This is a genomic window from Algiphilus sp. (genome assembly GCF_023145115.1).
Taxonomy (GTDB): Bacteria; Pseudomonadota; Gammaproteobacteria; order Nevskiales; family Nevskiaceae; genus Algiphilus.
This window is the reverse complement of the sequence record NZ_JAGLEJ010000006.1, coordinates 1-54628: the sequence shown is the minus strand read 5'-3', so window position 1 is coordinate 54628 and position 54628 is coordinate 1. Positions and strand designations below refer to the sequence as shown.

The following is a 54628-nucleotide window of genomic DNA, read 5'->3' as shown; positions in this document are numbered from 1 at the left end:
CGTCGAGCCAGCCCCGGCGCACCACGAAGGTGTCGCGGAAGTAGGCCAGATGCGCCACCGGCCCCCCGAATGCGGTCAGGCCGAGCCGCAGGAAGGCCAGAAAGGTTTCGATCACCGCCGCCATCGCTGCATTCTGCCGTGCGGCGCGTTGCGCGCGCGCTACCATCCCCGCCGAGGGCCGGTTCGGCCGTGAAGGACAGGCGGGGAGACACGCATGCGCAAGGTGATCGGGGTGCTGGCGGTGATCGTGCTGGCGGTGGCGGCGCTGGCACTGAGCTTTCGCGGGGCGCCGCTGGCAGTGGGCGAGATTCCGGAGCTGACGCCGCCGGTGGCCGCGCCTCCGGAGGACATGACGATAGCGGTGCTGCCCACCGGCACCATGGCGTCGGTGGCCGCGATGGCCTACCGGGGCGGCGGCTTCCGCGACGAGCGCGTGTTCGGCATGGACCCGGTGCTGATCCGGCATCCGAAGGGCGACCTGCTCATCGACGCCGGATTCGGGAGCGACGTCGACGCGCATTTCGAGACCACGCCGATGCTCATGCAGCTCACCGCCAGCTACTCCGCCGGCACGCCGGTGGCCGAGCAGCTGCGTGCAGCCGGCCGCGAGCCGTCGTCGCTGCACGGCATCCTGCTGACGCATGCGCACTGGGATCACGTCAGCGGGCTGGCGGACCTGCCGGGCGTGCCGGTCTGGGTGAGCGCGGCGGAACGCGATTTCGTGGCCTCGGACGAGCCCGCCGCGGGACTCGCCCACCGCCTTGCCGACGATGTCACCTGGCGCATCTACGATTTCCCGGACGGTCCCTACCTGGGCTTCGAGCGCAGCTATGACGTCCACGACGACGGCTCGGTGGTGGTGGTGCCCGCCGGCGGACACACGCCGGGCAGCGTGGTGGTCTTCGTGACCCTGCCCGACGGCGCCCGCTACGCCTTCATCGGGGACCTGGTGTGGCAGCGCGAGGCGCTGGCGCTGCCCGCCGAGCGCCCGTGGGTGTCGCGGCGCATGGTCGACGTCGACGACCAGCGCGTGCGCGATCTCGTCGTGCGGCTGCACCGGATCAAGCAGGCGCTGCCCGGCATGATCTTCGTGCCCGCCCACGACCGTCGCGTCACGGCCCGGCTTCCTCCCTTCGCCGCCGGCCCGGAATAGCATCGGCGGGGCGCCGGCACGTCCCGAAAACATGGGCTGTGCCGGGCATCGCGGTGGGCTAGATTGCCGCTCTGGATTCGCGACGGGAGCGGGGCATGGGCAAGTTTCTCGGCGGCTGTCTGATCGCCGTGCTGGTACTGGTGGTGGGCGGTGGTGCAGTGGGCTACTACGTCTTCGTCAAGCCGTATACCGACATGGCGGGCGAGGCGGTGGCGTTCGCGCAGGAGCTCGACGCGCTGGACGAATCGGTCGCGGCCCGCGGCCCCTACGACCCGCCGGTCGACGGCAACATCACGCCCGACGCGATGTCGCGTTATCTGGCCGTGCAGCAGCGCATGCGCAGCGAGCTCGAGGGCGACATGGAAACCCTCAAGGCGCGCTACCAGACGCTCGAGCAGGAGCTCGAGTCGGAGCAGCGCGACGCCAGCATCGGCGAGATGATGACCGCGTACCGCGACATCGGCGAGCTCTATCTCGACGCCAAGCGCGCCCAGGTGGCGGCGCTCAACGAGCAGGGGATGTCGATCGGCGAGTATCAGTGGATCCGTGCGCGCACCTACGCGGCGCTCGGCCAGCCGGTGGGCGTGGCCACGCCGGAAAACGCGGGGACGACGGCCACCGGCAGCGTGCCGCCCGAGACCGTGGCGCTGGTGCAGGAGCACCGCGACACCCTGACCGACAACTACGCCTTCGCCTGGTTCGGGCTCTAGCGTCCCGTTTCCGGCGGCTCGCGGCCGGCAGCGCCGAGCCGCTCGATCAGCGCGATCACGTCGGGGTCGGATGCGAGTTCCGCCGCCGAATGCACCCGAAGGATCGTTGCCGGCGACTGTGCGGGGGCGATCGCCCAGCCCTGCACGTAGTCGACGCCGGCCTCGGCCAGGGCCGCCACGGTCTCGGCGTCCTCGGCCCACTCCGCGATGGTGCGCATGCCCATGTTCTGCGCCAGGTTGACGATGGCCGAGACGATGGCGAGATTGCGCGGATGCCGACTCAGATCGCGGATCAGCGAGCCGTCGATCTTGAGGACTTCGGCCTCGAGCTCGCGCAGGTAGGAGAACGAGGTGAAGCCGGCGCCGAAGTCATCCAGCGCCATGCGTACGCCATGCGCCTTGAGCCGGCTCATGAAGCGGCGCGTGGTGGCGAGATCGTGCAGCGCCACCGCCTCGGTGATCTCCAGGCATAGGAGGGGTGCCACCTCGCTGTAGCGCTCCAGGGTCCGCAGGACGTTGTCCACGAAGGCTTCATCGTTGAGCGAGGTGCCGCTCAGGTTGACGCACACGAAACGCGTTGCCGACAGCCGGGCGGCGTGCTCGGCGAGCCACGCCAGCGTTCGCGTCAGCACCCAGCTGTCGATCTTGGCCATGTTGCCGCTGGCTTCCGCGGCGGCCAGAGCCCGGCCGACCGGCACGTCGATGCCGTCGTCGTTGCGCATCCGCATGAGCACCTCGAAGTTCAGCGAGCCTTCGGGGTCGTGCAGCGACATGATCGGCTGCATGGCGAGATGCAGTCCGCTCGGCGCGTCCACGCTGTCCAGCGTCTTGATCAGCCGCAGTTCCTCGATGCGCTCTCCCAGGATGTCGGCATTGCGGTCGTAGGCCACCAGACGCGGCCCGCGCTTGGCTTCGCGGCACGCGCGCTGCGCGGTGGAGATGGCCTCGGCAGTGCGCATGCCCGGCGTCAGTTCGATCAGACCCGCGGCGGCACGGAGGTCGAATGACTGGTTGCCGATACGGAAAGGTGTATCGGCGATGCGCGCGAGGATCTGGCGACAGATGCGCGAAGCCGCGACCAGCGGCGTGTCACGGATCAGCAGCAGGAATTCGTCGCTCCCCAGGCGTCCCAGCACGCTGCCGGGAGGTAGCGTCGCCGAGATGCGCAGCGCGACCTGCTTGAGGAGGTTGTCACCGGTTTCGAAGCCGTAGAGCTCGTTGACCAGACGGAAGCGGTCGAGATTGAGATAGGCCAGCACGTGTCCGTGGTGCTCGCCGGCGCCATCGATGGCTTCGCCGAGCGCGCGCTCGATGCCGCGCCGGTTCATCGCTTCCGATACCGAATCGTGATCGGCGAGGAAGCGCAGGCGCTGGGTGGCAGCCACCCGTTCGCTGATGTCCTGCAGTGATCCGTCGATCAGACCGCCCATCCGATCCGCCCGCAGCAGGAACCAGCGCTGCCCGCCGCCGGGGCCGTCGGGACCGCGCAGCTCGATGTCCCGGTGACCGCCGCGGTCGGCTGCAATGCGGACCTGGTTCCATGCACCGGGCGGCAGGAAGTCCTCCCAGCGCTCATCGTCGCCGGGCGATTCGGGCATTCGCAGCATGCGGCGCAGAGCGGGATTGCTGCGGAGGATGCGACCTTCCGTGTCGAGCGTGAACAGGCCGGCGGGGGTGTTTCCGTAGGTGCGTCGCAGCGCGGTCTGCGCCGTCCGCCGTGCCTGCTGCTCGGTGCGCATGCGATTGGCGAAGGCGAGGATCACGAGCAGGCTCGAGGCGATGGCGGCCGTTACGCTGTTGAGCGCCTCCAGCAGCAGGCGGAAGTCGAAGGCGGCGGCGATGACCTCGGACGACGACGCCAGCAGCACGATGATCAGCGCCAGCCCGTAGGGCGCCGCGGTTCGCCCGTGCCCGGCCAGGAGGATGCGGGCCAGGAAATGGAGCATCACCACGATGCCGAAGCCGACTATGGCCCACATCACCGGCAGGAATTCGGCGAAGGGCGCGAGCACTGCCGCCGCCAGCAGCGCCAGACCGAGCAGCTTGGCAAGCAGCAGCAGCCAGTGGGCACGGATCTGCGGCAGGTGCTCGCCGAACAGACGAGCGAACAGGGTATAGGTCAGCAGGTAGTGCAGCGCGATGGTGATCTGCCGCAGCGGTGCCATCCAGTCAGGCGGCAGTGTCGTGCCCATCCAGTGCGTATCCCAGCCGATGGATATGCTTGCCACGCGCATGTTCGCGATCAGCCACACCGCGAGCAGCAGGTAGCCACCATCGCGGGCGAGCAGCGCCATGACGATGGTGAGCGCTGCCAGGCTGAGGAGCGCGCCCTCCAGCAGCCCCGCCGAGTAGCGGTAGCCGCGCTCGGAGGCAAGCAGCGCGTCACGCGACCACGCGGCGGCGGAAATGTTGGCCGGCCCGGCGTAGCGTGTGCGGCAGAGTACTGCCTCGGGCGCCTCCTCGTTCGGCACGGTCAGTGCAAAGCCGCTCTTGGCGGCGCGCAGGGCACCGCTGGTGCCGATGCGGTCCGCCGATCCCATCTCGGCCAGTGTTTCGGCGTTCCAGCAAGTCACCGTCTGGGCGTGCCGCGATGGCAGCTCGATGGCCAGCCTGCGCGTGTCCGGCATCGGTACCGGAACACGGAGCCAGAACGGGGTCTCGGCAAGGCGGGTACTGTGTGCGAGCACGGATTCCTGCCGGTCCATCAACCCGGCTGCCTGTGCCGGCGTCAGCCGCGCGTCCGGGTCGGCCAGTACCCGGATCGGGAGTGGCCGCGGTGTGCCGGTGTGGCCACCGACGTCCACGTCGAGGACGGCCACCGCCAGCGAGAAAGCGATCACGATGGCCGGCGTCAGGACACAGGCGCACCACCAGAGGAGGCGGTCGACCCACCTCATCCCGCGCTCGACGAGCCCGCCTTGGCCGCTTTGCTGCATCCACCCTCGCGCCGTGATTCAGAAGATGCCGCCGCCGGCCGTGCGGGCGGAATACCCTGGCCGGCGGCGGCGAAGACATGCGCAGGTGCTTCCTGGATCGCCCATTCTACGATCTGCCCGGGGGCATCAGGGCATTGGCACCCGCGATGCTCGCGGCGCGCGCGTTAGGCGGCTCCGGGCTCGATCCGGATGTCTGGATGGTGCGTGCGGAAGACGAAGTCGTAGAGCGGGTGGCGGCCCTCGCGCCAGCGCCGCTCGGCCGTCGCCACCTCGAAGGCCAGCACGCGGTGCGGGATGTTGCCCGCGTGTGCCATCGGGATGAAGCCGCTCTCGGGGAACACGTCCGTGAACTGGAGCGCCTCGTACTGCCGGTCGAGGGGCGAGCGGCCCGCGATCACCATCCAGTCGACGCCGGTCTGCACGCAGTACAGGTAGAACGCCTTGAACAGCACGGTCTTGGTGACCCGCCCCATGAAGGTATTGGTCACGCCCAGCCGGGTGGCCTCGGCGAGCGTCCGCCCCTGCAGCCAATCCGGCAGTGTGACCGACTGTTCGAGCAGCAGGGGGCTGTGCCGGTTGGTCTGAATGCGCATGGTGCCCAGTGGCGCTTCGTCCAGCTTGGACTCCGCAAGCAGGATGACCGCACCGGGATCGTTGTCGCAGAGTTCGGCCGAACCCAGTGTTCGTGCCAGATCGGGTACGTGCCGGGCGTAGGCCGACTGCCGGATGTGCAATGCCTTGGCGAGGTGCGCCTCGTCGAGGACCAGCCGCACGGTGAATGGCAGGCCCTCTTCATGGAGGGCGTCGGGGTGCGTCGCGGGCGCGACGGCGTGGTCGTACATTTCCATGATGGATCTCCGCAAGGGGATGAACGAATACCGCTGGCCGCATGCCGGCGGCCCGTTCAGCATTCGTCTCCCGGTTCGCGACGTCCATCACCCGCCGGAGCGGGCGGAATGCGTGGTCACCAACGCTCGCCGAACGGGCGCAGGTCGATCTCGAAGCTGCGCGCGGATCGCGGCTGGTGCGCGACGTGATAGACCGCCTCGGCGATATCGTCGGCGCTCAGGAAGAAGTCGTCCGGCTTGTCCGGGAGCATCCGGCGCGTGCGTTCCAGATCGATGACGCCGTCGATGACGATGTAGCTGACGTGGATGTTCTCGGGGCCGAGCTTGCGCGCCAGGGACTGCGCCAGCCCGTACTGCGCGTGCTTGGCGCTGGCGAAGGCAGTGAAGGCCGCACCGCCGCGCCTGGCGGCGGTGGCGCCCATGATCACGATACGGCCGCTGCCGCGAGCCCGCATCGCGGGGAGCACGGCCTGGGTCCAGGCCAGCAGACCGGCCGCGTTGGTGCGCCAGGCTTGCTCGAAGGCCTCCGGCTGCACCTCGTCCACCGAGCCGAAGAGACCGGAGCCGGCGTTGTAGATCAGCACCTCCGGATCCCCCGGATCGCTGCGCAGATGCCGGTGGGCGGCCGCGATCGAGTCCGCCGAGGTGACATCGCAGCCGATGGCGATCGCGTTCTCGATGTCGGCGGCGAGGCCGTCGAGCCGGGTGGTGTCGCGGGCCAGCAGGGCCACCCGGTAGCCGCCGTCGGCGAAGCGGGTGGCGATGGCGCGGCCGTTGCCGGGGCCGGCCCCCACCACCGCGCATACCGGTGCGGCGTCATCGGCGCTCATGCCGCGGGGCCCTCCAGGCGCGCATGCCAGTCGGCGACAGCGCGACCGATGGCGTCGGGCGAATCCTCCTGGATGAAGTGGCTGCCCGCTACCGTGATCTCCTCCTGATTCGGCCAGCTGCGGCAGAACTCGCGCGCATCGCCCACCAGGATGGCGCCGGGGTCGGCATTGACGAAGAGCTTGGGAACGGGGCTGTGCGCCAGCCATTTCCCGTAGGTGTCGACGATGTCGACGACATCCTCGGGCTCGCCGTCGATGGGCAGCTCGCGCGGCCAGGTCAGTGTCGGCCGACGATCCTCGCCGGGTTCGAGGAAGGGGCGTCGGTATTCGTTCATCTCGTCCTCGTCGAGCGTCCGCAGGATGGCGTTGGGCAGGATGCGCTCGACGAAGCTGTTGCGTGCCAGCACCAGGTCCTCGCCCTTGTCCGAGCGCAGGCCCTGGAAGATGCCGCGGAAGCCCTCCGGCCACTGTGCCCAGGTCAGCGGCTGCACGATGGCCTCCATGTAGGCGATGCCCCGCACGCGCTCGGCATGACGGCGCGCCCAGTCGAAGCCCAGCGCCGAGCCCCAGTCGTGCAGTACCAGCGTGACCCGTTCGCCGAGATCGAGCGTGCGCAGCAGCTCGTCCAGGTAATGGCGGTGCTCGACGAAGCGGTACGACTCGTGGCCGGAGTGCGGCAGCTTGTCGGAGTCGCCCATGCCGATCAGGTCCGGCGCCACGCAGCGCGCCTGCAGCGCGAGATGCGGAATGATGTTGCGCCAGAGATAGGACGAGGTCGGGTTGCCGTGCAGAAAGAGCACGGTGTCCCCGTCGCCCTCGTCGACATAGGTCATGCGGCGGCCGTGGATGGTCCGGTCGTACTTGCGCGGCACGGCGGTGGTCGTCATCGGCGCGGTCCTGTTCGCTGTCTCCGGTCGGACAGCATGCGCGTGCCCGGCGGGCGCCTCAAGCCGGCGCCCGGTGGTGGGGCTACTCGCCGATGATCTTCACCAGCACGCGCTTGCGGCGCCGTCCGTCGAACTCGCCGTAGAAGATCTGCTCCCAGGGGCCGAAGTCGAGCGCGCCGCCGGTGACCGCCACCACCACCTCGCGTCCGAAGATCTGACGCTTGATGTGGCTGTCGGCATTGTCCTCGCCGGTGTCGTTGTGGCGCCAGCGGTCGATCGGGCCGTAGGGCACCTGCTCCTCGAGCCAGCGGGCGAAGTCGGCGTGGAGGCCGCGCTCGTCATCGTTGATGAACACCGAGGCCGAGATGTGCATGGCGTTGACCAGGCACAGGCCTTCGCGCACGGCGCTGGCGGCGAGCGCTTCCTCGACCCGGGGCGTGATGTTGATGAAGGCGACCCGGTCCTCGGTGTCGAACCACAGTTCCTGTCGGTGATGGCGCATGGGGTCTCCGCTCGTGTCCGATGGCGCCGAGCCTAGCGCGCACGTGCCGGTGCGGGCAGCCGCCGTGCGGACACGCTACGGCGCGCCGGCGTCAGCCTGCTAAGGTAGGAGCGGCAATCGAGCCACCCGTGGAGGCAGGCTTGGCCACCAAGCTGGCAGTCGAGCACGTCTACAAGATATTCGGCGGCAATCCCCGCCACGCACTGGAACGCATCGAGCGCGGCCAGGACAAGGAGACCATCTTCGCCGAGACCGGGCTGACCGTCGGTGTCGCCGACGCCAGCTTCGAGGTCGCGGAGGGCGAGGTCTTCGTGGTGATGGGGCTGTCGGGCTCCGGCAAGTCGACGCTGGTGCGCATGCTGAATCGCCTCATCGAGCCGAGTTCGGGCCGCATCACCCTGAACGGCCGGGACATCGTCGGCATGTCGCGCCGCGAGCTCATCGAGGTGCGGCGACGCTCGATCAGCATGGTGTTCCAGTCCTTCGCGCTGATGCCGCACCAGACCGTGCTGCAGAACGCGGCATTCGGCCTGGCCGTCGCCGGCGTCAAGCGCGACGAGCGCGAGGTGCGGGCGCTGGAAGCGCTCGACGCCGTCGGTCTCAAGGCGAACGCGCAGAGCTTCCCGGACGAGCTCTCGGGCGGCATGAAGCAGCGCGTCGGCCTGGCGCGCGCGCTCGCCACCGATCCCGAGATCCTGCTCATGGACGAGGCCTTCTCGGCGCTCGATCCGCTGATCCGCACCGAGATGCAGGACGAGCTGCTGCGCCTGCAGACCGAGCACGCCCGCACGGTGGTGTTCATCACCCATGATCTCGACGAGGCCATGCGCGTGGGGGATCGCATCGCGATCATGCAGGGCGGGCGCATCGTCCAGATCGGCACGCCCGAGGAGATCGTGCGCGCACCGGCCAACGAGTACGTGCGCTCCTTCTTCCGCGGCGTCGATGTCTCGCAGGTGTTCACCGCCGGCGACATCGCCCGCCGCGACCAGGTGACCGTCATCGAGCGCGCCGGCGTGAGCCTGCGCGCGGCGCTTCAGCGGCTGGAGCAGTACGACCGCTCGGTGGCGGTGGTCAACGATCGCAATCGCCGCTTTCTCGGCGTGGTCACGGTGGATTCGCTGGCGGCACGCCTCGACGAGTTGCCGGGCGATCAGGACGGCGACATCGACGGCGCCTTCATCAGTGGGGACGAACCGGTCAGCGCCGGCACACCGCTGACCGAGGTCATGACCCGTGTCGCCGAAACGCCGTGGCCGGTGCCGGTGGTCGACGACGACGGCCGCTATCGCGGCACGCTGTCGCGCGCGACCCTGCTCATCACGCTCGATCGCTCCGAGAACGAGCCGGTGCCGGCATCCGAGAAGGAGGACGCCTGATGGACTTCGAGCTGCCCATAGGCGACGCGGTCAGCGATATCGTCGACTTCATGCTCGACCACTTCCAGGTGGTCTTCGACGCGATCTCCGCGGCCATCCGCTTCGTGTCCGGCAACATCACCGATCTACTGCAGGCCACGCCGGTGTGGGCGGTGTTCGCGGTGCTCGCCGCGCTCGGCCTCTGGCGCGTCGGCTGGCGGTTCGCGGTGTTCGTCGTCGCCAGTCTGCTGGTCGTGCTGGGCATGGACCTTTGGGAGCAGACCATGGATACCCTCGGGCTGGTGCTGTCGGCGACGCTGGTTGCGCTCGGCATCGGCCTGCCCTCCGGCGTCGCCATGGCCAAGAGCGACATCGTTGCGGCCATCCTGCGCCCGGTGCTCGATTTCATGCAGACCTTGCCGGCCTTCGTCTACCTGATTCCGGCGGCGATGTTCTTCGGTCTCGGCGAAGTGCCCGGCACCATCGCCACCGTCATCTTCTCGATGCCGCCGGCGGTGCGCCTGATGAACCTCGGTGTCCGCCAGGTGCCGGTCGAGAACGTCGAGGCGGGGCGGGCATTCGGCTGCAACGGCGCCCAGCTGCTGTTCAAGGTCGAGCTCCCGCTCGCGATGCCCTCGATCATGGCGGGGGTCAACCAGACCATCATGCTGGCGCTGTCGATGGTCGTCATCGCCTCGATGATCGGGGCCGGCGGGCTCGGCAACACCGTGCTCACCGGCATCCAGCGCCTGGACGTCGGGCTCGGCTTCGAGGGCGGGCTGGGCGTGGTCATCCTGGCCATCATCCTCGACCGGCTGACGCAGAGTTTCGGGGCGCAGGGCGGCGGGGGCGGATCGGGCTGGCTCGATCGGCTCAAGTCCCTGTTTTCCAGAGAAAAACAGGACGGTTCCGCCGGCTGACGGGCCGGTTCCGGGCCGGCTTCGGGCTGAAACCCGGCCCGATGTCTTTTATGGTGGTTCCACACACGAAGAGGAGAGAGCTATGCGAATCCACATCAATCGTCTGCTGACGTCGTCGCTCGTGGCAGGAGCGCTGGCCGTCGGCAGCCTGGGCACGGCCAGCGCCGAGACCAAGCAGGTCGAGTTCGGCTGGACGGCGTGGTCGGACGCCGAGTTCGTCACCAAGCTCGCCAAGCGGGTCATCGAGGAGAACTACGACTACGAGGTCACGCTCACGCTGGCCGACATCGGCGTGCAGTACCAGGGCGTTGCGAATGGCGACCTCGACGGCATGCTCATGGCATGGCTGCCGTCGACGCACGGCGACTACATGGACCGCGTCGGCGACGATGTCGTCAATCTCGGCCCGCTGTACGAGGGCGCGCGCCTCGGCTGGATCGTGCCCGACTACGTCGACGAGGCCGCGCTGTCCAGCATCGAGGACCTCAAGAAGGAGGGCAACGTCAACAAGCTGGGTGGCGAGGTCCAGGGCATCGATCCGGGTGCCGGCCTCATGCAGCTCTCCGAGAAGACCATCGAGGAGTACGGGCTCGACTACGACCTCAAGTCGGCCAGTGGTGCCGCCATGACCGCGGCGCTCAAGCGCGCCATCGACCGCGGCGAGTGGATCGTGGTCACCGGCTGGACGCCGCACTGGATGTTCGGCAGCTTCGATCTGCGCTTCCTCGAGGACACCAAGGGCACCCTCGGCGAGGCCGAGCACATCGATGCCGTGGTGCGCGAGGGCTTCGAGGCGGATCATCCGGAGATCGCGGCATTCCTGACCAACATGCACATCCCGCTGGATGACCTCCAGGCGGCGATGAGCGAGGCGCAGGACAGCTCCTACGAGGAGGCGATCGACGACTACATCGCCAACAACCAGGACCGGATCCAGGGCTGGGTCGAGGGCTGATCCCAGGATCGATCCCCGGCGAAGGAGCCCGGCACCCCGTGCCGGGCTCTTTTTTTGGCCGTCAGAGCAGCAGCAGCAGACCGCCGGTCACGGCTGCCAGCTCGCCGCCCGCCCATGCGCGGACCGCCGTCGAGGCGCGCGCCGCACGGCCGACGATGCCGGCGAGGGCCGGTATCGCATGCGCCGCCAGCAGTGGTGCCAGACCGCTCCCGCTGCTGCCGAGGAAATACAGGCCGGTCATGGTGGCGGGAAGCGCCGCGAGACCGCCGAGGAGCATCGAGCGACTGCCGCTGTCCAGTGCCAGCGCCAGCATCGCGAAGGCGTGGAAGGCGAGCAGTGCCCCCACCGCATCGAGCGCGGCAAGACCCGCGAGGGTGAGCGATGCGCCGGTGGTGGCCACGACCAGTGCGCCGACGGCCGTCGCACGCAGCGTCCGTGATCGTGCCGCTTCCCGGACCGCCGGCCGGGGCCTCGCCGTGACCGGGGCGGGCGTCGTGTCCATCCGCCCGGCCGGCCGGACCAGTTCATCGAGCAGCTCGGCGTAGAAGTCGCCGCGCAAGTGTTCGCGTTGCAGTGTGCCGAAGGCAGCCATGGTGCACCTCCCTGGAGGGCAGTGAGCGATGGGCTCATGCTGCGCTGCGGCGCGGCTTGCCAGAAGTGGCGTTATAGACTATTTTGATGCGAATAACGCCAACCACGCGGTGCGATTTATGCCAAATGTGACGATATTCGCATTCGATGATGTCATGGCGACCGGCATCACCGGTCCCATCGAGATGCTCAACATCGCCAATATCCAGGCCGACATCGCCGGGCTCCCGGCCGAGCGGCGCTTCTCGTGGACGGTGGTATCGCTGGACGGCAAGCCGGTGCGCAGCTCGGCGGGGTTCATGCTGCCGGTGGACGCCGGCTACGGCCCTGCCTGTGACGCCGACATCATCATGTTGCCGGGCTTCAACCACCGCACGGGGCGCGACGTCGTGTCGCATGTCGCGGCGATTCCCGATGAGCACATCCAGTGGTTGCGGCTGCGGCACGCCGAGGGCAAGCGCCTGTGCGGGATCTGCAGCGGCACCTTCATTCTGGCCGAGGCCGAGCTGCTCGACGGGCGCCGCGCCACCACCAGCTGGTGGTTGACCAAGGCGTTCCGGCGGCGCTATCCCATGGTCGACCTGCAGCCGCGCGAAGTCGTCACCGAGGACGGCGGCGTCCTGTGCGGCGCATCCGCAGCCTCCTGGAGCCACGTCTGCCTGCAGCTCATCCGCGCCGAGATGGGAGACCGGGTGGCCAATGCCTGCGCCGGCATCATGCTGGTCGATCCGGGTGCCGCCACCCAAGCCATGCATCTGAGCGCCGAGCATCTCACCGCGACGCGCGACGAGGCCATCGAGCGCGCCATCGCCTACATGCGCGAGCACCTCGAGCGCGATCTGCCCGTGACCGAGCTGGCGGCCCGCGCCGCGATGAGCGAGCGCACCTTCCTGCGCCGCTTCCGCGAGGTCGCCGGCATGCCGCCGGGCCACTACCTGCAGCGGATGCGCATCGACCGCGCCAAGCAGATGCTCGAGCATACCGACGCGCCGCTGGAGCGCATCGTCGAGGCGGTCGGCTACCGCGATGTCAGCTCGTTCCGCCGCCTGTTCACCAAGGAGGTCGGCGTGCCGCCGCGGCGCTACCGCGAGCGCTATGCGCTCCTGGCGCCGTCAGCGGCGTAGCGCGGGCGTCCTCAGTCCTCGCCCATGCCGAAGCCGAGCAGGTGCAGCAGGCTGGTGAAGAGGTTGTAGATGGCGATGTAGAGCCCGATGGTGGCGAGGATGTAGTTGGTCTCGCCGCCGTTGATGATCTCGCCGGTCTGATAGAGAATCAGCCCGCACATCAGTACCGCGAAGGCCGCGGAGATGGCCAGCGCGAGCGGCTCGAAGTAGACGCCGAACAGCGACGCCACCAGCATGCCCATGGCCGCCACGAAGGCGATGAGGATGCCCGCCATCAGCGCCTGGCGCATGAAGCTGAAATCGCGCCCGCTCTTGATGGCGTAGGCCGACAGCCCGACGAAGGTCACGCCGGTGGTGCCCATCGCCAGCATGACGATCTGGCCGCCGTTGGCGAAGCCGGTCAGATAGGCATTGATCACCGGACCGAGCCCGAAGCCGAGCAGGCCGGTCACGGCGAACACCGCGTACAGCCCGCTGCCCGAGTGCGCGGTGCGCGGCACCACGAACCAGAGCAGGCCGAGCGCCGCCAGCGAGCACACCAGGCCGATGCCGTACGGGGCATTGATGGCCATCGCCACGCCGGCCATGAGCGCGCTGAACACCAGCGTCATCGACAGCAGCAGATAGGTGTTGCGCAGAACCTGATTGGTGGCCAGCGCGGACGTCTGGTGGCCGGTTGCGGTTTGCGAACGAACGGGTTGCATGGATGAACGCCTCGGTTGATGGATATCGCCGGCCAACGATACGTCATCCGCGGGCCCCCGTCAGCGTCTGTCCGCATCCAACGGGACGCCATTCATGCTACCGAGGCGTCCGTTCGTCGCGGCGTGCGGCCGCCCGGGCCGCCGACCGGGGTATACAGCGCTTGTCTCATCGCGCGACCAAGGCTGCGCGCGTTCATCGACAAGAGGCGGGGAATGCCATGAAAGTCACCTATACCGTGCGCGCGCTGGCGCTTGTCCGGGTCTTCTCCGAGCTGCACGTCCATGTGGGCGGCAGACTGTACATGGACGATCTCCGGCAGGAATGGCGCCGCATCACCGGATTGCGCCAGAGCGACCTGCGCCTGGCTCTCCAGGAGATGGCCCAGCGCGAGGAGATCGTCATCCACGAGGCAGATGCCGAGACGCTGGTCGAGCTGACCCAGGCCGGCATCGACCACGTGCTGGGCGGGCACACCCAGTTCAGCAGCTTCATCGATCGGCTGCGCGCGCGCATGGTGCTGGCGCGAACTGCGCGGCGGTCGACCGGATTCCGCATCGGTGCGCTGCCCGAGCTGCTCGGCCGCCGGGTGACGGACAACCGTCCCTACGCCTGAATCACCGGCGGCGGGTGGCGCCCCCGGCGCCGCTCGTCACGCCGCCTGCCGTCGGGCGACCCGGGACACGCCCTCGCCGCGCCGTCCGAACACCATGGCGTCGTCCCGCACGCTGCCGTAGCGCAGCGTCAGAAGGTCCAGCACATAGTTCTGGTACAGCTTCCACGGGGCCTTCGAGCCCTGCTTGGGGAACTGGTCGATGGCGCGCAGCACATAGCCGGCGGCGAGATCGATGATCGGCTCCTCGTCGAGACCGGGATCGTCGTTGCGCGGCAGGCAGTAGTCCAGGCCGCGCGCATCCATGTGGTTGAGCAGGCGGCACACGTACATCGACGTGAGATCGGCCTTCAGGGTCCAGGAGGCGTTGGTGTAGCCCAGCGCGATCGCCATGTTGGGCACCTCGCTGATCATCATGCCCTTGTAGCTCAGATGCTCGGGCAGGGTGACGGCCTCGCCATCGACCTCGAAATCGATGCCGCCCAGCGCCAGCATCTTGAGACCGGTCGCGGTGACGATGATGTCGGCCGCGAGGGTCTCGCCGGACTGCAGCCGGATGCCCTCCGGGGTGAAGCGCTCGATGTGATCGGTGGCGATCGACGCGGTTCCGGCGCGCAGTGCCTTGAAGAGGTCGCCGTTGGGCACGAAGCAGAGCCGCTGGTCCCACGGGTTGTAGCTGGGGCGGAAATGCGTGTCGACATCGATATGGTCGGGCAGCTGAGCGGCCACCTGCTTGCGCAGCATGCGTTTCGCGCGCTCCGGGAAGCGGCGGCAGAACTGGAAGAAGGCCATCGACAGCATGACGTGCTTCCAGCGCGCGGCCCCGAAGGCGAAGCGCTTGGGCAGGAAGCGGCCGAGCTGCTCGGCGGTGTGGTCCTCGTCTGGCAGCGACAGCACGTAGCTTGGCGAGCGCTGCAGCATGGTGACGTGCGCGGCCTTGTCGGTCATCGACGGCACCAGCGTCACCGCGGTGGCGCCGCTGCCGATCACCACCACGCGCTTGCCGGTGTAATCGAGATCCTCGGGCCAGAACTGCGGATGCACGATCTCGCCGGTGAAGGACTCGCGTCCCTCGAAGTGCGGCGTGTAGCCCTCGTGATAGTCGTAGTAGCCGCTGCACAGGTAGAGAAAGCGGCAGGAGAACCGGCGCGTCTCGCGTGCTTCGCCGACCTCGGCCTCCACGGTCCAGCGGGCTTCGGCGGATGACCAGCTGGCGCGCTTGACGCGGTGATGGAAGCGGATGCGGTCGCTGATGCCGTAGCGGTCGGCGGTATCGCGCACGTAGTCGCGGATCGACGCCCCGTCGGCGATCGCCTTGCCGTCCTCCCAGGGGTGGAAGGCATAGCCCAGCGTGAACATGTCCGAATCCGAGCGGATGCCGGGATAGCGGAACAGATCCCAGGTGCCGCCGATGGCGTCGCGCGCCTCGAGGATGGCGTAGGTCTTGCCGGGGCAGCGGTTCTGCAGGTGGTAGCCCGCGCCGATGCCGGAAAGGCCGGCGCCGACGACGAGGACGTCGAGGGTTTCGGTGGTCATGCAGTGGTCTCCGTCAGGCGGATGGGGTGCGGGCGTCGCCCAGGAAGTCGGCGAGCAGCGCGTTGAGGCGCGCGGGTTCCTCGAGCGGGATCCAGTGCCCGCCGGGCAGTCGCTCGTAGCGCCACTCGCCGTCGACGAAGCGGCGCGAGTCGCGCATCTGGCGCTCGGTCAGGAAGCGATCGCCGCGGCTCCAGATGCCGAGGGTCGGCGCCCGGACGCGCGGGTGCCCGCGCGTCAGCACGCCGACGGCATTCGCTCGATAGACGCGCAGGGCGGCGGTCAGTCGCCCGGGTGCGGCCATCCGGTTGCGGACCTCGGCGGGTTCCGGGTGCTCCGGCATGGTCCGTTCGAGGCGGAAGCGGCCGCGCCCGAGCAGCGTGCGCTCGGCGATGCCGGCGAGCAGGAACAGCCCGATGTACCAGCCGGCCCGCTTCTGTTCCCAGCCGCCGGCGGCATAGGCCTCGGGATGGCCGACCGACAGCGTCACCAGCCGGTTCACGCGCTCGGGATGGTGGCCCGCTACGAGCCAGGCGAAGACCGCGCCCCAGTCGTGGCCGACGACGTCGGCACGCGCGATGCCGAGATGGTCGAGCAGTGCCACGTGATCGGCGATCACGGTCTCCGCGCGATAGTCGCGGCGGCGCGGCGCGATGTCCGAATGGCCGCATCCGCGCGTGTCCGGCGCGAGAACGCGATAGCCGAGGTCGTGCAGGAAGGCGATCTGCGCGCGCCACATCGCGGAGGTGTCCGGAAAGCCGTGCAGCAGCAGCACCGCCGGGCGGGTTTGGTCACCGGGCGCGGAATCGCGGTACGCGATGCCCACGCCGTCGCGCTCGAAGCGCGCTTGTGCGGCATCGTCCGTCGCCGGTGCGTTCACGCCGCGCGCTCCTTGCGGTCGCGCGCCATCAGCACCGGCGTCAGGCGCTGATAGAGGGTCGGGAACAGGCGCTGCACCTTGTCGAGCAGCACCGCGTCCGGTCCCACCAGCACGCGCCGCCGGTCGCGCCGGACGGCGCGCAGGATGATGCGCGCGGCCTTGTCGGCACTGGTGATGAAGTTCTTCTCGAAGTCCCTGCCGGCGGTTTCCTCGTCCATGCCCAGATCGCGCAGGCTGCGATCCATGCGCGCGTTGCGCGAGATGGCCGTCTTGATGCCGCCGGGATGCACCGTGGTGCTGGAGACGCCGCAGTCGAGCATGTCGAGCTCCTGGCGCAGCGATTCGGTGAAGCCGCGCACCGCGAACTTGGCGGCGTTGTAGGCCGACTGCGAGGGCACCGACAGCAATCCGAACAGGCTGGAGATGTTGATGACGTGACCGTCGCCGGTGGCGCGCAGGTGCGGCAGGAAGGCCTGGGTGCCGTGCACCACGCCCCAGAAGTTGATGCCCATCAGCCACTCGAAGTCGGCGATGGCCATGTGCTCGACGGTGGCCCCGAGGCCCACGCCGGCGTTGTTGAAGATCAGATTGACCTGTCCGTGCTCGGCGGCCACGGCATCGGCCCACGCGAAAACGGCCTCGCGGTCCGCGACATCGAGGCGCTGCGTCGTGACGCGTACCGCCCCGGCGCGCTGTGCGAGCGCGGCGGTCTCGGCCAGACCGGCCTCGTTGACGTCGGAAATCGCCAGATGGCAGCCGTGTCCGGCCAGTGCCACGGCCAGCTCGCGGCCGATGCCGGAAGCAGCGCCGGTCACGGCGGCCACGCGGTCGTCGAAATGCTTCAAGGCCCGTCTCCTTGGGGTTGTCGGTATGCGGGACGGTAGATTCTCACCGTTCGAAGCGCACGACTTGACTTCCCGGGTCAATGATTTGACCCTGTGAGACATGAGCGCGATGATCCGGTCGGGCGGGCTGCGTGGCTACGTGTCGCTGGTGCGGGAGCTGGGCGGCGACCCGCTGCCGCTGCTGCGCCGTTTCCACGTCGCGCCCGAGGCGCTCGACGACGAGGACGCGCTGATCCCCCTGCGCAGCACGGCGCAGATGCTGGAGGCCAGCGCCGACCTCCTGGACTGTCCCGATTTCGGGCTCCGGCTGGCGGGCACGCAGGACATCAGCATCCTCGGACCGCTGGCGGTCGCGATGCAGCATTCGCCCACCGTGGCCGACGCCATGCAGTGCGCCTCGCGCTACCTCTTCGTGCACAGTCCCGCGATCGCCTTCACGCCGCTGCTGCCGAGCCCGCGTGAGCCCGGGCTGGCCGAGCTGCGCATCGCCTACCTGGTGGAAGGCATGCCGGTCACGCGTCAGGGCATGGATCTCAGCCTGGGCGTGATGCACCGCATCCTGCAGTTCCTGGGGCGCGACCACTACCGCCTGCACGCCGTCACGCTGCCGCACGCGCCGCTGGCGCCGCTGGCGCACTACGCGCGCTTCTTCGGTGCCGAGGTGCGTGCCGAGGATCCCTTCGCGGCGCTGCTCATCCATCCGATCGATCTGCAGACGCCGCTGCGCGCCGTCGACACCACGCTGCGCCAGCTCGCCGCCAACTACATGGATCAGCATTTCGGCACGCCGGGCCAGAGCGTCGCCGATCGCGTGCGGCTGGCGGTGGACCACGGCCTCGCTACCGGCGGCGCCGACAAGCAGCGCGTGGCGGCGACGCTGGCCATGCATCCGCGCACGCTGCAGCGGCATCTCGCGGCCGAGGACACCAGCTTCGAGGCGATCCGCGACGAGGTATGCCGGTCGGCGGCGCTGCGCTATCTCACCGGCACGCGCATGCCCCTGTCGCAGGTGGCGGGGCTGGTGGGGCTGTCCGAGCAGTCGGCGCTGACGCGAGCCTGCCGGCGCTGGTTCGGTGCACCACCCAGCCGCATCCGCCGCGATGGAGCGCCGGTCCGGCCTCAGGCCGCGTCGCGTGCGGCGGGCGAGCGCTCCAGATAGGCTAGTGCCTCCTCGGTGGAGGCTTCGTCCCGCGGATCGTAGTCGGGCCGGAAGAAGGACAGCTCGCGGCGCATCAGCCAGGGCAGGGAGGGAAGGTGCCCGCCGCGCGACTGGCGTTGCCACTCGAGCCAGATCCACGGCCGCAGCGCACTGGGCCTGCGGTCCGCGAAGCGCGGATCCTGGCGCATGATGTGCGCCGCGCCGTGCGCCCACAGGCCGAAGATCGTGGGCATGGCGATGCAGGCCAGGTAGTAGCGCGAGATGTATCCGCCCCCGAGGTGCCGGTAGAGGTCGAACGCCACGTTGCGATGCTCGATCTCCTCCGCCCCGTGCCAGCGCAGCAGATCCAGCAGCGTGGGATCGGCGCCGGCCTCGTCCCAGGCCGTGTTGTGCAGCGCGTAGCGTCCCAGCACGCAGGTCATGTGCTCCACCGCCGCGATGATGCCGAGGCGGAACACCAGCCAGCGTCGCTGCAGCGGTGCGGGCAGCGCGCGTCCGAAGGGCGCGTCGGCCAGAAGGGTCTGGAAGAGCCAGTCCTCCTGCCGCGTATTCGATTCGGTCTCGATGCCGTGCGCGTTCAGGTACTCCGCGATGGCGCCGCCGTGCGCGCGCGCGTGCATGGCTTCCTGACGCATGAATGCCTGTACGTCGGCGCGCAGCGCATCGTCGGTGATCAGCGGCAGCGCCTGACTGTAGACGCGGCAGAACCAGAACTCCCCGGCCGGCAGCAGCAGATTGATCTCGTTGATGAAGTGGCTGGCGAAGGGCTGGCCGGGAATCCACTCCAGGGGCGTGTCCGACCAGTCGAAGCGCACGCGGCGCTGCGGCAGCGGCGTATCGGTGCGGCTGGCGGTCGGAGCCGGCTTGCGGCGCGGAAAGGCGATCACGGCAACCTCCTGTTCAGTCGGCGCTGATGCGCGCCAGTCGGCGCGCGATGCCGGGGGCGAAGCGCGACAGCCAATGCAGGCCGTGTACCTCGACGCCCACCAGAGCCTCGGCCCGGCGTTCGTCGATGGCGTCGACGATGGCTGCGGCCACTGCTCCGGGCCCGAGATTGCGGCGTTCGTAGAGCTTCTGGATGCGGGTGCGCGAGGCCGCCTCGGTCTCGGCATCCTGGCCGGCGAAGCGGGTCCGGGTGACGATGCCGGTGTTGACGATGCCCGGGTAGATCGCGGCGACGTGGATGCCGTGCGCGCCGAGCTCGGCGCGCAGGCAGTCGCTCAGCATGCGCACCGCGGCCTTGGTGGTGGCGTACGCCGGTGTCGTGCGCGAAGGCAGGAAGGCCAGCCCGGACGACACGTTGACGATGTGGCCGCGCTTGCCCGCGGCCACCATCTGGCGACCGAACAGGCGCGCGCCGTGGATGACGCCGCCCAGATTGATGTCGAGGATGCGCTGCCAGTCTTCGGCCTCGGTGTCGAGCACGCCGCCGGCCATGCCGATGCCGGCATTGTTGACCACGATGTCCGGTGCCTCTAGCGTCCCGGCGACCCATGCCGCGAGCGTCTCCATCGCCGCGACATCGCCGACGTCCACCGACTGCGACCAGGCACAGACATCGAGCAGGCGGCAGAGCTCGGCCGTGCGCTCGGCGGCGGCGCCGTCGATGTCGACCGCCACCACGTCGGCGCCGCGCTCGGCCAGGGCCAGCGCGGTCTCGCGGCCGATGCCGGACCCGGCGCCGGTGATCAGTGCCAGGCGACCGGCGAACGCACCGTTCCCGCGTTGTGCGCGCTGGCGTGCCCGCTGCAGGGCAGTCGTTTCGGGGGCGCCCTCGATGTGGCGCACGAATTCGCCGATGCGGTGGGCGACGAGGTCCGGATGGCTGACCTGCAGCCAGTGCCCGGCATCGACATCGAAGCGCCACAGCCGCGGCACCCAGTGCGGCAGATCGTCCCACAGCTCCGGCACCATGAAATGGTCCCTGCGCGGGAACAGCAACTGCACCGGAACGTCGGTGCGCCGCTCCGAGGGGCGCAGCACGCGCGCTGCGAAGTTGGCCCGGTAGAGACGCACGCCGGTGGCGCCGTCGGCGGCCTGGGTCTCGCTCGGCGCCGCTTCGCGGATGCCCTCGACGCGTTCGAGCACCGCCGGCCACAGGCGTTCGCCTCCGGTGCGCCAGAAGGTCGGTGCCAGGCCCGGAAGGTGGAACACGCCGACGTACCAGGAGTGGGCGAGCTGGCGCGTCACTGCACGCAGGCGCTCCGGCGCGGCCGAGCGCAGGCCCTGGCGGATCCAGTGGCCGGCGTGGTCCAGGCAGGGGCCCGAGATCGACGTGAACGAGGCGATGCGCGCGGCGAGCTCGGGCGTGGTCACCGCTTCCCACGACTGGATGGACCCCCAGTCGTGCCCGACCAGATGGACGGGGGCATCCGGGCTCACCGCATCCATGACCCGGCCGAGATCCGCACTCAGCCGGTCGAGCGCATACGCGCGCGTGGCCGCCGGCCGGCCCGACCGGCCGGCACCGCGCACGTCGTAGGCCACCACGTGGCAATCCGCGGCGAGCCGCTCGGCGGTGGCCGTCCAGACCGATGCCGCGTCGGGGTAGCCGTGCACGAGGAGCACGGTGGGGCGGTTGCCCGCGCGTCCCCATTCGTAGATCGCGAGGGCGACATCACCGTCCTCCAGGATGCGGCTGGGTGTCAGCGCCATCAGGCGGCCCTGCGCTGCGCGGGTCGGAGACCGCGCGTCGTCCAGCGGCGCACATGCGGCACATCGTCATCGAGCCAGAAGGCGTCGTCCTCGGTCACCACCAGCAGCTCCTCGAACTTGGCGCCGACGTGGCGGAAGCCGAGATGCGGCTCCACCGCCCAGAGACCGGGCGTGGGCGGGTGCTCGGAGGCGGTCGAGCTGTTCCAGATCGGATTCCAGCCCTCGCGCGCGCCGCGCACCCGGTCGCGCACCAGCTCGCCGATGTTGCGCACGCCGAAGCGGCCCACCGTCCAGCGCTGCCCGGTACCGCTGTCGGGCAGGATCTCGACGCGATGCGCCAGGGTCTCGAAGGGGTAGGCCTTGTGGCGCGGGTCGTAGCCGTGCTCGCGGCACAGGGCATCGACCGCGCGGCTGATTTCCGCCAGCGGACGGCGCGCGCGCACCTGCTCCAGGATGAGCGCGCGGTAGGCCTGCAGGTCGTCCATCAGCTTGTCGAGAATCCGGTTGCCGCCGAGCGCGCCGCTGTAGCCGATGTCGGCGGTGTAGCCGTCGAGGGTGGGGGCGCAGTCCAGGATGAAGGGCATGTTCGCTCCGAGCCGGCGCCTGCCCGGGTAGAACGCCGGGTTGAAGCCCCCGAGGAGCCGGTTGCCGACCGCGCCCCGGAAGGCGGTGCGGTCACCGAACCAGGCGAACGGTCGATGGAAGCATTCGGTGGCGCCGTGCGCGACCAGCCACGCCTGCATGCGGGCTGCGGTCTCGCGTTCGCTGATGCCGGGTTCCAGCTCCGCGGCCACGGTCTCGGCGCACCGATACGCCAGCTGCTGTGCACGCCGGAAGCCATCCAGCGTGTCGTCATCGAGGGGGGCTTTGGCCATCGGGCGGCATCGTGCGCTGCGAAAGGGGGCGCTAGCGTAGCGCAAACATTGACACCAATCAATGGCAACGTGCCACCCGCAGTGCGGCCGCTACGCGCCGCGTGCGACCAGCCGATAGGTGATGCCCAGCGGGTCCTGCAATCCGAGGATGCCGCCGAGCGTGGTCATCGGCGTGATGCCGAAATCGGTCTGGCGGATCACCATGCTGCCCTCCGCGATCAATCGGTCGTCCTCGCGGGTGACGCGCATGAGCGTGTCGTACTCGACCGTCGTGCCGTGCAGCGTCACCGCCGTCCGGGCCACCAGCATCGGCCAGTCGCCGCGCATGCGGATCGCGCTGAGCATCACCTCCGGGAAGCGCTCGGCATCGAGGACGTCGGCGCTCAGCATGTTGTTGCGGGTGCCCTCGATCTGGTCCTCGCTCAGCAGCTTCCCGAAGCTGCCGCCGGTTTCGGTGCGCAGCGCATCCGGGTCGAGATCGAGCGCGTCGAGCCGGAAGGCGAGCGTGAAGCCGGCATCCACGGGCAGATCGGAGTCCAGCGCCACGAAGCCCTTCAGCCCGCGCACGGCAATGACGTGATTCTTCCCCAGCCTGGGCGCGCGGCCACCGCGGAAGACGTGGATGCGCACGTCCGAGGCTTCGGCATCCACCGCGAACATGGTGGCGCCGTCCTCCGCCGCTGCCTGCCGGGCGGTCTCGACGCGCGCATGCAGCGAGGAGGCTCCGGGTGCGGGGTCGGGCGCCGGCGGTGGCGCGTCGGATCCCAGCAAGGCACAGCCGCCGAGAAGCAGCGTGGAAAGTGTGACCAGCGAACGGCGCATCGGGCGTCCCCCTTCCGGATGGAGGCCACAGCGTAGCGCCCGGCGCCGGGCGCGGTCGGCGCCGCGCCTCAGCTGTACTGCCTCCGCGGGTGGTAGCGCCCGTCGCTGAAGCGGTCGAAGAACTGTCCGAGCGCAGGGTGCTCGATCTGCACGCTGGTGTCGCCGTGCTCGAGATGGCGCTCGGCGACATAGGTACTGTGCATGGCGCCGTCGACCAGCACGTGGTACCAGGGCGCGTCCTTCGGCGGCCGGCTGCGCGCGACCTGCTCGTACCATGCCTCGGACCCGCTGTACTGCGGATCCACGTCGACGATCACGCCGCGATAGTCGAATCGCAGGTGGTGGACGATCTCGCCGATACCGAATCGGGGTTCTGCCATGACGCGCTCCGCGGCCCGGGGACTCTGCCGCCCAGCCTGCCACGACCGCCCGCGGCCATCAGCGTGCAGCCCCTGGACGCATCGTCATCGCACCGGGCACCCTGCGCGCTCCCGGGGGAAGGGACGGAGCGGGATGGAGTGCCCGAAGTGCCACCATCGGGTCGCCGCCGGCAGCACGCAGTGCGCGGCGTGCGGCGTGGTGTTCGCCAAGTACGAGGAGTACCTGGAGCAGCGCGCCGCGCTGGAGCGGGAGCGCGCCTTGCGGGCGGCCGAACCGGGGTTCGGGGCCCGGCTCTGGTCGGCGCTGATGACGCCGCCGGAGGGCGACCGCACGGTGTGGTGGGCGCGCGCGATCGCCGGTGCGGCGCTGGCGCTCTGGGGCGCGAGCTACATGGTCCGGGACCTGTACCAGCTCGGCCACGACCCGGCCTTCATGCACGCGGTCAATCTGCCCTTCCACGAGGCCGGCCATCTGGTGTTCGGGATATTCGGGGACTTCGTCGGTTCGCTCGGCGGCTCGCTCGGCCAGCTGCTGATGCCGGTGGTCTGCGGCGTCGCGCTGTTCCTGCGCGCCGACACCTTCGGCTGCAGCGTCTGCCTGCTCTGGTTCGGCGAGAATTTCCTGGACATCGCGCCCTACATGGCGGACGCCCGCGCCGGCGAGCTGCCCCTGCTGGGTGGCAACTACGGCAAGAGTTCGCCGTACGGCTTCCACGACTGGGAATTCATTCTCGGCGAGACCGGGCTGCTGGCCTGGGACACCACGTTCGCCGCGATCACGCTCAACGCCGGCCGCGCGATCATGGCGCTGGCGATGCTGTGGGGCGCGTGGCTGCTGTGGCGGGGCTGGCGCGAGAGCGTCTGATCGCCCCGACGCGCGTCAGTCGCGGCGTTCGCCGTCGTCGGCGGGCGGGTTGTCCTCGCCCTGACGCGCCGCCTTCTTCTGGCGCTTCTCTTCCTTCTTGCGGCTCTTCTTCAGCTCGCGCTGACGCTTCTCGTAGGAGTAGTTCGGTTTCGCCATGCCGTCGCCTTTGCTCGGCGGGGCAGTGTACGGGATGGTGGCACGCAGGGGCCGCGTGATCAGAAGCCGGCGCCCGGCTCCGCGAGATAGGCCGCCTCGGCCGGCGTGTTCGCGCGGCCGAGCGCGGCGTTGCGATGGGGGAAGCGGCCGAAGCGCGCGATGACGTCGCGGTGGCTGCGCGCGAAGCCGGTGAAGGTGTCGAAGGTCGCGCGGTACGCTTCCGGAACCGAGGCGGCCAGCGCCTCGAAGCAGCCCACCGCCGCGTGCTGGCAGAGCATGTCCTCGGCGTGCTCGAGTGGCATGTAGACGAACACGCGTTCGATCGGCCGCAGCGCCCGATCGTCGCCGCACCGCAGTCCGGCGATGGACCAGCCGAGCGCGCGCTCGTCGTCGGTCCAGGCACGGGCGTCGTCGCGGAACATGGCGCGCGGACACTGATCGACGAGCAGGATCAGCGCCAGCCGCCCGCGCGGATGCGCGAGCCAGTGATCGAGCGCGCCGGCGATCGCCGCGGCATGCAGGCCGCCGAAGCGCGACCGGATGTCGTCGTCGACGGCGACGTCCTTGCCCCACCAGAGCGACGCGCGGCGCCCGGCGATCTCGGCGTCGTCGCCGTCGCCGAACCAGTAGTCGAGCAGGGAAACGGCCTCGGCCGGCAGCGCGGCGGTGGTGTTCGGCATGCCCGGTGCCGTGTCCGGGGTCAGGCGTCGCGCGGCAGGTCGGCGGTCACCGCTGCACGCGCCGGCTCGGAGAGCAGCGGCAGCATCTCGGCCCGGTGCGGAGCCGCCAGTCGCGGTCCCAGCGCGGATGCGGTCTCGGCGTATCCCTCCCGGTAGACGGCCTCGACCAGGTCCGCGGCCAGCCGCGGCGAGAAGGCCGCGAGCACGTGCGCGACCGTGTCGGCGGAGAGATGACCGGCGATGTGCGCGACGCTTCCGGGATCGTCGAGCTGCACGACCAGCTGCTTGAGCGTGGCGCGTGGCAGCAGCTCGGCGAACTCGGCGGTGGCCTCGAATGCCTGCAGCGAGACCAGTTCGCGCGCGCAGCCCAGCACGGTCTCGAAGGGCAGCTTGGGCAGCACCCATTCGCGCGTCGGCGGGTCCAGCACCAGCGCCACGCGCGCGACGAAATCGATCGGCTGCGCCTGTGCGAGGCGCCGGATCTCGCTGTCGCGGAGGTGCGGCAGGCAGCGCGCGACCCCGGAAGGCCCCAGCACCCATCGTCCGACCAGTGCGACCAGCCCGGTGGGCGCCACTCGCGCAATGGCGGCGATGCCCTGGAAGAACCACTCGTTGCGGCCGGCCTCCGAAGCCAGCGCGCAGCGTGTCTCGCGGTGCACCGATGTTGCCTCGTGCTGCATCGGACTGTCTCCTCCAACAGTGCCGCGCCTGTTTTCCGGCGCTTGTGTCGATGAACGGGCCGAGCCCGGATGCCCGACGTTGACGCAATCCGGCATCCAGCGCAAGCCCGGCCGGGAGGCCGGGGCGGCGTCGTTCCGGCAGCGCGGCGAACCGTGCGCATCGCGCGCTCCGTTTGCCGGGGCAGGTGCAGTCAGGCCCGCGACGGGGCCATACTCCGTGGAGTTTCGATGCGCGGGAGGTGCGTCATGCAATCGGTGCGACGTTGGCTTGCGGCTCTGCTGCTGTGCAGTGCGCCCGTCGGGGCGGTGTTCGCGGACAGCTATGCCGAGACCGTCGAAGTGTTCCGCGACGCCGGCGAAAGCGCGGCCTACTTCGAGCGCAGCCATGCCTATGCCGTGTTCCCCACCATCGGGAAGGGCGGCATCGGCGTCGGCGGTGCGCTCGGCAAGGGCCGCGCCTATGTCGGCGGCGATCACGTCGGCAACGTGGTGATGACCAAGCTCAGCATCGGCTTTCAGCTTGGCGGACAGGCCTACAGCCAGATCATCTTCTTCCAGGATCGGCGTGCCTTCGAGGAATTCGCCAGCGGCAGCTTCGAGTTCGGCGCCGACGCCAGCGCGGTGGCGATCACCGCCGGTGCCTCGGCGAGTGCTTCCACCGGGGGCGGTGCCTCGGCGGGCGCGAGTGGCGGGCGGCACGACGCCAGGACCTTCGGCGGCTACCACAAGGGCATGGCGGTGTTCACCGTCGCGCTCGGCGGGTTGATGTACGAAGCGTCCATCGGCGGTCAGCGCTTCGACTACGAGCCGGTGGCGACGGCGGAGCCGGAAGGGCGCTGACGGGCGTAGCGGCCGCACGTCGGCCGGTGTGTGCCGCAGGGCCGCGCGATCGCGCGCGCGGTGCGCTGCTGCGCTCTGATGAGCGTCCGCCCCGCATGCGAATGCCCGCATGACAGCCCTGCCCACGCTCGACTGGAGCACGACCGATCCCGAACCGCCTGCGGTCGGAACGCCGCTGCACGGCGGCGTGGCACTGCTCGATTCCGCGGTGGCGCTGACCCGGGACCGCGAGCGCGCCACGCTGCACACCAGCCTGCTGCGCACGCTCGGCGAGATGCTGCCGCTGACCGAGATCCGGGTGCTGCCCGCCGGTACCCCCACCGGCCGCTTCCCCGACACGCGCGACGGCATGTGGTACTCGCTGCCGCTGGCCTCAGCGCTCGGCGACGATCGCGTGCTGGCGGTGCACATTGCGGGCGAGGGGGAGCAGGAGGAGCACATCCTGCAGGGCTTCGTTCGCCTGTATCAGAACTTCCTGACCGTGATCGACGAGTCGGAGCGCGATCGTCTGACCCAGCTCCGCAATCGCGCGGCCTTCGACGCCCGACTGGCACGCGTTGCCGGCGCGTCGTCCGGCCGTCACGCGCGTCGCAGCGGCGATACCAGCAACTGGCTGGCGCTGATCGACGTCGACCACTTCAAGCGCGTCAACGATCGCTTCGGCCATCTCTACGGCGACGAAGTGCTCATCCTGATGGCGCGCCACCTGCGGGCCAGCTTCCGCGAGCGCGATGCCGTGTTCCGCTACGGTGGTGAGGAGTTCGCGGTACTGCTCGGCGACAGCTCGCGCGCCGACGCCCGTGCCGCGCTGGAGCGCTTCCGCGCGCTGGTGGCCGAAGCGGCCTTTCCGCGTGTGGGCGCGGTCAGCGTGAGCATCGGCTTCTGCGCCATCGAGCCGGGAAGCGCGCCGCCCACGCTGGTCGAGCGTGCCGACCGCGCGCTCTATGCAGCCAAGGAAGGCGGACGCAACCGCGTGGTGGATTACCGCACGCTGGCGTCGCGCTTCTCGGTGCAGTCGCGCGCGCAGAACGACATCGAGCTGTTCTGAAGCGCGATCAGCGGGTCGTCGCCGGCGGCTTCCAGGGATCGGCAAGCCAGGCTTCGAACACTTCCGGCGCCAGGGCGGGAGACATCAGGAAGCCCTGTCCGGTGGTGCATCCCAGTTCGAGGAGCGCTTCGCGCTGGGCATCGTTCTCCACGCCTTCGGCGATGGTCTGCAGATCCAGCGTCCGGGCCAGCGCCATGATGGCGCGCACGATGCCGCGCGAAGCCTGATCCTCGTGCAGCTTCTGAATGAAGCCGCGATCGAGCTTGACGAAGTCCACCGGCAGACGCTGGAGCTGGGTCAGCGACGAGTAGCCGGTGCCGAAATCGTCGATCGAGACCGTGATGCCGCTGGCCCGAAGTTCGCCGAGCGCGCGGATCGCCGTATCCGGTTGCTGGATGACTGCGGATTCGGTCAGTTCGAGGCACAGATTGTCGGGACGCATCCCGCAGCGTTCCAGCGCCCGGGCCACGATGCCGGGGAGCTCGGCCACGACCTGCAGCGACGACAGGTTGACGCTGACGCGGAAGCCCGGCGGCAGACGGCCGGCGCGTTCGAGTCGCTGCACCGCCGCCGCGGACTTGCGCAGCATGAGGTCGCTCAGCTCACCGACCAGGCCGCGCGCTTCGGCAACCGGGGCGAACTCCGACGGCGAGACCCATCGCCCGTCCAGGCACCAGCGCGCCAGCGCCTCGGCACCGATCACGTGCCCCTCCGCCAGGTCGACGATGGGCTGCAGGTGGCACTCGATCCGGTCGTGGGTCAGAGCGTCCCGGAGCGCGCCCTCCAGCCAGAGCGCGGAGGCGCTCGCCTCGGAGAATGCCGGCTCGTAGCGCAGCGCCCGGCCGCCACCGCGCGACCGCGCCTGGGCGAGGGCCGTTTCGGCGCGTACCTGGAGCGTGGTCGCGTCGCCGGCATCGTCCGGCCACATCGCCACGCCGCCGCTGTAGGAGATGAGCAGCGGATTGCCGAGGACCTCGAAGGGCGGGCGGAAGGCGGTAGCGACGCGTTCGAGCCATTGATCCACCCGCCCGGTATCGGCAAGCGGCGGGCTGAGGATCGAGAAGCTGTCTCCGGAGGGGCGGCAGACCACACCCATCGGCTCGGCGACCATCCGCAGCCGCGATGCGCATTCGGCCAGTACCCGGTCGCCGGCCGCGGTGCCGAGCAGTTCGTTGATCGGCTGAAAGCGGTCCAGATCGATGCACAGGAGCGCGCGGTATCCGCCGTCGGTCTGCACGAGGGCGCGGTCGACTTCCTCCCGGAAATAGCTGGCGTTGGGCAGTTCGGTGAGCGGGTCGTAGCGGCTGAGGAACTCGAGGCGCTGGCGCGCGTCGGCCTCGCTGGTGACATCGCTGATGAGCACCATGTACCGGGGTGGCGCGCCGTGCTCGTTGCGCACCGCGCTCATGCGGACGTACAGCAGGCGCTGGGCGCCCTCGGCGTCGAGCGCCTTGAGATCGCCGGCCCAGTAGTGGTCGCGATGGACGCGCATCAGCGCGCGCTTCAGCCGGCCGGGGTCCACCACGTTCAGCAGTTCCGCGTCGAAGGCGCGGGCCTCGATCTCGGGCCGGGAAAGACCGAACAGGCGAGCGGCCGCGTCGTTGGCACGCACGATGCCGTCGTCGCTGTCGGTGACCAGCAGGCCGTCCGGGGCGTTATCGAACAGCGATGTCAGCAGATTGCCGCTCTCGCGCGCCTCGCGGAGCGCGGTGACGTCCCAGACCATGCCGATCCACTGATTTCCGTCACCGGGTGCGCGCCGGCCCCGGCTGTCCAGCCAGTGCCAGCTGCCGTCGCGGTGACGGATGCGATAGAGCGCCCGGTACTCGCTGCTTGCCCCGGACAGGCATGCGGAGGATGCCGCGCGCAGCGGCTCGATGTCGTCGGGGTGGATGCGCGCATGCCAGTCGGCGAGATCATGCGGTGGATCGTCGGCGGCGGACCCGATCAGCGCCTTGAGCTCGGCCGAAATCTCCAGGTCGCCATTGAAGGGGGCGCTACTGCCCGCGCGCGGGCTGTAGACCCATGCTGCCGCGCTGGATCCCTCCATCGCGAGGCGCAGTCGTTCGGTGGTGGCCTCGGCATCGCGCTGCAGCGCCGCCTGCCGCCGGAAGTTGCGGCGCAGCACGCTGTAGAGCAGGGATGCCGTGACGATCGTGAAGGCGGCGCCCTTGAGGCTGTGTTGCCACCATTCTGCGTCGACGAGCGCGACCGACATCGCGGTGAGCAGATAGTCGCTGCCCAGGATCCACGCCAGCACCACGACGGCGTAGCCGATCGCGATGCGTCCCGCAACCCGCTCCGGACGCTGCCGCTCGTCATCGGCGTGCGCACCGGTTGCAAGCAGGGGGCTTGTCGGCAGACTGGACAATGCGTCTCCTCCCACCGCTTTTCCGCAAGCATGCGCGTCCGCGGAATGTCGTGCAAACCCGTGCGGCGAGCGCCCGGCGGCGGGCGCGGTGCCGTCAGCGCGGCGCGCGGATGCGCTCGATCACCGACGCGCCGAGCGCCAGCAGCGGCGCCGCCAGCAGCCACCAACCCGCGGGCTGTCCCAGCGTGAGCAGCGTCGCGCCCGCGAACAGGCACCATGCCATCGGCACCGCGCCCGCCACCCAGCGCGCAGTGCCGGACAGCATGAGTGCGAAGCCCAGACTGGCAAGTGCGGTCGGGTCGGGCGCGCTGCCGAACAGCTCCGCGCTGCGCCAGCCGTGGCCCGTCAACGGCGCCACCGCCGGCCAGAGCAGGAACGCGCTGCCGATCAGGGTCCACCCGGTGCCGGCGGCGATCCGGTCCGGTGGAGGCGGTGTCGGCATCCCGCGCCGCAGCCCGATCATCAGCAGTATCGCGATGTGGGCGGCCAGCACGGGCAGCGCGTAGCGCATTGCCCACTGGATGGGCAGATAGAGCGACCACACGAAGGCCCATGTGCTCCAGGCCCAGGCCAGTGCCAGCACCAGCGGCCATGCCCGGCGGACGCGCGCATCGCCGCGCAGCAGCAGCAGCAGCAGCAGCGCGACCAGCGCGCCCGCGGCCATCAGCGCCAGATTGATCGCGGTGTGGGCCTCGTTGCAGCGCTCGAACAGGCGGTAGTAGGTGCGCCCGGAGAACAGCAGGAAGTCGGCCGGCCGATAGTCCGCCCAGTCCGCGCTCACAGCCGGTCCGCGATGACGCGGGCGATGGCCGAGCGCATGCCGGTGTCGGGCAGGGCCCCGTGCGCGGCATCGAGGTTCTCGCGCACGTGCGCGACCCGGGTCGTGGCCGGGATCGGACAGGTGACGGCCGGATGCGCCAGGATGAACTTGAGGATCAGCTGCGCCCAGGTGGTGGCACCGAGCTCCTTCGCCACGCCGGGCAGCGGACTGCCGGCGAGCCGCTCGGGCAGGCTGCCGCCGCGGAACGGTCGGTTCACGATGACGGCGATGCCGCGTTCGGCCGCGAGCGGGAGCAGGCGCTGCTCGGCGTGCCGGTCGACCGGGTTGTAGGTGAGCTGCACGAAGTCGAGCGGCTCGAAGCGCATGATCTGCTCCAGCTCGTCGCCGCGGCGCCCGTGCGAGGTGGTCACGCCCACGTAGCGCAGACGGCCGCGTGCCTTCATCTCGAAGAGCAGCGCGAGATGGTCGCGCCACGCCACCAGGTTGTGCACCTGCAGCAGGTCGAAGCGCGACACGCCCCAGTGCCCGGCCGAGGTCGCGATCTGATCGGGCCCGGCATCGCCGTCGCGCGTCCAGACCTTGTCGGTCGAGAAGGCCTCCCGGGTGCGCCCGAGCTTGTCGAGACCGTAGCCGATGACGGCCTGCGAGGAGCCGTACATCGGCGATGAGTCGATCATGCGGCCGCCGGCAGCGAAGAAGGCGCGCATGACGGCAGCGCATTCATCGCGCAGGACCGGATCGTCGCCGACGTTGAAGGTGATCCAGCTGCCCAGGCCGATCGCGGGGACGGGCTCGTCCGATGACGGTATGGGGCGGGTGGGGACCGACGCGTCCGCCGCCGCGAAGGTGCCCGGTGCGGCGGCGGCCCAGCCGGCGGCACCGCTCATTGCCAGCATCGCGCGTCTGGTGATGCGATCACGCATGCGCCACGTCCAGGGTTCCGGATCCGGCGATCACGGTGGCGCTGCGCGGCCGCGCTGACAAGACCCGGGCACGAAAAAGCCCCCGCGCGGCTGCGCGGGGGCCGGGGTGGCACAGCGCCGTCTTCGGGTCCTAGCGGCCGCCGAAGAGGCGGCCGAACAGCCCCGAGCTGGCCTCCGCCTCGACGGCGGCCTTGAACTCGGCGTGGTCGAGGGCGTCGTCGCCATCGGCGTCGGCGGTCTCGAAGTTGGCCGAGATCTTGGTGTCGGCGCGCGCTTCGGCGCTGCTGACCAGGCCATCGCCGTCGGCATCGAGATGACGGAAGCGGCCGAGCAGCTCGTTGCCGAGCTCGGCGCCGGCGTTGGCGCCGACCGCGGCGCGATCGCGGGCGCCGCCGCTCATCTCGCCGATCTTCTCGGCGCCGGCACGCAGGCCTTCCTTGGTGTTCTCTGCGGCATCGGCGGCCATCTCGCTGGTGGCCTCGTAGCCTGCCTGCACGCCTTCCTTGGTCTTCCGTGCGGCCGTGCCGGCCGCTTCCCTGGTGGCTTCGTAGCCGGCCTGGACGCCCTCCTTGGTCTTCTCGGCAGCGGTACCCACCGCATCGCCGGTCGCCTCCGCGCCGGCCTTGACGCCCGACTTGACCTTGCCGCCGACGTTGCTGACGGCCGCGCCGAGACCGCCGGAACCCTCCGCCTTCAGGCCGGCACGGAATTCGGCCTCGGTGACCGCGCCGTCATCGTCGTCGTCGAGGTCGGCGAAGCGCGACTGCAGCTCGGCATTGGCGGTCGCTTCGGACTTGCTGATGCTGCCGTTGCCGTCGGCATCGAGGGCGGCGAACTGCTTGTCGAGGCTGGTGTCGGCATCGACGCCAATGTTGGCGTTGACGCTGAGGTCGAGCGCCTGCGCGGCGCTGGTCCCGAAGGCGAGCGCGGTGGCGAGGGCGATGCTGCTGATGGTGTGCGTGTTCATGGCACGTCTCCCGGTCGAGAATGGGTACGCGCGCCTTCGTCTGTCGGCGCGTGGCGGCAGTAGAGCGCGCGGCGCTTGAACTACCGATGAATGCGCATCGCCGCGCGCGTTCCGATTGCATCGGGCAAGCTCTCGTACGTCATGGATTTCCTGCTTCCGATCGTGCTGCTGGTGCTGGCCGGCTTCTGCTGGCTGCTCGCCGCCGGCGAGCGCGACAGCGATCGTGACCGCCGCGGCACCGTCGGCCGCAACGGCGCGGTGCGCTATGCGCATCCGCGATCGCGCGCGGTGGCGCCGGCGCTGGTAGCGGCGGCCTGCCTGTTCGCCAGCGTCGAGATCGTTCGGGCGCGCGGTCCCGAGGCGCTGCCGCTGCTGCTGGTCGGGGCGCTGCTCACACTGGCCTTCGCCTGGCTGGCGCTGCGCGCGCACCGGGAGTGGATCGACTACTTTCCCGGGCGAGGACTGCGCGTGGCGCACTGGACCGGCTATCGCTGGGTGCCGCTTTCCCGCATCGTGCAGCTGACCCACGACCATGCGCGCGGCTGGCGCCCCGGACACGAGCTCGCCACCCTCGCCATCGGGCTGGACGACGGCAGTCGCATCGATCTCGACGAGCGTCTGCGCGGCTTCGCGGATCTGGTGGCCCGGCTCGGGGAGGAGTGCTCCGAAGGCATACTGGAGCGCAACGCCGAGGAATGATCCGCCCATGAGTGTCAAGGTCGGCCGGCGCGTCCCGATCGCGCTCGTCGCCGCATTGCTGCTGGCGCTGCCCGCAGCCGGCGGCGCCGGGCAGCGTGGCGACACCATCGTCCAGTTCGGCTGGGTGCACTCGCACCCGCTGGACGACAACGCGCCGCCGCGCAACACGCTGCGCGACAGCGCGCTGTTTCCGGTTCTGGGGGTGGACAGCGCGTTCCGCTCGGACGAGATCGCCACCGATGCCGGCAGCGCCGACACGCTGGGGCTGATCGTGAAGCACTTTCTCAGCGATCACTGGGCGCTGAATCTGACCGTGGGATATCCGCCCACCTCCCGGCTGCGCGCCACCGGCACGGTCGCGCCGACCGGTCCGACGGGGCTGCTGATCAACCTCGATACCGGACGGCCCGAGTTCAATCCGGTGGCGTCCGCACGGCAGTGGAGCCCGATCGTCCTGCTGGAACGCCATTTCGGCGCTCCGGACGCGCTCCTGCGACCGTTCCTGGCGGCCGGCGGCACCTTCGTGTTCTTCACCGAGGTCGGCTTCAGCGATGCCTTCGACGAAGCCGTCAACCGGCGCTTCGGCGTGCCGCTCGCGGCGGCCGCCGGACGGCCCGGGCCGACGCGGCTGGATGTCGCGCTGGACCCGGTGCTGGCGCCCGTCGTCGCCGGCGGCCTGGGGTTCCGCCTGTCCGAGCGCTGGGGGCTGACCGCGCAGCTGGCCTTCATTCCCCTGGAGACCACCGCGACCGTCACGCTGGATGCCGAGGACGGCACCCGGCTGGGGACCAGTCGTACCCGGCTGCGTTTCGATCCGCTGGTCGTCAGCGTGCTGCTCGGATACCGCTTTCCCGGCTAGCCGTCCGCCGGTGGCGCCGCCGGCCGCAGGAAGGAACCGTGGACCCACCCGTCGGCATCGAAGTGCCGGACGTGGACCCAGTCGCCGCGGGGCGGCTCGAGCACCGGCACGATGCGGCCGCGATCGAGGATGGTGATGGACGCGTGCTCGGAACCCGGGCCGCGACGCATGTGCACGCGATCGGTGGTTTCGCGATAGCCGGTCGCATCGGGCGCCGGCGCCGACTCCGGTTCTGGCTCCACCTCCGCCATCTCGGTGGGGGTTGGTGTGTCGGGCCCTTCGGCCGTCGCGGTGGCGGCGTCGGCGTGTGCATCGTGCGGCGTCAGGTCGCCCCGGCTGTCCGGCGTGGCGGGCGCTCGGCCGGTGGTGTTGCCCGGGGGCACGTCATCGGTGGCGACATCGTTGATGGTGGCGCTCGGACCCGTGGCCGGCTGCGGCGAAGGCGCATCGGGCCACAGCAGGGTCAGGACCCCGATCAGGATTAGCAGCGCGGCCGCACCGGAGGTGAAGAAGGGCGTTCGTTCGTCCGACCATCGGATGTGCTGCCACGAGCGCTCGCCGCAGCTCTTGCAGCGATAGGGCCGGAACGGCCACACGTGACCCAGCGCCCTTTGCCAGGCGCTTCGCTGGGAGCGCGACAGGTCGCGCGCACTGCAGTGCGGACATCGCATGCGCATCGGTCTGCTGGTGGAGCGGACTGCGCTGGCGCGCCCGCCGTTCATTGTGTCGGCATAGTAGGGGGCGTCCCCGCGCCGACGCAATTGCCGGCGCGGGTGCCCGCCGCGCTACAGCTGGTCGAGGATCGCCTCGGCGGAGCTGGTGGTGATGTCGCCCTTGGGCTCTATCGCGGCATGGGTCACCACGCCGTCCTCGATGATCAGCGCGAAGCGCTTGCAGCGCATGCCCAGGCCGGCGCCGCTGCCATCCATCTCCAGACCCAGCGCACGGGTGAAGTCGCCGTTGCCGTCCGAGAGCATGAGCAGGTACTCGGCGTTCTGCGCCTTACCCCAGGCATCCATCACGAAGGCATCGTTGACCGCCATGCAGACGATCCGGTCGACGCCCTTGGCCTTGATCTCGTCGGCCTTGACGACATAGCCGGGGAGATGCGCCTTGGAGCAGCCCGGCGTGAAGGCGCCCGGAACGCCGAACAGCACGCTCTTGCCCTTGCCGAAGAGCTCGCCCGTCTGCATCGCTTCGGGCCCCTTGTCTCCCATCCGGTAGACGGTGGCCTCGGGTACGCGTTCGCCACTGTTGATGGTCATGCTCGCTCCTCGTCGAAATGGTCCCGCCAGCCTATGCGTCCGGCGGGCCATTGAGAAGACGTGATGCCCCGCCGTCGATGCAGCGGCGCGTGCATTGCGATCCGCCCCGCAGCACGGAATGATGGGCACCCGGCACGTTCACGATCCTGCACCGCATGTGGCGACAGACCGAGCTGCGCCTGCGCCCGCGTCCCCGCGGATTCCATCTGGTGACCGACGAGATCGTCGCCGGCCTGCCCGATCTCGCGTCGGTGCAGGTGGGGCTGCTCCATCTGTTCCTGCAGCACACGTCGGCCGCGCTCACCATCAACGAAGACGCCGACCCCACCGTGCGCGCCGATTTCGAGCGCCATTTCAACCGGGCCGTGCCCGAGGGGGCGCCCTACTTCGCACACGTCGACGAGGGCAGCGAGGACATGCCGGCGCACATCAAGAGCAGCCTGCTGGGCTGCGCGCTGAGCCTGCCCGTGCATCGGGGCAGGCTGCGGCTGGGCACCTGGCAGGGCATCTATCTCTGCGAGCATCGCAATCATGGCGGCGAGCGCCGGGTGATCGCGACGCTCCAGGGCGAATAGGGCTCCGCCGCCCGCTCTGACCGCTTCAGATGTTGGCCGGTCGGCGGCAGTTGGGTGCCCGACCCTGCGCGCGCGCCTGGCGGTAGATCGGCATGACATTGCCGAGCTCGGCCTGCAGATCGCGGATGCGGGTCTGATGCGAGGGATGCGTGGAGAGGAACTCGGGCGGTGCGCCGTCGCTCTGCTTGGCCATGTTGACCCAGAGCGCGGGCGCGGCGCTGGGATCGAACCCGGCCTGGGCCATGTAGCGCAGCCCGAGGATGTCGGCTTCAGACTCGTCGCCGCGGCCGTAGGGCATGAGCAGCAGCACCTGCGCGCCCATGCCGATCATCTCGGGACTCATGCCGGTGGCGCTGGACACCACCGACGCGCCCAGCTGTGCGGCGAGCTGGTTCGAGACGCGCGAGGCGGAATGGTTGGCCAGCACGTGCGCGATCTCGTGACCGATGACGGCCGCGAGCTGATCCTGGTTCTCCGCCACCTTGATCAGGCCGGTGTAGACGCCGATCTTGCCGCCGGGCAGCGCGAAGGCGTTGACGGTGTCCTCCTGGAAGGTCTGCACTTCCCAGCTCTCGCCGGGGGCCACTACCTGCACGAGCGCGTTCGCGATGCAGTCGACGTAGCGCGATGCCGGGGTCCCGGTGGCAACCTTGCTCTCCTGCTTCATCTGCGTGAAGGCTTCTGCCCCCATGCTCTGCATCTGGGCGCCGGAAACCAGAATGAGCTGGCTGCGGCCGGTGGGCGAGGTGGCACAGGCGGTCGCCAGCGCGCCGGCGAGCGCCGCGACCGCCACGGTGAGAAAGCGCATCTGCATGATTCGTCGAGCCTGCTGACGGATGGGCTGTGCCAATATAACCCCGGCCGGGCTGTCGCCCGCATGAATATCGAATGGTGGGATGACCTTGCGCTCGCACGAACGCGCCACCGCGAAGGGACCGGATGGATATGCGTCCGCGCTCGAGACCGAGGACCGATCTCCGGGCAGCGCGCCGGCGCGCTCGTCGCTGCGCTCCGATCTGCGGCTTCTGCTGCTGCTCAACATCCTTCTGCTGGCCTGCTTCGGCTTCTGGGAAATCTGGCAGCTGGAACTGGTCTCCGAGCGCCTGCACGCGCAGCAGGAGCTGCTGTCGCTGCGCGACGCCCTGAACGCGCGACTGCGCGATGTCGTGCCCGCCGCTGAGTCCGAAACGGCTGCCACCGCTGCCACGGCGGCACTGCTGCCGGAGCTGCGGGACCTGCGCGACCGCTGGCGGGACGACGGTGCCGCGACGCCGGAGCTGGAGGCCGCAACCGCCGCCGCCGTGGCGCAGGCTTCATCGGCGCTGATCGCGATCGACGGCATGGTGGCGACTGCACGCCAGCGCATGGGATGGGGCATCGCGGTCTTCCTAGCCGCCTTCCTGCTGCTGCAGGGTTGGGCCGCGTGGTCGCTGCGCCGGCAGCTCCTGCGGCCGCTCGCGGCGCTGGCCGGTCGTGCCGAGCGGTTGGCGGCCGGCCTGCCCGATCACGGTGTGCTGACGGCGGGCGCCCGGCGCGAGCTGCGCGTCATCGGCCGCGCGCTCGACGGCATCGCCGAGCGCGATCACCGGTTGTCCGAGCTGCTCAACCTGGACGAGGCTACCGGACTGCCCAACCGACGCGCCGCGCGGCAGTGCCTGTCCGAATGGGTGCGCGACGGCAAGAGCGGTGCGCTGCTCCTGCTGCGCGTCATCAATCTCGGCGGCATCCGCGCGGTCTACGGCGAGGCGCACGCCAATGCCGTCCTCTACCGCTATGCGCACGAGGTGCGGGATGCCGCCGAATCCTTCGCCGACATCGTTGCCACCTACGCCGAGGACACCCTGATCCTGCTGGTACCCAGCGGCCGCGAGGGGGCCGAAGCCGCCCTCGCCGACGTCGTCAGCGGCCTGATGAGCGCGGAGAGCGAGCGCGGCACGCGCGAGGAGGTGCTGGCGCGTCCGGAGCTGGTGGCGGCTATCGCGCTGTTCCCGGCGCACGGCGACACCGTCGACGCGGTCATCGGTCAGGCCACCACCGCGCTGGACAATGCCACCGTGCGCGGCCCCGGCACCATCGAGCGCGCCCGCGCCGCCGACCACGGCGTGCTGCGTCGCCATCTCGCGCATCACGAGACGCTGCGGCAGACGCTGGAGAGCGACAACCTCGAGCTCTGGTTCATGCCCATCGTCGACGTCTCGGATTCCTTCGGGCGCATTGCCCATGTCGAGGCGCTGATGCGCATGCGCGGCGACGACGGCGAGGTCTATCCGGTGCCGGGCGAGATGATGGAACGCCTGCTCGGTTCGCCCGATCTGCTGCTGCCGGCGTCGGAGCGCTGCTTTACCTACGCCTGCGAGGTGCTCGGGCAGATGCGCGCGGCCGGGCACGACATCGGCATGGCCTTCAATCTCTCGGCGCCCGAGCTGCGCGATGAGCATCTGGCGCGGCTGACGCGCATCTTCATCGAGAGCGGGCTGCCGCCGGCGTCGCTGACGCTGGAGATCACCGAGCGCGCGGCGCTGCGCGGGCTCGACCAGCTCGTCCCGCGGCTGCAGGGCGCGCGCGAGCGCGGCGTGCGCGTGACGCTGGACGACTTCGGTACCGGCTTTTCGTCGCTGTCGCATCTCGTCGAGCTGCCCATCGACGGCATCAAGATCGACCGCGTCTTCATCAGCGCGCTGCTCGACGACGAGCGCTCGCGCGAGATCGTGGCGGCGACCACCGCGCTCGCCCAGGTCCTCAAGCTCGAGGTCGTGGTCGAGGGGGTCGAGACCGAGGCGCAGTGCAACCGCCTCGTCGAGCTCGGCTGCCCGATCCAGCAGGGCTATCTGCACGGCAAGGCGATGCCGCTCGAACAGCTCATGCTGCGCCTGGCTGCCGGCTTCTGAGATCGCGCCGGCGTCCCGCTTCAGGGCTGAAGCCGGACGATCTCCCAGCCGCCGCCGGCTGCCGCCTCGTACTGCAGCCGGTCGTGCGCGCGGCCCAGTCGTCCCTGCCAGAACTCGACCAGGTCCGGCGCCAGCCGGTAGCCGCCCCAGTGCTCCGGGCACGGCACCGGCTCGTCGCCGAAGCGCGCTTCGGCCTCGGCCATGCGCGCGTCGAGATCGTCGCGCGAGGCGATGCGCTCGGACTGCGCCGACACCGCCGCGGCGACCTGCGAGACGCGCGGCCGCTTCGCGAAATAGGCCTCGTTGGTGGCGCGCGGCAAGGGGGTTACGCGTCCCTCGACACGCACCTGACGCTCCAGCCGGTCCCACCAGAACACCAGCGCCGCGAAGGGGTTGTCGGCCAGCGCGCGACCCTTGCGCGAGGCCATGTTGGTGAAGAAGGTGGGCTGGCCGTCGTCCAGGCCCTTGAAGAGCACGATGCGCGCTGCCGGCCGGCCCTCGGGGGTGGCCGTGGCCAGGGTCATGGCGGTGGGCTCGATCATGCCGGCGTCGCGGGCATCGGCGATCCAGCGCTCGAGCTGACGCATGGGGTCGGCATCGAGCTCGGCGCGGGTGAGGGGCGGGTTGCGGGTGTACTGGCTCATCGTCACGGGAATAGGGCCGGACACGCATTCTAGGCCGCTACACTGGGCGCGACACTGCCCGTCCAGCGAGTCCCGCATGCCCACGCGCCGCTTCAGCCAGGTCGACGACTGCGTCGACGCGATCGTCGAGCGCCTCGGCAGCCGCATCGTGCTCGGCACGCCGCTCGGCATCGGCAAGCCCAACACGCTGCTCGATGCGCTCTACGCGCGTGCCTGCGCCGATCCGGGCATCTCGCTCGACATCATCACCGCACTGTCGCTGAACCCGCCCGAGGGCACCAGCGAGCTGGAGCGCCGCTTCCTGGCGCCGATCCGCAAGCGCGTCTGGGGCGAGGTGCCGGCCATGCGCTGGCTGGCCGACCATGAGGCCGGCCGCCTGCCGGACAACGTGCGCGTCATCGAGTTCTACGTCGCCTCCGGTGCGCGCCTCGGCCACGCGCGCGGTCAGCAGGACTACATCAGCAGCAACTACACCCATGTGGCGCGCGACATGATCGCGCGCGGCGCCAATCTCCTGATGCAGTCGGTCAGCGTGCGCGAGGGCGACGACGGGCCGCGCTACAGCCTGTCGTCCAATCCCGATGTGACCCTCGAGATCCTGCCGCTGATGCGGCAGCTGGAGCGGCCCTGGATGGCGGTGGCGCAGGTCAACCGCGGCATGCCGTGGATGGGCAACGACGCCGAGATCGACGAGGACGCCTTCGACGCCGTCGTCGACGACGGCGGTCCCGGCTTCGCCCCCTTCGCGGTGCCGCACGAGCCGGTGGACGATGCCGCCTGGGCCATCGGCCTGCGCGCATCGGCACTGGTGCGCGACGGCGGCACCCTGCAGGTCGGCATCGGCAGCCTCGGCGACGCCTGCTGCCACGCGCTGCGTTTGCGTCAATCCGACAACGCCGCCTACACCGACGCGCTGGCGGCGCTCCAAGGCACGGCCGGGGCCGAGGACATCGGCGGTACGGACACCTTCGGGCAGGGCCTCTACGTCGCCAGCGAGCTGATCTCGAACCCGCTGTTCAGCCTGTTCGAGGCCGGCATCGTGCGGCGCGCGGTCTACGACGACATCGACATCCAGCGCTGGGCCGGTGCCGGCCTGCTGAACGACGACAGCGAACCGCTGTTCGAGCGCCTGCACCGCCGCGACGGCCTGCCGCGCATCAGCCGCGGCCTGCTCGCGGCCATGCAGCGCCACGGGCTCGCGCATCCCGACCTGGCACGCGACGGCCAGCACCTGCGCCTGCCCGACGGCACTCGTCTGGCCAACGATCTCGCCGATCCGGACGTCCGCCGCGCCCTCGATGCCGGCGCCGCCGGTCCCGGCCTGCGCGGCGGTGTGTGCATGCACGGCGCATTCTTCATCGGCCCGGGCGACTTCTATCGGCGGCTCCACGAGCTCGACGAGGCGGGCCGTTCGCGCATCGGCATGACCTCGGTGGCCGAGGTCAACCGCATCTACACCGACTACCGGCTCGAGCGCCTGCAGCGCCGGCATCCGCGCTTCATCAACATCACCATGAAGGTGACCCTGCTGGGCGCGGCAGTGTCCGACCAGCTGGCCGACGGGCAGGTGGTGTCCGGCGTCGGCGGCCAGTTCGACTTCGTGTCGATGGCGCATCAGCTGCCCGAGGGACGCTCGGTGCTGTGCCTGCGCGCCGCGCGCGGCAGCGCCCCGGAGTCGAACATCGTCTGGGAGTACCCGCACAACACCGTGCCTCGCCACATGCGCGATCTGGTGGTCACCGAGTACGGCGTCGCGGATCTGCGCGGGCGCACCGACCGCGAGTGCATCGAGGCGCTGCTAGCCATCGCCGACAGCCGCTGTCAGCCGGACCTGGTGGCGGCCGCGCAGCGCGCCGGCAAGCTGCCGGCGGACTACCGCATTCCCGAGCACGCCCGCGGCAACACGCCGGCGTGCATTGGCGAGGCGCTGCGGCCGGCGCGTGCCGCCGGGCATCTGCCCGATCTGCCCTTCGGCTCCGATCTCCGCGACGACGAGATCGCGCTCGCCGGCCGCCTCAAGGGGTTGCAGAAGGCCGCCGGCAGCTGGGGCGGGCGCCTGCGCCTGCTGCGCGCGCTGCTGCGTCCGGCGCCCGCCGACGATGCCCGCGTCGCCTTTGCGCTGCGGCATCTCGGGCTGGACGGTGACGATGCTCCGGGTCGGCTGCGTCGGCTGGTGCGGGCCGCCTACGCGCTGCGCTGACCGGTGGGGTGCGTCCGGCAGCCGGTTCCGGACGTAGAAGACGGGGAGGCACGCACACGAGGAGACCGTCCATGCCCCACCATTGCCTTCCCGCCGCGCTGCTCGCGGCTTCGCTGCTCGCCGCCGGCTGCGCGGGCACACCGGCGCGGCAGGCCGCCGCACCGGCACTGGAAGCAGCGCCCGCCGATTCCGGTCGCATCGTGGTGTACCGCCGGTGCGGCGCGCTCGGGCTCAGCGCTATCCGCCCCGAGCTCGCCGTCAACGCGGCCGAGCGCGGCCCCGTGGCGCCATCCACCTATCGCGTGCTGCTGGTCGAACCCGGCACGCACCGGCTGGTCGTGCGCGGCTCGCCGGTGGCGCCGGTGTCGGTCGATGTCGCGGCCGGCCAGACGGCCTACGTCGAGGCCTTCGTCTCCACCGGCATAGATCTGCGCGAGGGCGGGCTGCGACTGGCCAGCGCCGAGCAGGCCGAGCGCGCGCTGCCACTGCTGCACCGGGTGCCGCCGGACGGCGCCATGCCTTGACGCGGTTTCGGCGCTACCCGGGGAACAGAAGAGCGCCGATCGGGGATGCGCGGCGCGGGGACAGCGCGCCACGTCCATAAGGGGACAGTATGCTAATTTCCCTTCATCCGCGCATTGGTCCGGCGCGGCGCACGGAAATTAGTGTACTGTCCCCTAAATCCCGCCTGGCGGTGCCGGCACCTAACTTCCGGTGCAGGGAGCGAAGGCTGCGGCCCCGTGGACACGCGCTCAGAAGATGTCGGCGTCGAGCCCTGCGGCGAGGTACATGCCGAGCTCCTCGCACTGGCCGACGAAGTCCTCGCGGAACTCGCCGCGGCAGACCAGCGGCTCCTGCACGGCCTTCCAGCGCAGGCCGGTGACGATGGTATCCACCGCCCGGCAGGTGCCGGTGCCGTCGTTGCCGGCGCGCACCCACAACGCGTACGGGCGGCCCTGGGTGTGCTCCAGGCAGGGATAGTAGATGCGGTCGAAGAAGTCCTTGAGCGCGCCGCTCATGTAGCCGAGGTTCTCGGTGGTGCCGAGCAGGATGCCGTCGGCCGCGAGCACGTCGTCGGGCGTCGCCTCCAGCGGCGGCACGTGGCGCACGGAGACGTTGGTGACATCCTCGTGCGCCGCGCCGCGCATCACTGCGTCGAGCAGCTTCCGGGTGTTCGGCGATGGCGCGTGCGCCACCACCAGCAGCATTCTGTCGGTTGCCATGCCGGCAGGCTCCCGCCGCGCGATGCCGCTGTCAACGCGCGTCGTCGGGCAGCGGGAACATTGCCGGCAGCGCGCTGCTCGCCGCGCTGCGCGCGCAGTGGCCGAACAGCGCCGAAGCCTCGGTGGCCTCGGGGTTGATCTCGACCATGGTTGCCCCGCTGCGCTGCGCGAGCTCGACGAAGCCCGCGGCGGGCCACACCACGCCCGAGGTGCCCACCGAGACGAAGAGATCGGCGCTCGCCACCCGCTCGCCGGCGGCCCGGAAGGCGTCGGTGTCCACCATGTCGCCGAACCAGGTGATGTCGGGCCGCAGCCGGGTCCCGCACTGCGCGCAGTCGCGGCGCGCATAGGCGCCGTCGCTGCGGTCGGCAAGGCTGCCGTGGCGCGCGCAGCGCAGGCGCCAGAGACTGCCGTGCAGCTCGATGACGTCGTGACTGCCGGCGAGCTCGTGCAGGCCGTCGGTGTTCTGGGTGATGACGCTGACGCCCGGATGCCGTTGCTGCCACGCGGAGATGCGTCGGTGCGCCGCGTTGGGCGCGCACGCGGCCACCTGCGCGCGGCGCTTCTCGTGGAAGTCCAGCACGAAGCCGGGATCGCGGTCGAAGGCGGCCTGGCAGGCCACCTGCTCGGGGTCGTACTCACCCCAGATGCCCCCCTTGCCGCGATAGGTGGGCACACCCGACTCGGCCGACACGCCGGCGCCGGTGAAGAAGACCACGCGCGCGTAGTCGTCGAGCCGGAAGGGCTGGGCGGATGTGTTCGAATCCATGCGGGATCGCTGCGGACGGTGGAGCCGAAGACCCTAACCCGGTGCCGGGCGCAGCGCCTCCGGCGCGACCCCGATGCCGTGCCGGTAGACGTTCTCGCCGCCCAGGTAGCCGGCGCCGACGGCGGCGACCGCGGCGAGTGCCAGCACCGTCAGGACCGGCCAGCCGACGCGGCGCAGGCTGGCGACGAGCGCCACCGCCAGCGAGTACAGCACCGCCGTCGCCCAGCCCCAGTATTGGTGCAGCGCGATGGCGGCGCGCGCCTCGCCCTCGGCGCCGGCGCGGATCGCCGCCCACATGCCGCTGCCCACCGCCAGCCACAGGAAGCACACGCCCACGCCCAGGCACCAGTGCGCCGCCGGCCGCGCCGACGCGACACCGAGCGAAACCGCATAGAGCGCGCTCGCCATCAGCGGCAGCGCCAGCGCGAAGTGGACCAGGATCGGGTGCGGGTCGGCGGGCACGACGCGGCGCGCTCAGGCGCCGGCGAGCGCGTCGATCAGCGCCTCGCCGTAGCGCGCGATCTTGGCCGGGCCGAGGCCCGGGACGTTCTCGAGCTCGTCGGTGGTGCCGGGGCGCATGCGGGCGATGGCACGCAGGGTGCGGTCGTGGGCGACGACGTAGGCGGGCACGCCCTCGCGCTGGGCGATGGTCATGCGCGCCGCGCGCAGGGCCTCGAAGGCCTCCAGCGCGGCGGCGTCGAGCGCGTCCTCGCCTTCGGGCACGGCGCCCGTGTGCCGCCTGCGGCCGCCGCCCCCGCCGGAGGTCACGGCATCGGGCGGCGGCAGCCACCGTGCCGGCTGCTGGCCGCGCATGACCGCCTCGCCGTCGGCGGTGAGCTGCAGCACCGGATGGCGATCCCCCGAGAAGCGCACCCAGCCGGCAGTGACGCAGCGGCCGAGGGCGCGCTGGATCCAGTCGCCGCTGTGCTCGGCGAGCAGGCCGAAGGTGCTGACCCCGGTCAGCCCCATGCGTTCGAGACGCTCCTCGGTCTCGCCGTGCAGGAGCTTGACCGCCATGCCCATGCCGAAGCGGCCGTTGATACGCGCGACGCCGGACAGCAGCTTGCGCGCCAGCAGCGTGGTGTCCTCGTCGCTGCCGCCGGCGTCGATGGTGGTGCAGACATCGCAGCGCCCGCAGCCGGACAGCGTCTCGGCCTCGTCGCCGAAGTAGCGCAGGATGGCGTCGTGCCGGCAGCTGCCGCCCTCGGCCCAGCGGATGAGCTCGAGGAAGAGGTTCCACTTGTGCTCGACGATCTCGCCGTCGGGCGCGGCGTCGCCCATCGGCGCCTCCAGCAGCCGGCGGCGCTGCGGCAGGTCGGACTGGGCCCAGCACATGACGCCGATGGCGTCTTCGCCGTCGCGCCCGGCGCGGCCGACTTCCTGGTAGTAGGCCTCGATCGAGCCCGGCGGGCCGAAGTGCACCACGGCGCGCACGTCGGCGCGGTCGATGCCCATGCCGAAGGCGTTGGTGGCGCAGACCGCGTCGAGCTCACCGGCCATGAAGGCCTCCTGGGCACGCTGGCGGTCCTCGGAGGGCAGGCCGGCGTGGTAGGCGCGGGTGCGCCAGCCCAGTCCCGCGAGACGACCGGCCTCGGTCTCGGCGAGCTTGCGCGTCGGCGTGTAGACGATGGCGACGCCGCGGCTGTCCGCGGGTCTGCCGAGCGCCTCGCCGAGCGCGGTGTCGACCTGCCGCTGGCGGTCGCGCTGGGCGCCCACCTCGACCGCGCGCAATGCCAGGTTTGGCCGCGCGAAGCCGTGCACCAGCTGCGGCGTATCCGGTCCCAGACCGAGGCGGTGGACGATCTCGTCGCGCACCACCGGCGTGGCGGTGGCGGTGCAGGCCAGCACGTGCGGCGGCGCCAGCTGCTGCACGAGGTCGCCGATCTGCATGTACTCGGGTCGGAAGTCGTGCCCCCACTCGCTGATGCAGTGCGCCTCGTCGACCGCGATCAGCGGGCATTGCAGTCGCTGGAGGTTCTCCCGGAAGCCGGGCGCGGCCAGCCGCTCGGGCGCGATGTAGACCAGTCGGTATTCCCCCCGCCAGAGGCCGGCCAGGCGGCGCTGGATGTCGTCGGGGTCCAGGGTCGCGGCCAGGTAGGTGGCGGCGACACCGCGCTTCCGAAGTGCCGCGACCTGGTCCGCCATCAGCGCGACCAGCGGCGAGATGACCAGAGTGGTGCCGGGCAGCATGAGCGCCGGCACCTGGTAGCACAGCGACTTGCCGCCGCCGGTGGGCGCCACCAGCAGTGCCCGGCCCCGGTCGAGCAGCGTGTCGATGGCCTCCTTCTGGCCGGGCCGGAAGCGGTCGAAGCCGAGCTCGGCGAGGGTCTGTTCGGCGGTGGTGGCCATGGCGCGGATTGTAGAGGCGGCGACGCTGACAAGTGCCACCCCGCGGGTATAGGCTGCAGGCCACGCCGCAACGGGACGCGTCATGGAACTCACCGAGGTTGCCGAACGCGATGTCGCGCACGTGCTCAGCCACGAGCCGCGCATCCAGCTGCTGCACGGCTTCTTCGACGCCGACGAGGCCGCGCACATCATCGAATGCGCGCGCGACCATCTGCGCGAGGCGGGCGTGAGCCTCGACGGCGGCGTCGGCACCAGTTCCGGCCGCACCGCCCGCAACGCCTGGATCCGGCACGACGCGGACGCCGCGGTCCGGGCGCTCTGCGAGCGTCTGGCCGATACCGCCGGACATCCTCTGGCCTATGCGGAGTCCCTGCAGGTGGTGCACTACGCCCCCGGCGGCGAGTACCGCCCGCACTACGACGCCTACGACATGTCGACGCCGCGCGGCCGCCAGTACACCGAGCGCGGCGGCCAGCGCCTGTGCACGGCGATCATCTATCTCAACGATGTCGATGCCGGAGGCTGCACGCAGTTCCCGCGCCTCGACATCACGGTGCAGCCGCGACTCGGCGACGTGCTGATCTTCGACAGCTGTCGGGCCGGGACGCGCAGCGTGCATCCGGACGCGCTGCACGCCTCGACCCCGCTGGAGGCGGGCGAGAAGTGGATCGCCAATCTGTGGTTCCGCGAGCGCCCGTATCGGTGATCCGGGAGCAGCGAGGGGCGGGAACGGGAACGCACGCTGCACCCTTTAGAATTCCGTCCCCGCACAAGTGCCGCCTTGGCGGGTAGCCTGATCGATCAGGGGATTCCTTGTATGACCGTAGCGACCCACACCGTTCAGGCAGAAAAGGCCAGCGGAGATCTTGCCCGCGAGCAGCAACTGGCCTGGAAGCTGGCGGAGCTCGCCACCCGGGCGAAGGACGCGCCGCAGGACGCCGATGCGGTGGCGATGGCCAAGAATCGCATCATCGACAACGCCGCTATTGCCCTGGGTGCGGCGAACGAAATGGCGGTCAAGGTGGCGCGTGCCGATGCGCTGGGCTCCAAAGGCACGGGCAGGGCCACGATCTGGGGCCTGAAGGACCTCTTCGCACCGGTGCCGGCCGCCTTCGCCAACGCGGTGGCCGTGCGCTACCTGGACAACGACGATACCTACCTGGCGGCGGAGTATTCGCACCCGGACGACAACATCTCGCCGATCATCGCGGTCGGCCAGCACCTGGGCGTGAGCGGTGCCGACATCCTGCGCGGCATCGTGGTGGCCTACGAGGTGCACGTGGCGCTGGTCGGTACCGGCGACGGCACCGGCATCTGCCTGCACAAGCACAAGGTCGACCACATGACCCACATCGCCGCGGGCACTGCGGCCGGCATCGCCTCCATGCTGGAGCTGAGCACCGAGCAGGCCTATCACGCCATCAACTTCGCCGTGCACAACGCCATTTCCTCCCGCCAGTCCCGCAAGGGCGACATCGGCGCGCAGAAGGAATTCGTGCCCGGCTTCTCTGCGGAGATTGCCATCAAGGCCGCCAATCACGCCATGCACGGGCTCAAGGGGCCGAACCCCGTCTACGAAGGCGTGGACAGCATCATCCGCCGCTTCCTCAACGGTCGCGACGACGAGAACGCCGTGTACAAGGTGGCGCTGGCCGAGCCGGGCGCGGACCCGCTGCGCAACATCCTGAAGACCTATCCCAAGCAGCACGCCTTCGAATACCAGGGTCAGGCGATCATCGACCTGGCGCTGCAGCTGCGCGATCAGCTGCCCAGGAAGGGCGACGCCGTCGATCTCGACCGGATCCACAAGATCGTGCTGGAAACCAGCCATCACACCCATCACGTCATTGGTACCGACGCGCAGGATCCGCAGAAGATCGACCCGGATTCGCCTCGCGGCACGCTGGATCACAGCATCATGTTCGCCATTGCCCGCTGCATCCAGACCGGCGAGTTCCACAAGGACCGCGCCTACCAGATGACGCAGGCCGAGAAGGACGAGCTGCGCAAACTGATGGCCCGCATAGAGACCAAGCTCGACCAGCGCTGGGAAGACCTCTACCACGACCAGGATCCGAACGTGCAGGCCTATGGCGGCCGCATGATCGTGACGCTGGCCGACGGCAGCGAGGTGGCCGACGAGAAGACCCGCGCCAACGCCCACCCCGGTGGCGACACGCCCTGGCAGCGCCCGGATTACGAAGCCAAGCTGGCGGACTACACCAGAGATCTGGTCAGCGACGCCGAGCGCACCCGCTTCATCGAGGCGGTCAGCGGCATGGACGCCCTCTCGGGCGATCAGTTGGCCACCATTAACCTGATCGTGGATGCCGGCCGCCTGGAGGCGCCGGAAACGCGCGGCATCTACTAGCGACGAAGCCGCATTCGCCGCAAGGCGCTGCCGATCCGGAACCGGCTGCGGTGCCCGGGGCGTGAACGAGGAGAGGTTCCGTGGAGCGCAGTCTGCTGACTTTGTCGATCTGCCTGTGGCGCAGCCGGGTTCGCGGCGGGATGCCCGGAGGGCGGGCGTCTTGACCCGGGATTCGGCACAGCGCGCTCGCGATCAGCTTGTCGACGGCTTGCACCGGCTCGGGCTGGATGCGTCGCTGGCGGAGCCGATGCTCGCCTACCTGCACGAGCTGCAGCGCTGGAACAAGGCGTACAACCTGACATCCGTGCGCGATCTGGGCGAGATGGTGACCCGCCACCTTCTCGATTCACTGGTGATCATCCACGCCCTGGATGCCCTCTCGAGTCCCGAGCCGCGAGCCCCGGGCCCCGCCGTCGTCGACGTCGGCGCCGGTGCCGGTCTGCCCGGGATCCCGCTGGCCATCGCGCGACCGCAGGCGCGGGTCACCCTGCTCGACAGCAACGGCAAGAAGGTGCGCTTCATGCGCCACGCCATCCGCACGCTCGGGCTGGACAATGCCGAGGCGCACCAGGCGCGCGCCGAGACCTTCGCGCCGGCCGCGCCCTTCGATGTGGTGACCAGCCGGGCGTTCGCGGCACTGGGCGATTTCCTGCGCTGGACGGACCATCTCGCCGGCGCGCATGGTGTCTGGCTGGCGATGAAGGGTAAGCTTGCCGGTCCAGAGATCGCGCAACTGCCGGAGGGCTTCCAGGTGATCAGTGCCGACGCCCTGCACGTCCCGGGCCTGCAGGAAGACCGCCATCTCGTCGTGGTCCGGCGCGTGTCCGGGCCTGCCGCGCCTCCCAACCGGTCCGAGCAGCCATGACCCACATCATCGCCATCGCCAACCAGAAGGGCGGGGTGGGCAAGACCACCACCGCGGTGAACCTGGCGGCTTCGCTGGCCTCGGCCGGGCGCCGCGTCCTGCTCGTTGACCTCGATGCGCAGGGCAACGCCACCATGGGCGTGGGCGTCAACAAGGACGAGTGCGACCCCACCGTGCGCGACGTGCTGCTCGAGGCCTGCGACGTGCGCCGCGCCATCATGCGCGTCGACCGCCTGTCGCTCGATCTTCTGCCCGCCAACGGCGATCTCACCGAGGCCGAGGTGCGGCTGCGCGACCAGGCGGTGGGCGACTTCGCGCTGAAGTCCGCGCTCGCCGAGCTCGGCGACGAGTACGAGTACATCTTCCTCGACTGCCCGCCGGCGCTGTCCAAGCTCACCGTCAACGCGCTGGTGGCCGCGGACGGCGTGCTGGTGCCCATGCAGTGCGAGTACTACGCGCTGGAAGGGCTGACCGCGCTGCTCGACACCGTCGAGCGCATCCGCAAGGTCATCAACCAGGATCTCGCCATCGACGGCCTGCTGCGCACGATGTTCGACCCGCGCAACAACCTCGCCAACGACGTCTCGGCCCAGCTCACGCAGCATTTCGGTGATCGCGTCTACCGCACCATCGTGCCGCGCAACGTGCGCCTCGCCGAGGCGCCCAGCCACGGCCTGCCGGCGCTGGTCTACGATGCCCAGTCCACCGGCGCGCGCGCCTATCTGGCCCTTGCCGGCGAGATGCTGCGCCGGCACGGTCACAGCCGCACCGCGGCCTGATCGGGTTGCATGCATGACGACTGCGCACGCCGCGTTCTCCGCATGCGCCCTTTGAGCCACATTCACCACAGGGACGAATGAGCACCAAGAAACGAGGCCTCGGCCGCGGACTGGACGCGCTGCTCGGCAGCGCACCGGAAGGCCATCAGGACGTCGAGCAACTGTCCGAGGACGCCCGCGCCGCACTCAAGAGCGTGCCCATCGATGCGCTCGCGCCCGGCAAGCACCAGCCGCGCCAGCATTTCGACGAGGCCGCCCTCGAAGCGCTGGCCGACTCGATCCGCAGCCAGGGCATCATCCAGCCGCTGCTGGTGCGTCCGATGGGGCGCAGCCGCTTCGAGATCATCGCCGGTGAGCGCCGCTGGCGCGCCGCGCGTGCGGCCGGGCTGCCCGAGCTCCCGGTCATCGTGCGCGAGATCGACGAGCAGGGCGCCATGGCGGTGGCGCTGGTCGAGAACATCCAGCGCGCCGATCTCAACGCGCTGGAAGAGGCCGACGCCATCAACAAGCTGATCGCCGAATGCGGCCTGACGCACGCCCAGGCGGCGGAAGCCGTCGGCCGCTCGCGCGCCGTCATCAGCAATCTGCTGCGCCTGTTCGATCTGCCGCCCGAGGTGCAGCAGATGGTGCGCGACGGCAAGCTGAGCTTCGGCCATGCGCGCGCCCTGCTGGGCGCCGACGCCGATCAGCGCGAGGCACTGGCCGAACACGTCGTGCGGCGCGGCCTATCGGTGCGACAGACCGAGGCCCTGGTGGCCGGTGGCGGTCGATCCGCACGCACGCCCGCTCCGGCGCCCGACCCCGGCATGGAGGGACTTGCGGATACGCTCGCCGAGCGCGTCGGTCTACCGGTCTCGATCCGCGCCAGCGAGAAGGGTCGCGGGCGCGTGACCATCGCCTTCCGCGATCGTGCCGAGCTGGAGGCCCTGCTGGCACGCCTCGGAGACTGAGCGGCGGCGCGGTTCTTGCTGCGCCGCGACAAATCGTCGTTGACCGGGGTGGCCTGCCCGGGTAGACTTCGCGCCGCGATTTTCGCGGTGGACGCCTAGCGCGTCCGTCCCGCGCCGGAAGAGATGATCGACGGCATGCAGAGATGGGGCCATTTGTCGATTCCGGTGCGTCTGGTGGTTGCGCAGACCGGTCTGGGTTGCTGCATCGCCCTTGCTTGGGGCCTGGTTGCGGGGAAACAGGACGCGCTGGCGGCACTGACCGGAGCGGCGATCGCAGTAGCGGGCAATGCCTTCTTTGCGGTGCGCACATTCCTGCGCCCGCGGACGGATGCTGCCGGGATGCTGCGCGGCTTTCTGGCCGGCGAGATCCTGAAAATCGCCTTGGTGCTGGCGCTGCTGGTCATCGCCATGCGCTTTTTCGCGACTGCCTATCTGCCGGTGATCGCGAGTTTTGCCGCAACGTCGTTGGTTTTTTTGTGGGCGCTCCGCTGGAGTGACCCGGGACATCCAAAAGATCAGGGAGCTTGACGCAAGCGATGGCAGCCAAGTCAGACGCGCCGACCTCCGAAGGCTATATCTCCCATCACCTGACGCACTGGCAGGTGGGAGAAGGCTTCTGGACATTCAACCTCGACACGATCCTGTTCTCGACCGTGCTCGGCGTCGCTTTCCTCTTCTTCTTCCGTCGCGCGGCGCTGGCCGCCACCACGGACAAGCCCAGCGGTCTGCTCTCCTTTGTCGAGCTGCTGATCAACTTCGTGGACAACGCCGTCCGCGAATCCTTTCCGGGCAAGTCCAAGCTGGTCGCGCCGCTGGCGCTGACCATCTTCGTCTGGGTGCTCCTCTGGAACATCATGGACATCATCCCGGTGGACCTGTTCCCGACGATCTTCTACGCCGCCGGTGTCGAATACCTGAAGATCGTGCCCTCGGCCGACATGAGCGCCACCTTCGCGCTTTCGCTGGGCGTGTTCTTCCTGATTCTCTTCTACAGTGTCGCCGGCAAGGGTGTCGGCGGCTTCGCGAAGGAGTTCCTGACGCATCCCTTTGGCGTCTGGCTGCTGCCCTTCAACATCATCCTGAATGTGGTCGAGCTGCTCGCCAAGCCGCTGTCGCTGGCGCTGCGACTGTTCGGCAACCTCTACGCCGGTGAGCTGATCTTCATCCTGATCGCGCTGTTCACGCTGGGCAGTTCGCTGTCCGAGCTGCTCACCAGCGTCGGCGGCTGGGCCTCCATCGCCGGTCACATGGCGCTGCAGTTCGCCTGGGCGGTCTTCCACCTCCTGGTCATCCCGCTGCAGGCATTCATCTTCATGACGCTGACGATCGTCTACCTCGGCATGGCCTACGAAAGCCACGACGAGCACTGACGCGCGTACGGCACCGTTCCCCTTCGTTCACTTCGACACATCACCCCTGGAGATCACAATGGAACTCATCATCGGCAATACCGCGCTCGCCATCGGCCTGATCTTCGGCCTGGCCGCGCTCGGCACCGGCATCGGCTTCGGCCTGCTCGGCGGCAAGTTCCTCGAGGGTGCGGCGCGTCAGCCCGAGATGGCCGGCATGCTGCAGACCCGCATGTTCATCATCGCCGGTCTGCTCGACGCGGTCGCGATCATCGGCGTCGCCATGGCGCTCCTCATGCTGTTCGCGAACCCGCTGCTCGGCCAGATGGGCTAAGCGCCGACCGCGAGCGAGCTGTCATCCGATCCAGCAACCCGGGAGGCCTAGGCCGTGGGAGTTAATGCGACGCTGATTGTCCAGATGATCACCTTCATGGTGTTCGTCTGGTTCACACTCAAGTTCGTGTGGCCGCCGATCCACAAGGCCATGAGCGATCGCGAGGCGCGCATCGCCGACGGCCTGGCAGCTGCCGACAAGGGCGAGAAGGCCCTTGCCGAAGCGGAGGCCAAGCGCGAAGAGGAACTTGCCCAGGCCCGCGCGCAGGCGCAGGAAATCCTCACCGCCGCCAATCGCCAGGCGAGCCAGATCGTCGAGGAAGCGCAGACCAAGGCGCGGACCGACGCCGAGCGCATTCGCAAGTCGGCCGAGGAAGAGGCCGAGCGCGAGGCCGAGAAGGCCCGCGAGGCCCTGCGCAAGCGCGTCGGCGAGCTCGCGGTGCTGGGTGCCGCGCGCGTGGTCAAGCGCGAGGTCGACGCCGCCAAGCACGCCGAAGTGCTCGACGAAGTCGCGAGCCAGCTCTAAGGGTCTGTCATGAGCGATTTCGCCACTTCCGCCCGACCGTACGCCCGCGCCGTCTTCGAACTGGCGCGTGACGCCGGTGCGCTGGATGCCTGGCGCGAGCGCCTGCAGACGCTCGCCAGCCTGGCCGGCATGGACGCGGCGCACGCGCTGTTCGGCATGCCGGGCATCGACCGCCACACGCTGACCGAGGTGGTCTGCGAGGCCGCCGGCATCGACGATGATGCCGGACGGAACTTCGTGCGCCTGCTGGCGGCCAACCGGCGCCTGACGCTGCTGCCCGCGATCTTCGCGAGCTTCGAGACGCTGCGGCGCGAGCATGACGGCACGGCCGAGGTGACGATCACCACCGCCACGGAAGTGGACGAGACGCAGCGCGGCAAGCTGGTCCAGGCCATCGAGCGTCATCTGGGCAGGCGCGCCGACGTGCACTGGGCGGTCGACGCCGATTTGCTGGCCGGCGCGCGCATCCGCGCCGGCGACCAGGTCATCGATGCTTCCGCCAGCAGCCAGCTCGAGCAGCTGCGCCAAGCGCTGACCGCCTAAACCGCATTCATCCGAGGATTCCCAAACCATGCAACTCAACCCTTCCGAGATCAGCGATCTGATCAAGGCGCGCATCGAGAACTTCGACGCCTCGGCGGAAGCGCGCAATACCGGAACGATCGTGTCGCTGCAGGACGGCATCGTCCGCATCCACGGCCTCTCCGAAGCGCTGCTCGGCGAGATGCTCGAATTCCCGGGCGTCGACGGCGAGCCCAGCTACGGGCTGGCGCTGAACCTGGAGCGCGACTCGGTCGGCGCGGTGGTGCTGGGCGACTACAAGCACCTCAAGGAAGGTGACACGGTCAAGGCCACGCAGCGCATCCTCGAAGTGCCGGTGGGCAAGGAGCTGCTCGGCCGCGTGGTCGACGCGCTGGGTCGTCCGATCGACGGCAAGGGCGCCATCGAGGCCACCGAGACCGCCCCGGTCGAGAAGGTCGCGCCGGGCGTCATCTGGCGCCAGTCGGTCGACCAGCCGGTGCAGACCGGCTACAAGGCGGTCGACGCGATGGTCCCGGTCGGCCGCGGCCAGCGCGAGCTGATCATCGGCGACCGTCAGACCGGCAAGACCGCGATGGCGATCGACACGATCATCAATCAGAAGAATTCCGGCATCAAGTGCGTGTACGTCGCGATCGGGCAGAAGAACAGCACCATCGCGAACGTCGTCCGCAAGCTGGAAGAGCACGGCGCCATGGACCACACCATCGTGGTCGCGGCGGCCGCCGCCGAGTCGCCGGCGCTGCAGTTCATCGCGCCCTACGCCGGCTGCTCGATGGGCGAGTGGTTCATGGACCACGGCGAGGACGCCCTCATCATCTACGACGACCTCTCCAAGCAGGCCGTCGCCTACCG

Annotated in this window: 58 protein-coding genes and 1 pseudogene (1 of these 59 cut by a window edge); 28 read left to right on the top strand and 31 right to left on the bottom strand. The window is 70.0% G+C overall.

Translation table 11 applies throughout. The features are described from left to right. Positions 1-124, bottom strand: the beginning of a protein-coding gene (chrA, locus tag KAH28_RS02170) for a chromate efflux transporter (protein WP_290574164.1). Its footprint begins 1043 nt before the window's first position; only the first 124 of its 1167 coding nucleotides appear in the window; it begins with the start codon at positions 122-124; its stop codon lies beyond the left edge, outside the window. Between the two features lie 90 nt (positions 125-214). Here chrA and KAH28_RS02165 point away from each other — a divergent pair, with 90 nt between their 5' ends. Then, positions 215-1153 carry an MBL fold metallo-hydrolase gene (locus KAH28_RS02165; RefSeq protein ID WP_290574163.1) on the top strand — a complete coding sequence of 313 codons (939 nt, stop codon included), beginning with the start codon at positions 215-217 and terminating at the stop codon, positions 1151-1153. 95 nt (positions 1154-1248) lie between these two features. Continuing rightward, positions 1249-1863, top strand: a complete 615-nt coding sequence (locus KAH28_RS02160; RefSeq protein ID WP_290574162.1) for a hypothetical protein — start codon at positions 1249-1251, stop codon at positions 1861-1863. On the opposite strand, the gene KAH28_RS02155 is transcribed toward KAH28_RS02160, so the two are convergent. The 5 genes from KAH28_RS02155 to KAH28_RS02135 form a co-directional block, all read right to left on the bottom strand. Further along, entirely contained in the window at positions 1860-4760 is a 2901-nt protein-coding gene (locus KAH28_RS02155; RefSeq protein WP_290574161.1) for an EAL domain-containing protein, read from the bottom strand. The two genes, KAH28_RS02160 and KAH28_RS02155, sit on opposite strands and share 4 nt — an antisense overlap. Positions 4761-4963: 203 nt before the next feature. Then, a complete protein-coding gene (locus KAH28_RS02150) occupies positions 4964-5647 on the bottom strand; it encodes a hypothetical protein (protein WP_290574160.1) in 684 nt (227 codons plus the stop codon). Positions 5648-5763: 116 nt separating this feature from the next. Further along, the gene (locus tag KAH28_RS02145) at positions 5764-6477 is read right to left on the bottom strand and encodes an SDR family NAD(P)-dependent oxidoreductase (protein ID WP_290574159.1); all 714 of its coding nucleotides are present in this window, start codon (positions 6475-6477) and stop codon (positions 5764-5766) included. Beyond that, positions 6474-7364, bottom strand: coding sequence for a haloalkane dehalogenase (locus KAH28_RS02140; RefSeq protein ID WP_290574158.1), 891 nt, complete (start codon positions 7362-7364; stop codon positions 6474-6476). The genes KAH28_RS02145 and KAH28_RS02140 overlap by 4 nt, the downstream gene beginning before the upstream one ends. A gap of 82 nt (positions 7365-7446) precedes the next feature. Then, on the bottom strand, positions 7447-7866 hold the full coding sequence (locus KAH28_RS02135; protein WP_290574157.1) for a secondary thiamine-phosphate synthase enzyme YjbQ: 420 nt from the start codon (positions 7864-7866) through the stop codon (positions 7447-7449). 140 nt (positions 7867-8006) lie between these two features. Here KAH28_RS02135 and proV point away from each other — a divergent pair, with 140 nt between their 5' ends. The 3 genes from proV to KAH28_RS02120 all read left to right on the top strand — a co-directional run bounded on the left by proV (position 8007) and on the right by KAH28_RS02120 (position 11099). After that, positions 8007-9245 carry a glycine betaine/L-proline ABC transporter ATP-binding protein ProV gene (gene proV / locus KAH28_RS02130; RefSeq protein WP_290574156.1) on the top strand — a complete coding sequence of 413 codons (1239 nt, stop codon included), beginning with the start codon at positions 8007-8009 and terminating at the stop codon, positions 9243-9245. Next, positions 9245-10144 (top strand): proline/glycine betaine ABC transporter permease, encoded by a 900-nt coding sequence (locus KAH28_RS02125; RefSeq protein ID WP_290574155.1) that lies wholly within the window; start codon positions 9245-9247, stop codon positions 10142-10144. The genes proV and KAH28_RS02125 overlap by 1 nt, the downstream gene beginning before the upstream one ends. A 94-nt stretch (positions 10145-10238) precedes the next feature. Further along, positions 10239-11099 carry a glycine betaine ABC transporter substrate-binding protein gene (locus tag KAH28_RS02120; protein ID WP_366918109.1) on the top strand — a complete coding sequence of 287 codons (861 nt, stop codon included), beginning with the start codon at positions 10239-10241 and terminating at the stop codon, positions 11097-11099. Positions 11100-11160: 61 nt separating this feature from the next. On the opposite strand, the gene KAH28_RS02115 is transcribed toward KAH28_RS02120, so the two are convergent. After that, positions 11161-11691: a hypothetical protein gene (locus KAH28_RS02115; protein WP_290574153.1), complete on the bottom strand. Its 531-nt coding sequence runs from the start codon at positions 11689-11691 to the stop codon at positions 11161-11163. Between the two features lie 127 nt (positions 11692-11818). On the opposite strand from KAH28_RS02115, the gene KAH28_RS02110 reads away from it, so the two are divergent. Further along, a complete protein-coding gene (locus KAH28_RS02110; RefSeq protein WP_290574152.1) occupies positions 11819-12814 on the top strand; it encodes a helix-turn-helix domain-containing protein in 996 nt (331 codons plus the stop codon). 11 nt (positions 12815-12825) lie between these two features. Here KAH28_RS02110 and KAH28_RS02105 read toward each other — a convergent pair whose 3' ends face one another. Continuing rightward, the gene (locus tag KAH28_RS02105) at positions 12826-13518 is read right to left on the bottom strand and encodes a Bax inhibitor-1 family protein (protein WP_290574151.1); all 693 of its coding nucleotides are present in this window, start codon (positions 13516-13518) and stop codon (positions 12826-12828) included. Positions 13519-13736: 218 nt separating this feature from the next. On the opposite strand from KAH28_RS02105, the gene KAH28_RS02100 reads away from it, so the two are divergent. Further along, positions 13737-14132 carry a hypothetical protein gene (locus KAH28_RS02100; protein WP_290574150.1) on the top strand — a complete coding sequence of 132 codons (396 nt, stop codon included), beginning with the start codon at positions 13737-13739 and terminating at the stop codon, positions 14130-14132. Between the two features lie 36 nt (positions 14133-14168). Here KAH28_RS02100 and KAH28_RS02095 read toward each other — a convergent pair whose 3' ends face one another. The 3 genes from KAH28_RS02095 to KAH28_RS02085 are packed head-to-tail and all read right to left on the bottom strand — an operon-like array spanning position 14169 to position 17387. Then, positions 14169-15665: an NAD(P)/FAD-dependent oxidoreductase gene (locus tag KAH28_RS02095; protein WP_290574149.1), complete on the bottom strand. Its 1497-nt coding sequence runs from the start codon at positions 15663-15665 to the stop codon at positions 14169-14171. A gap of 13 nt (positions 15666-15678) precedes the next feature. Continuing rightward, complete coding sequence (locus tag KAH28_RS02090) at positions 15679-16542, bottom strand: alpha/beta fold hydrolase (protein ID WP_290574148.1); 864 nt, start codon at positions 16540-16542, stop codon at positions 15679-15681. Then, positions 16539-17387, bottom strand: coding sequence for an SDR family oxidoreductase (locus KAH28_RS02085; RefSeq protein ID WP_290574147.1), 849 nt, complete (start codon positions 17385-17387; stop codon positions 16539-16541). The genes KAH28_RS02090 and KAH28_RS02085 overlap by 4 nt, the downstream gene beginning before the upstream one ends. Positions 17388-17487: 100 nt before the next feature. Between KAH28_RS02085 and KAH28_RS02080 the strand changes: the two genes are divergently transcribed. Next, complete coding sequence (locus KAH28_RS02080) at positions 17488-18546, top strand: AraC family transcriptional regulator (RefSeq protein WP_290574146.1); 1059 nt, start codon at positions 17488-17490, stop codon at positions 18544-18546. Here the strand turns inward: KAH28_RS02080 and KAH28_RS02075 are convergent. The 5 genes from KAH28_RS02075 to hspQ all read right to left on the bottom strand — a co-directional run bounded on the left by KAH28_RS02075 (position 18507) and on the right by hspQ (position 23278). Continuing rightward, positions 18507-19433 carry a metal-dependent hydrolase gene (locus KAH28_RS02075; RefSeq protein ID WP_290574145.1) on the bottom strand — a complete coding sequence of 309 codons (927 nt, stop codon included), beginning with the start codon at positions 19431-19433 and terminating at the stop codon, positions 18507-18509. The genes KAH28_RS02080 and KAH28_RS02075 overlap by 40 nt on opposite strands. Before the next feature lie 13 nt (positions 19434-19446). Continuing rightward, complete coding sequence (locus KAH28_RS02070; RefSeq protein WP_290574144.1) at positions 19447-21201, bottom strand: SDR family oxidoreductase; 1755 nt, start codon at positions 21199-21201, stop codon at positions 19447-19449. Then, positions 21201-22076, bottom strand: a complete 876-nt coding sequence (locus KAH28_RS02065) for a M24 family metallopeptidase (protein ID WP_290574143.1) — start codon at positions 22074-22076, stop codon at positions 21201-21203. The genes KAH28_RS02070 and KAH28_RS02065 overlap by 1 nt, the downstream gene beginning before the upstream one ends. Positions 22077-22166: 90 nt before the next feature. Beyond that, positions 22167-22898 carry a YceI family protein gene (locus KAH28_RS02060; RefSeq protein WP_290574142.1) on the bottom strand — a complete coding sequence of 244 codons (732 nt, stop codon included), beginning with the start codon at positions 22896-22898 and terminating at the stop codon, positions 22167-22169. Positions 22899-22966: 68 nt separating this feature from the next. Next, the gene (gene hspQ, locus KAH28_RS02055; RefSeq protein ID WP_290574141.1) at positions 22967-23278 is read right to left on the bottom strand and encodes a heat shock protein HspQ; all 312 of its coding nucleotides are present in this window, start codon (positions 23276-23278) and stop codon (positions 22967-22969) included. A gap of 133 nt (positions 23279-23411) precedes the next feature. Here hspQ and KAH28_RS02050 point away from each other — a divergent pair, with 133 nt between their 5' ends. Continuing rightward, positions 23412-24143 (top strand): hypothetical protein, encoded by a 732-nt coding sequence (locus KAH28_RS02050; RefSeq protein WP_290574140.1) that lies wholly within the window; start codon positions 23412-23414, stop codon positions 24141-24143. Between the two features lie 15 nt (positions 24144-24158). Here KAH28_RS02050 and KAH28_RS02045 read toward each other — a convergent pair whose 3' ends face one another. From KAH28_RS02045 to KAH28_RS02035, 3 genes are read right to left on the bottom strand one after another with little or no spacing between them, the layout of a single operon-like run. Further along, positions 24159-24299 (bottom strand): hypothetical protein, encoded by a 141-nt coding sequence (locus KAH28_RS02045; RefSeq protein ID WP_290574139.1) that lies wholly within the window; start codon positions 24297-24299, stop codon positions 24159-24161. 59 nt (positions 24300-24358) lie between these two features. After that, positions 24359-24979: a DUF924 family protein gene (locus tag KAH28_RS02040; RefSeq protein WP_290574138.1), complete on the bottom strand. Its 621-nt coding sequence runs from the start codon at positions 24977-24979 to the stop codon at positions 24359-24361. Between the two features lie 20 nt (positions 24980-24999). Then, positions 25000-25659: a hypothetical protein gene (locus KAH28_RS02035; protein ID WP_290574137.1), complete on the bottom strand. Its 660-nt coding sequence runs from the start codon at positions 25657-25659 to the stop codon at positions 25000-25002. Positions 25660-25905: 246 nt separating this feature from the next. Between KAH28_RS02035 and KAH28_RS02030 the strand changes: the two genes are divergently transcribed. Beyond that, positions 25906-26499 carry a YSC84-related protein gene (locus tag KAH28_RS02030; RefSeq protein WP_290574136.1) on the top strand — a complete coding sequence of 198 codons (594 nt, stop codon included), beginning with the start codon at positions 25906-25908 and terminating at the stop codon, positions 26497-26499. 109 nt (positions 26500-26608) lie between these two features. Continuing rightward, a complete protein-coding gene (locus tag KAH28_RS02025) occupies positions 26609-27547 on the top strand; it encodes a GGDEF domain-containing protein (RefSeq protein ID WP_290574135.1) in 939 nt (312 codons plus the stop codon). 7 nt (positions 27548-27554) lie between these two features. Here KAH28_RS02025 and KAH28_RS02020 read toward each other — a convergent pair whose 3' ends face one another. The 4 genes from KAH28_RS02020 to KAH28_RS02005 form a co-directional block, all read right to left on the bottom strand. Further along, on the bottom strand, positions 27555-29918 hold the full coding sequence (locus KAH28_RS02020) for a bifunctional diguanylate cyclase/phosphodiesterase (protein WP_290574134.1): 2364 nt from the start codon (positions 29916-29918) through the stop codon (positions 27555-27557). Between the two features lie 94 nt (positions 29919-30012). Further along, positions 30013-30699 carry a DUF6064 family protein gene (locus KAH28_RS02015; protein ID WP_290574133.1) on the bottom strand — a complete coding sequence of 229 codons (687 nt, stop codon included), beginning with the start codon at positions 30697-30699 and terminating at the stop codon, positions 30013-30015. Beyond that, entirely contained in the window at positions 30696-31595 is a 900-nt protein-coding gene (locus KAH28_RS02010; RefSeq protein WP_366918108.1) for an aldo/keto reductase, read from the bottom strand. The genes KAH28_RS02015 and KAH28_RS02010 overlap by 4 nt, the downstream gene beginning before the upstream one ends. Positions 31596-31752: 157 nt before the next feature. After that, positions 31753-32589, bottom strand: coding sequence for a hypothetical protein (locus KAH28_RS02005; protein WP_290574131.1), 837 nt, complete (start codon positions 32587-32589; stop codon positions 31753-31755). Positions 32590-32679: 90 nt separating this feature from the next. Here KAH28_RS02005 and KAH28_RS02000 point away from each other — a divergent pair, with 90 nt between their 5' ends. After that, positions 32680-33288, top strand: a complete 609-nt coding sequence (locus tag KAH28_RS02000) for a hypothetical protein (RefSeq protein ID WP_290574130.1) — start codon at positions 32680-32682, stop codon at positions 33286-33288. 7 nt (positions 33289-33295) lie between these two features. Next, positions 33296-34147, top strand: a complete 852-nt coding sequence (locus KAH28_RS01995) for an OmpW family outer membrane protein (RefSeq protein ID WP_290574129.1) — start codon at positions 33296-33298, stop codon at positions 34145-34147. Here KAH28_RS01995 and KAH28_RS01990 read toward each other — a convergent pair. Beyond that, positions 34144-34743: an SH3 domain-containing protein gene (locus KAH28_RS01990; RefSeq protein WP_290574128.1), complete on the bottom strand. Its 600-nt coding sequence runs from the start codon at positions 34741-34743 to the stop codon at positions 34144-34146. The genes KAH28_RS01995 and KAH28_RS01990 overlap by 4 nt on opposite strands. A gap of 189 nt (positions 34744-34932) precedes the next feature. Further along, positions 34933-35412: a peroxiredoxin gene (locus KAH28_RS01985; protein WP_290574127.1), complete on the bottom strand. Its 480-nt coding sequence runs from the start codon at positions 35410-35412 to the stop codon at positions 34933-34935. Between the two features lie 155 nt (positions 35413-35567). Between KAH28_RS01985 and KAH28_RS01980 the strand changes: the two genes are divergently transcribed. After that, a complete protein-coding gene (locus KAH28_RS01980; protein ID WP_290574126.1) occupies positions 35568-35987 on the top strand; it encodes a secondary thiamine-phosphate synthase enzyme YjbQ in 420 nt (139 codons plus the stop codon). A gap of 25 nt (positions 35988-36012) precedes the next feature. Here KAH28_RS01980 and KAH28_RS01975 read toward each other — a convergent pair whose 3' ends face one another. Further along, entirely contained in the window at positions 36013-36801 is a 789-nt protein-coding gene (locus KAH28_RS01975; protein ID WP_290574125.1) for a M48 family metallopeptidase, read from the bottom strand. Positions 36802-36883: 82 nt separating this feature from the next. Between KAH28_RS01975 and KAH28_RS01970 the strand changes: the two genes are divergently transcribed. After that, positions 36884-38875, top strand: coding sequence for a bifunctional diguanylate cyclase/phosphodiesterase (locus tag KAH28_RS01970; RefSeq protein ID WP_290574124.1), 1992 nt, complete (start codon positions 36884-36886; stop codon positions 38873-38875). 20 nt (positions 38876-38895) lie between these two features. Here KAH28_RS01970 and pdxH read toward each other — a convergent pair whose 3' ends face one another. Continuing rightward, positions 38896-39519: a pyridoxamine 5'-phosphate oxidase gene (gene pdxH / locus KAH28_RS01965; protein WP_290574123.1), complete on the bottom strand. Its 624-nt coding sequence runs from the start codon at positions 39517-39519 to the stop codon at positions 38896-38898. A gap of 76 nt (positions 39520-39595) precedes the next feature. On the opposite strand from pdxH, the gene KAH28_RS01960 reads away from it, so the two are divergent. Both KAH28_RS01960 and KAH28_RS01955 read left to right on the top strand, forming a co-directional pair. Further along, positions 39596-41719, top strand: a complete 2124-nt coding sequence (locus KAH28_RS01960; RefSeq protein WP_290574122.1) for an acetyl-CoA hydrolase/transferase C-terminal domain-containing protein — start codon at positions 39596-39598, stop codon at positions 41717-41719. Positions 41720-41790: 71 nt separating this feature from the next. Further along, positions 41791-42243: a hypothetical protein gene (locus KAH28_RS01955; protein WP_290574121.1), complete on the top strand. Its 453-nt coding sequence runs from the start codon at positions 41791-41793 to the stop codon at positions 42241-42243. Positions 42244-42471: 228 nt separating this feature from the next. On the opposite strand, the gene KAH28_RS01950 is transcribed toward KAH28_RS01955, so the two are convergent. Genes KAH28_RS01950 through KAH28_RS01935 form a run of 4 tightly spaced genes read right to left on the bottom strand, consistent with a single transcriptional unit; the run spans position 42472 to position 46060 of the window. Further along, a complete protein-coding gene (locus tag KAH28_RS01950; protein ID WP_290574120.1) occupies positions 42472-42942 on the bottom strand; it encodes an NAD(P)H-dependent oxidoreductase in 471 nt (156 codons plus the stop codon). 31 nt (positions 42943-42973) lie between these two features. Then, positions 42974-43711 carry an NAD-dependent deacylase gene (locus KAH28_RS01945; RefSeq protein WP_290574119.1) on the bottom strand — a complete coding sequence of 246 codons (738 nt, stop codon included), beginning with the start codon at positions 43709-43711 and terminating at the stop codon, positions 42974-42976. Between the two features lie 33 nt (positions 43712-43744). Further along, positions 43745-44173: a DUF2231 domain-containing protein gene (locus KAH28_RS01940; protein ID WP_290574118.1), complete on the bottom strand. Its 429-nt coding sequence runs from the start codon at positions 44171-44173 to the stop codon at positions 43745-43747. A gap of 12 nt (positions 44174-44185) precedes the next feature. After that, complete coding sequence (locus KAH28_RS01935) at positions 44186-46060, bottom strand: ATP-dependent DNA helicase RecQ (RefSeq protein WP_290574117.1); 1875 nt, start codon at positions 46058-46060, stop codon at positions 44186-44188. Positions 46061-46142: 82 nt separating this feature from the next. Between KAH28_RS01935 and KAH28_RS01930 the strand changes: the two genes are divergently transcribed. The 11 genes and pseudogenes from KAH28_RS01930 to KAH28_RS01880 all read left to right on the top strand — a co-directional run. Then, positions 46143-46766, top strand: coding sequence for a 2OG-Fe(II) oxygenase (locus KAH28_RS01930; protein ID WP_290574116.1), 624 nt, complete (start codon positions 46143-46145; stop codon positions 46764-46766). 111 nt (positions 46767-46877) lie between these two features. Beyond that, on the top strand, positions 46878-48431 hold the full coding sequence (locus KAH28_RS01925; protein ID WP_290574115.1) for an MmgE/PrpD family protein: 1554 nt from the start codon (positions 46878-46880) through the stop codon (positions 48429-48431). 160 nt (positions 48432-48591) lie between these two features. Next, the gene (gene rsmG, locus KAH28_RS01920) at positions 48592-49296 is read left to right on the top strand and encodes a 16S rRNA (guanine(527)-N(7))-methyltransferase RsmG (protein ID WP_290574114.1); all 705 of its coding nucleotides are present in this window, start codon (positions 48592-48594) and stop codon (positions 49294-49296) included. Then, complete coding sequence (locus tag KAH28_RS01915; protein WP_290574113.1) at positions 49293-50075, top strand: ParA family protein; 783 nt, start codon at positions 49293-49295, stop codon at positions 50073-50075. The genes rsmG and KAH28_RS01915 overlap by 4 nt, the downstream gene beginning before the upstream one ends. Before the next feature lie 77 nt (positions 50076-50152). After that, positions 50153-51025: a ParB/RepB/Spo0J family partition protein gene (locus KAH28_RS01910; RefSeq protein ID WP_290574112.1), complete on the top strand. Its 873-nt coding sequence runs from the start codon at positions 50153-50155 to the stop codon at positions 51023-51025. A 123-nt stretch (positions 51026-51148) separates the two neighbouring features. Continuing rightward, entirely contained in the window at positions 51149-51553 is a 405-nt protein-coding gene (locus KAH28_RS01905; protein ID WP_290574111.1) for an ATP synthase subunit I, read from the top strand. A gap of 8 nt (positions 51554-51561) precedes the next feature. Then, on the top strand, positions 51562-52395 hold the full coding sequence (gene atpB / locus KAH28_RS01900; RefSeq protein ID WP_290574110.1) for a F0F1 ATP synthase subunit A: 834 nt from the start codon (positions 51562-51564) through the stop codon (positions 52393-52395). Between the two features lie 58 nt (positions 52396-52453). Continuing rightward, the gene (atpE, locus tag KAH28_RS01895) at positions 52454-52708 is read left to right on the top strand and encodes a F0F1 ATP synthase subunit C (RefSeq protein ID WP_043768892.1); all 255 of its coding nucleotides are present in this window, start codon (positions 52454-52456) and stop codon (positions 52706-52708) included. A gap of 54 nt (positions 52709-52762) precedes the next feature. Beyond that, complete coding sequence (locus tag KAH28_RS01890; protein WP_290574109.1) at positions 52763-53233, top strand: F0F1 ATP synthase subunit B; 471 nt, start codon at positions 52763-52765, stop codon at positions 53231-53233. A 9-nt stretch (positions 53234-53242) separates the two neighbouring features. Continuing rightward, positions 53243-53776, top strand: a complete 534-nt coding sequence (locus KAH28_RS01885; protein WP_290574108.1) for a F0F1 ATP synthase subunit delta — start codon at positions 53243-53245, stop codon at positions 53774-53776. 28 nt (positions 53777-53804) lie between these two features. After that, positions 53805-54628 (top strand): annotated as a pseudogene (locus tag KAH28_RS01880) (F0F1 ATP synthase subunit alpha); the annotation flags it as partial.

Excerpts from the sequence above, each read along its gene's own strand:
- atpE (WP_043768892.1), top strand. The coding sequence starts at position 52,454 with ATGGAACTCATCATCGGCAATACCGCGCTCGCCATCGGCCTGATCTTC.
- KAH28_RS02140 (WP_290574158.1), bottom strand. The coding sequence starts at position 7,364 with ATGACGACCACCGCCGTGCCGCGCAAGTACGACCGGACCATCCACGGC.
- KAH28_RS02105 (WP_290574151.1), bottom strand. The coding sequence starts at position 13,518 with ATGCAACCCGTTCGTTCGCAAACCGCAACCGGCCACCAGACGTCCGCG.
- KAH28_RS01985 (WP_290574127.1), bottom strand. The coding sequence starts at position 35,412 with ATGACCATCAACAGTGGCGAACGCGTACCCGAGGCCACCGTCTACCGG.
- KAH28_RS01980 (WP_290574126.1), top strand. The coding sequence starts at position 35,568 with ATGTGGCGACAGACCGAGCTGCGCCTGCGCCCGCGTCCCCGCGGATTC.
- KAH28_RS01905 (WP_290574111.1), top strand. The coding sequence starts at position 51,149 with ATGATCGACGGCATGCAGAGATGGGGCCATTTGTCGATTCCGGTGCGT.
- KAH28_RS02050 (WP_290574140.1), top strand. The coding sequence starts at position 23,412 with ATGGAGTGCCCGAAGTGCCACCATCGGGTCGCCGCCGGCAGCACGCAG.
- KAH28_RS02035 (WP_290574137.1), bottom strand. The coding sequence starts at position 25,659 with ATGCAGCACGAGGCAACATCGGTGCACCGCGAGACACGCTGCGCGCTG.
- KAH28_RS01885 (WP_290574108.1), top strand. The coding sequence starts at position 53,243 with ATGAGCGATTTCGCCACTTCCGCCCGACCGTACGCCCGCGCCGTCTTC.
- KAH28_RS02135 (WP_290574157.1), bottom strand. The coding sequence starts at position 7,866 with ATGCGCCATCACCGACAGGAACTGTGGTTCGACACCGAGGACCGGGTC.
- KAH28_RS02165 (WP_290574163.1), top strand. The coding sequence starts at position 215 with ATGCGCAAGGTGATCGGGGTGCTGGCGGTGATCGTGCTGGCGGTGGCG.
- KAH28_RS02145 (WP_290574159.1), bottom strand. The coding sequence starts at position 6,477 with ATGAGCGCCGATGACGCCGCACCGGTATGCGCGGTGGTGGGGGCCGGC.
- hspQ (WP_290574141.1), bottom strand. The coding sequence starts at position 23,278 with ATGGCAGAACCCCGATTCGGTATCGGCGAGATCGTCCACCACCTGCGA.
- KAH28_RS01910 (WP_290574112.1), top strand. The coding sequence starts at position 50,153 with ATGAGCACCAAGAAACGAGGCCTCGGCCGCGGACTGGACGCGCTGCTC.
- KAH28_RS02155 (WP_290574161.1), bottom strand. The coding sequence starts at position 4,760 with ATGAGGTGGGTCGACCGCCTCCTCTGGTGGTGCGCCTGTGTCCTGACG.
- KAH28_RS02000 (WP_290574130.1), top strand. The coding sequence starts at position 32,680 with ATGCGCATCGCCGCGCGCGTTCCGATTGCATCGGGCAAGCTCTCGTAC.
- KAH28_RS01960 (WP_290574122.1), top strand. The coding sequence starts at position 39,596 with ATGCCCACGCGCCGCTTCAGCCAGGTCGACGACTGCGTCGACGCGATC.
- KAH28_RS01950 (WP_290574120.1), bottom strand. The coding sequence starts at position 42,942 with ATGGCAACCGACAGAATGCTGCTGGTGGTGGCGCACGCGCCATCGCCG.
- KAH28_RS01995 (WP_290574129.1), top strand. The coding sequence starts at position 33,296 with ATGAGTGTCAAGGTCGGCCGGCGCGTCCCGATCGCGCTCGTCGCCGCA.
- KAH28_RS02100 (WP_290574150.1), top strand. The coding sequence starts at position 13,737 with ATGAAAGTCACCTATACCGTGCGCGCGCTGGCGCTTGTCCGGGTCTTC.
- KAH28_RS01970 (WP_290574124.1), top strand. The coding sequence starts at position 36,884 with ATGACCTTGCGCTCGCACGAACGCGCCACCGCGAAGGGACCGGATGGA.
- KAH28_RS02060 (WP_290574142.1), bottom strand. The coding sequence starts at position 22,898 with ATGCGCCGTTCGCTGGTCACACTTTCCACGCTGCTTCTCGGCGGCTGT.
- KAH28_RS02010 (WP_366918108.1), bottom strand. The coding sequence starts at position 31,595 with ATGCTGGCAATGAGCGGTGCCGCCGGCTGGGCCGCCGCCGCACCGGGC.
- KAH28_RS02040 (WP_290574138.1), bottom strand. The coding sequence starts at position 24,979 with ATGCCGAACACCACCGCCGCGCTGCCGGCCGAGGCCGTTTCCCTGCTC.
- KAH28_RS01955 (WP_290574121.1), top strand. The coding sequence starts at position 41,791 with ATGCCCCACCATTGCCTTCCCGCCGCGCTGCTCGCGGCTTCGCTGCTC.
- KAH28_RS02070 (WP_290574144.1), bottom strand. The coding sequence starts at position 21,201 with ATGGCGCTGACACCCAGCCGCATCCTGGAGGACGGTGATGTCGCCCTC.
- pdxH (WP_290574123.1), bottom strand. The coding sequence starts at position 39,519 with ATGAGCCAGTACACCCGCAACCCGCCCCTCACCCGCGCCGAGCTCGAT.
- KAH28_RS01930 (WP_290574116.1), top strand. The coding sequence starts at position 46,143 with ATGGAACTCACCGAGGTTGCCGAACGCGATGTCGCGCACGTGCTCAGC.
- KAH28_RS02095 (WP_290574149.1), bottom strand. The coding sequence starts at position 15,665 with ATGACCACCGAAACCCTCGACGTCCTCGTCGTCGGCGCCGGCCTTTCC.
- KAH28_RS02160 (WP_290574162.1), top strand. The coding sequence starts at position 1,249 with ATGGGCAAGTTTCTCGGCGGCTGTCTGATCGCCGTGCTGGTACTGGTG.
- KAH28_RS01915 (WP_290574113.1), top strand. The coding sequence starts at position 49,293 with ATGACCCACATCATCGCCATCGCCAACCAGAAGGGCGGGGTGGGCAAG.
- KAH28_RS02025 (WP_290574135.1), top strand. The coding sequence starts at position 26,609 with ATGACAGCCCTGCCCACGCTCGACTGGAGCACGACCGATCCCGAACCG.
- KAH28_RS02005 (WP_290574131.1), bottom strand. The coding sequence starts at position 32,589 with ATGAACACGCACACCATCAGCAGCATCGCCCTCGCCACCGCGCTCGCC.
- KAH28_RS01945 (WP_290574119.1), bottom strand. The coding sequence starts at position 43,711 with ATGGATTCGAACACATCCGCCCAGCCCTTCCGGCTCGACGACTACGCG.
- atpB (WP_290574110.1), top strand. The coding sequence starts at position 51,562 with ATGGCAGCCAAGTCAGACGCGCCGACCTCCGAAGGCTATATCTCCCAT.
- KAH28_RS02150 (WP_290574160.1), bottom strand. The coding sequence starts at position 5,647 with ATGGAAATGTACGACCACGCCGTCGCGCCCGCGACGCACCCCGACGCC.
- KAH28_RS02115 (WP_290574153.1), bottom strand. The coding sequence starts at position 11,691 with ATGGCTGCCTTCGGCACACTGCAACGCGAACACTTGCGCGGCGACTTC.
- KAH28_RS02080 (WP_290574146.1), top strand. The coding sequence starts at position 17,488 with ATGAGCGCGATGATCCGGTCGGGCGGGCTGCGTGGCTACGTGTCGCTG.
- KAH28_RS01935 (WP_290574117.1), bottom strand. The coding sequence starts at position 46,060 with ATGGCCACCACCGCCGAACAGACCCTCGCCGAGCTCGGCTTCGACCGC.
- KAH28_RS02065 (WP_290574143.1), bottom strand. The coding sequence starts at position 22,076 with ATGGCCAAAGCCCCCCTCGATGACGACACGCTGGATGGCTTCCGGCGT.
- KAH28_RS02030 (WP_290574136.1), top strand. The coding sequence starts at position 25,906 with ATGCAATCGGTGCGACGTTGGCTTGCGGCTCTGCTGCTGTGCAGTGCG.
- KAH28_RS02045 (WP_290574139.1), bottom strand. The coding sequence starts at position 24,299 with ATGGCGAAACCGAACTACTCCTACGAGAAGCGTCAGCGCGAGCTGAAG.
- KAH28_RS01925 (WP_290574115.1), top strand. The coding sequence starts at position 46,878 with ATGACCGTAGCGACCCACACCGTTCAGGCAGAAAAGGCCAGCGGAGAT.
- KAH28_RS01975 (WP_290574125.1), bottom strand. The coding sequence starts at position 36,801 with ATGCAGATGCGCTTTCTCACCGTGGCGGTCGCGGCGCTCGCCGGCGCG.
- KAH28_RS02125 (WP_290574155.1), top strand. The coding sequence starts at position 9,245 with ATGGACTTCGAGCTGCCCATAGGCGACGCGGTCAGCGATATCGTCGAC.